The organism is Pseudomonas brenneri (genome assembly GCF_007858285.1).
Classification (GTDB): domain Bacteria; phylum Pseudomonadota; class Gammaproteobacteria; order Pseudomonadales; family Pseudomonadaceae; genus Aquipseudomonas; species Aquipseudomonas brenneri.
In genome coordinates this window covers 170278-226492 of sequence record NZ_VFIL01000010.1, presented here as the reverse complement: position 1 = coordinate 226492, position 56215 = coordinate 170278, and the positions used below count along the sequence as shown (strand labels likewise).

52 protein-coding genes, 4 tRNA genes and 3 pseudogenes (2 of these 59 running past the window's edge) are annotated in these 56215 nt (G+C 59.2%); 42 read left to right on the top strand and 17 right to left on the bottom strand.

From position 1 onward, the window contains the following. The 7 genes from FJD34_RS21940 to FJD34_RS21910 form a co-directional block, all read left to right on the top strand. Positions 1 to 387, top strand: partial view of a 2-oxoglutarate dehydrogenase E1 component gene (locus FJD34_RS21940; protein ID WP_032859176.1) — the 3' portion only. 2445 nt of this gene lie to the left of the window's left edge; the window shows 387 of its 2832 coding nt (coding positions 2446-2832); the start codon falls outside the window, past its left edge; it ends in the stop codon at positions 385 to 387. A 44-nt stretch (positions 388 to 431) separates the two neighbouring features. After that, positions 432 to 1655, top strand: coding sequence for a 2-oxoglutarate dehydrogenase complex dihydrolipoyllysine-residue succinyltransferase (gene odhB, locus FJD34_RS21935; protein WP_032859178.1), 1224 nt, complete (start codon positions 432 to 434; stop codon positions 1653 to 1655). A gap of 97 nt (positions 1656 to 1752) precedes the next feature. Continuing rightward, entirely contained in the window at positions 1753 to 3189 is a 1437-nt protein-coding gene (gene lpdA / locus FJD34_RS21930) for a dihydrolipoyl dehydrogenase (protein ID WP_032859179.1), read from the top strand. Between the two features lie 204 nt (positions 3190 to 3393). Continuing rightward, positions 3394 to 4560, top strand: a complete 1167-nt coding sequence (gene sucC, locus FJD34_RS21925; RefSeq protein WP_003233235.1) for an ADP-forming succinate--CoA ligase subunit beta — start codon at positions 3394 to 3396, stop codon at positions 4558 to 4560. Beyond that, positions 4560 to 5441, top strand: coding sequence for a succinate--CoA ligase subunit alpha (gene sucD, locus FJD34_RS21920; RefSeq protein WP_032859181.1), 882 nt, complete (start codon positions 4560 to 4562; stop codon positions 5439 to 5441). Before sucC ends, sucD begins: the two co-directional genes overlap by 1 nt. Before the next feature lie 416 nt (positions 5442 to 5857). Next, complete coding sequence (gene brnQ / locus FJD34_RS21915) at positions 5858 to 7171, top strand: branched-chain amino acid transport system II carrier protein (RefSeq protein WP_065943512.1); 1314 nt, start codon at positions 5858 to 5860, stop codon at positions 7169 to 7171. A gap of 201 nt (positions 7172 to 7372) precedes the next feature. Beyond that, a complete protein-coding gene (locus FJD34_RS21910; protein ID WP_032859185.1) occupies positions 7373 to 8113 on the top strand; it encodes a DUF599 domain-containing protein in 741 nt (246 codons plus the stop codon). A 124-nt stretch (positions 8114 to 8237) separates the two neighbouring features. Here FJD34_RS21910 and FJD34_RS21905 read toward each other — a convergent pair whose 3' ends face one another. Then, entirely contained in the window at positions 8238 to 8489 is a 252-nt protein-coding gene (locus tag FJD34_RS21905; protein WP_032859653.1) for a hypothetical protein, read from the bottom strand. 158 nt (positions 8490 to 8647) lie between these two features. Between FJD34_RS21905 and FJD34_RS21900 the strand changes: the two genes are divergently transcribed. The 4 genes from FJD34_RS21900 to FJD34_RS21885 all read left to right on the top strand — a co-directional run bounded on the left by FJD34_RS21900 (position 8648) and on the right by FJD34_RS21885 (position 12495). After that, positions 8648 to 9124: a PaaI family thioesterase gene (locus FJD34_RS21900; RefSeq protein WP_032859187.1), complete on the top strand. Its 477-nt coding sequence runs from the start codon at positions 8648 to 8650 to the stop codon at positions 9122 to 9124. Next, positions 9121 to 9585 carry a PaaI family thioesterase gene (locus tag FJD34_RS21895; protein WP_032859188.1) on the top strand — a complete coding sequence of 155 codons (465 nt, stop codon included), beginning with the start codon at positions 9121 to 9123 and terminating at the stop codon, positions 9583 to 9585. Before FJD34_RS21900 ends, FJD34_RS21895 begins: the two co-directional genes overlap by 4 nt. 89 nt (positions 9586 to 9674) lie before the next feature. Then, positions 9675 to 11579 carry a molecular chaperone HtpG gene (gene htpG, locus FJD34_RS21890; RefSeq protein ID WP_032859654.1) on the top strand — a complete coding sequence of 635 codons (1905 nt, stop codon included), beginning with the start codon at positions 9675 to 9677 and terminating at the stop codon, positions 11577 to 11579. 187 nt (positions 11580 to 11766) lie between these two features. Then, entirely contained in the window at positions 11767 to 12495 is a 729-nt protein-coding gene (locus FJD34_RS21885; protein ID WP_032859191.1) for a dienelactone hydrolase family protein, read from the top strand. A gap of 46 nt (positions 12496 to 12541) precedes the next feature. Here the strand turns inward: FJD34_RS21885 and FJD34_RS21880 are convergent, their stop codons facing one another. After that, entirely contained in the window at positions 12542 to 13408 is an 867-nt protein-coding gene (locus tag FJD34_RS21880; protein WP_032859193.1) for a pirin family protein, read from the bottom strand. 64 nt (positions 13409 to 13472) lie between these two features. Continuing rightward, positions 13473 to 13889, bottom strand: a complete 417-nt coding sequence (locus FJD34_RS21875; RefSeq protein WP_065943514.1) for an OsmC family protein — start codon at positions 13887 to 13889, stop codon at positions 13473 to 13475. Positions 13890 to 14030: 141 nt separating this feature from the next. Between FJD34_RS21875 and FJD34_RS21870 the strand changes: the two genes are divergently transcribed. The 4 genes and pseudogenes from FJD34_RS21870 (at position 14031) to FJD34_RS28910 (ending at position 17332) form a co-directional block, all read left to right on the top strand. Continuing rightward, positions 14031 to 15035, top strand: coding sequence for an amidohydrolase family protein (locus FJD34_RS21870; protein WP_032859197.1), 1005 nt, complete (start codon positions 14031 to 14033; stop codon positions 15033 to 15035). Positions 15036 to 15102: 67 nt separating this feature from the next. Beyond that, positions 15103 to 15567, top strand: a complete 465-nt coding sequence (locus FJD34_RS21865) for a DUF3859 domain-containing protein (protein WP_032859199.1) — start codon at positions 15103 to 15105, stop codon at positions 15565 to 15567. An 88-nt stretch (positions 15568 to 15655) separates the two neighbouring features. Further along, positions 15656 to 16477 (top strand): annotated as a pseudogene (locus FJD34_RS28915) (MCP four helix bundle domain-containing protein); the annotation flags it as partial. Next, positions 16469 to 17332 (top strand): methyl-accepting chemotaxis protein, encoded by an 864-nt coding sequence (locus FJD34_RS28910; RefSeq protein ID WP_411736499.1) that lies wholly within the window; start codon positions 16469 to 16471, stop codon positions 17330 to 17332. The pseudogene FJD34_RS28915 and the gene FJD34_RS28910, both read left to right, overlap by 9 nt. Before the next feature lie 118 nt (positions 17333 to 17450). Here FJD34_RS28910 and fabB read toward each other — a convergent pair whose 3' ends face one another. From fabB to FJD34_RS21835, 5 genes are all read right to left on the bottom strand, one after another. Next, positions 17451 to 18671, bottom strand: coding sequence for a beta-ketoacyl-ACP synthase I (fabB, locus tag FJD34_RS21855; RefSeq protein WP_032859205.1), 1221 nt, complete (start codon positions 18669 to 18671; stop codon positions 17451 to 17453). 11 nt (positions 18672 to 18682) lie between these two features. After that, complete coding sequence (gene fabA / locus FJD34_RS21850) at positions 18683 to 19198, bottom strand: 3-hydroxyacyl-[acyl-carrier-protein] dehydratase FabA (protein ID WP_032859207.1); 516 nt, start codon at positions 19196 to 19198, stop codon at positions 18683 to 18685. Positions 19199 to 19446: 248 nt separating this feature from the next. Then, a complete protein-coding gene (locus FJD34_RS21845; protein ID WP_090290684.1) occupies positions 19447 to 21348 on the bottom strand; it encodes an ATP-binding protein in 1902 nt (633 codons plus the stop codon). Then, positions 21345 to 22256, bottom strand: a complete 912-nt coding sequence (locus FJD34_RS21840) for an ABC transporter substrate-binding protein (protein WP_139115699.1) — start codon at positions 22254 to 22256, stop codon at positions 21345 to 21347. Before FJD34_RS21840 ends, FJD34_RS21845 begins: the two co-directional genes overlap by 4 nt. 22 nt (positions 22257 to 22278) lie before the next feature. Continuing rightward, positions 22279 to 24399, bottom strand: coding sequence for a TonB-dependent receptor plug domain-containing protein (locus tag FJD34_RS21835; protein WP_032859213.1), 2121 nt, complete (start codon positions 24397 to 24399; stop codon positions 22279 to 22281). A 195-nt stretch (positions 24400 to 24594) separates the two neighbouring features. Here FJD34_RS21835 and FJD34_RS21830 point away from each other — a divergent pair, with 195 nt between their 5' ends. The 10 genes from FJD34_RS21830 (at position 24595) to pyrF (ending at position 33440) form a co-directional block, all read left to right on the top strand. Continuing rightward, a complete protein-coding gene (locus tag FJD34_RS21830; RefSeq protein ID WP_032859214.1) occupies positions 24595 to 25620 on the top strand; it encodes an NAD(P)H-dependent glycerol-3-phosphate dehydrogenase in 1026 nt (341 codons plus the stop codon). 10 nt (positions 25621 to 25630) lie between these two features. Then, positions 25631 to 25978: a DUF4389 domain-containing protein gene (locus FJD34_RS21825; protein ID WP_090290685.1), complete on the top strand. Its 348-nt coding sequence runs from the start codon at positions 25631 to 25633 to the stop codon at positions 25976 to 25978. Continuing rightward, positions 25975 to 26424 (top strand): phosphohistidine phosphatase SixA, encoded by a 450-nt coding sequence (gene sixA / locus FJD34_RS21820; RefSeq protein ID WP_032859218.1) that lies wholly within the window; start codon positions 25975 to 25977, stop codon positions 26422 to 26424. Before FJD34_RS21825 ends, sixA begins: the two co-directional genes overlap by 4 nt. Before the next feature lie 174 nt (positions 26425 to 26598). Further along, positions 26599 to 28266 (top strand): AMP-binding protein, encoded by a 1668-nt coding sequence (locus FJD34_RS21815; protein ID WP_090290686.1) that lies wholly within the window; start codon positions 26599 to 26601, stop codon positions 28264 to 28266. A 30-nt stretch (positions 28267 to 28296) separates the two neighbouring features. Continuing rightward, positions 28297 to 28740 (top strand): hotdog fold thioesterase, encoded by a 444-nt coding sequence (locus FJD34_RS21810; RefSeq protein ID WP_065943518.1) that lies wholly within the window; start codon positions 28297 to 28299, stop codon positions 28738 to 28740. A 97-nt stretch (positions 28741 to 28837) separates the two neighbouring features. After that, positions 28838 to 29641, top strand: coding sequence for an alpha/beta fold hydrolase (locus tag FJD34_RS21805; RefSeq protein WP_032859223.1), 804 nt, complete (start codon positions 28838 to 28840; stop codon positions 29639 to 29641). Next, entirely contained in the window at positions 29638 to 30492 is an 855-nt protein-coding gene (locus tag FJD34_RS21800; protein ID WP_065943519.1) for an alpha/beta hydrolase, read from the top strand. Before FJD34_RS21805 ends, FJD34_RS21800 begins: the two co-directional genes overlap by 4 nt. 102 nt (positions 30493 to 30594) lie before the next feature. After that, complete coding sequence (locus tag FJD34_RS21795) at positions 30595 to 31413, top strand: DUF4892 domain-containing protein (RefSeq protein ID WP_032859226.1); 819 nt, start codon at positions 30595 to 30597, stop codon at positions 31411 to 31413. Between the two features lie 72 nt (positions 31414 to 31485). Next, entirely contained in the window at positions 31486 to 32547 is a 1062-nt protein-coding gene (locus FJD34_RS21790) for an AI-2E family transporter (protein WP_032859229.1), read from the top strand. A 194-nt stretch (positions 32548 to 32741) separates the two neighbouring features. Continuing rightward, positions 32742 to 33440: an orotidine-5'-phosphate decarboxylase gene (pyrF, locus tag FJD34_RS21785; protein WP_090290687.1), complete on the top strand. Its 699-nt coding sequence runs from the start codon at positions 32742 to 32744 to the stop codon at positions 33438 to 33440. 105 nt (positions 33441 to 33545) lie between these two features. Here the strand turns inward: pyrF and FJD34_RS21780 are convergent, their stop codons facing one another. Then, positions 33546 to 34553, bottom strand: a complete 1008-nt coding sequence (locus FJD34_RS21780; protein ID WP_032859232.1) for an NADP-dependent oxidoreductase — start codon at positions 34551 to 34553, stop codon at positions 33546 to 33548. A gap of 226 nt (positions 34554 to 34779) precedes the next feature. Between FJD34_RS21780 and FJD34_RS21775 the strand changes: the two genes are divergently transcribed. The 4 genes and pseudogenes from FJD34_RS21775 (at position 34780) to FJD34_RS28900 (ending at position 39436) form a co-directional block, all read left to right on the top strand. Then, positions 34780 to 35541, top strand: a complete 762-nt coding sequence (locus FJD34_RS21775) for an SDR family oxidoreductase (RefSeq protein ID WP_090290688.1) — start codon at positions 34780 to 34782, stop codon at positions 35539 to 35541. Positions 35542 to 35746: 205 nt separating this feature from the next. Further along, the gene (locus FJD34_RS21770) at positions 35747 to 37171 is read left to right on the top strand and encodes an aminotransferase-like domain-containing protein (RefSeq protein WP_065943520.1); all 1425 of its coding nucleotides are present in this window, start codon (positions 35747 to 35749) and stop codon (positions 37169 to 37171) included. A 24-nt stretch (positions 37172 to 37195) separates the two neighbouring features. After that, positions 37196 to 38365: pseudogene (locus FJD34_RS28905) on the top strand (HAMP domain-containing protein); the annotation flags it as partial. Further along, on the top strand, positions 38345 to 39436 hold the full coding sequence (locus tag FJD34_RS28900; protein ID WP_411736498.1) for a methyl-accepting chemotaxis protein: 1092 nt from the start codon (positions 38345 to 38347) through the stop codon (positions 39434 to 39436). The pseudogene FJD34_RS28905 and the gene FJD34_RS28900, both read left to right, overlap by 21 nt. Here the strand turns inward: FJD34_RS28900 and FJD34_RS21760 are convergent. Together FJD34_RS21760 and FJD34_RS21755 are read right to left on the bottom strand one after the other, a co-directional pair. Then, positions 39323 to 39940: pseudogene (locus FJD34_RS21760) on the bottom strand (alpha/beta fold hydrolase); the annotation flags it as partial. The gene FJD34_RS28900 and the pseudogene FJD34_RS21760 overlap by 114 nt on opposite strands. 218 nt (positions 39941 to 40158) lie before the next feature. Continuing rightward, on the bottom strand, positions 40159 to 40929 hold the full coding sequence (locus FJD34_RS21755; protein WP_090290689.1) for a hypothetical protein: 771 nt from the start codon (positions 40927 to 40929) through the stop codon (positions 40159 to 40161). A 358-nt stretch (positions 40930 to 41287) separates the two neighbouring features. Here FJD34_RS21755 and FJD34_RS21750 point away from each other — a divergent pair. From FJD34_RS21750 to FJD34_RS21730, 5 genes are all read left to right on the top strand, one after another. Further along, positions 41288 to 41363, top strand: a tRNA-Glu gene (locus tag FJD34_RS21750). Positions 41364 to 41365: 2 nt separating this feature from the next. After that, positions 41366 to 41441, top strand: a tRNA-Gly gene (locus FJD34_RS21745). A 105-nt stretch (positions 41442 to 41546) separates the two neighbouring features. Then, positions 41547 to 41622 (top strand) — tRNA-Glu (locus tag FJD34_RS21740). A 3-nt stretch (positions 41623 to 41625) separates the two neighbouring features. Beyond that, positions 41626 to 41701 (top strand) — tRNA-Gly (locus FJD34_RS21735). Between the two features lie 250 nt (positions 41702 to 41951). Further along, positions 41952 to 42566, top strand: coding sequence for a nitroreductase family protein (locus FJD34_RS21730; RefSeq protein ID WP_090290690.1), 615 nt, complete (start codon positions 41952 to 41954; stop codon positions 42564 to 42566). Here the strand turns inward: FJD34_RS21730 and FJD34_RS21725 are convergent. The 3 genes from FJD34_RS21725 to FJD34_RS21715 form a co-directional block, all read right to left on the bottom strand. Then, positions 42563 to 43507 carry a LysR family transcriptional regulator gene (locus tag FJD34_RS21725; protein ID WP_065943524.1) on the bottom strand — a complete coding sequence of 315 codons (945 nt, stop codon included), beginning with the start codon at positions 43505 to 43507 and terminating at the stop codon, positions 42563 to 42565. The genes FJD34_RS21730 and FJD34_RS21725 overlap by 4 nt on opposite strands. A gap of 124 nt (positions 43508 to 43631) precedes the next feature. Next, positions 43632 to 44498, bottom strand: coding sequence for a LysR family transcriptional regulator (locus tag FJD34_RS21720; RefSeq protein WP_032859247.1), 867 nt, complete (start codon positions 44496 to 44498; stop codon positions 43632 to 43634). Between the two features lie 166 nt (positions 44499 to 44664). Next, positions 44665 to 45195, bottom strand: coding sequence for a YybH family protein (locus FJD34_RS21715; RefSeq protein WP_197677881.1), 531 nt, complete (start codon positions 45193 to 45195; stop codon positions 44665 to 44667). A 387-nt stretch (positions 45196 to 45582) separates the two neighbouring features. Between FJD34_RS21715 and FJD34_RS21710 the strand changes: the two genes are divergently transcribed. The 5 genes from FJD34_RS21710 to FJD34_RS21690 all read left to right on the top strand — a co-directional run bounded on the left by FJD34_RS21710 (position 45583) and on the right by FJD34_RS21690 (position 51225). After that, the gene (locus FJD34_RS21710) at positions 45583 to 46575 is read left to right on the top strand and encodes an amidohydrolase family protein (RefSeq protein ID WP_032859659.1); all 993 of its coding nucleotides are present in this window, start codon (positions 45583 to 45585) and stop codon (positions 46573 to 46575) included. A 59-nt stretch (positions 46576 to 46634) separates the two neighbouring features. Beyond that, entirely contained in the window at positions 46635 to 47156 is a 522-nt protein-coding gene (locus tag FJD34_RS21705) for an SgcJ/EcaC family oxidoreductase (RefSeq protein ID WP_139115698.1), read from the top strand. Positions 47157 to 47177: 21 nt separating this feature from the next. Continuing rightward, positions 47178 to 48689 (top strand): GMC family oxidoreductase, encoded by a 1512-nt coding sequence (locus FJD34_RS21700; protein WP_090290691.1) that lies wholly within the window; start codon positions 47178 to 47180, stop codon positions 48687 to 48689. Between the two features lie 13 nt (positions 48690 to 48702). After that, complete coding sequence (locus FJD34_RS21695; protein WP_090290692.1) at positions 48703 to 50157, top strand: aldehyde dehydrogenase family protein; 1455 nt, start codon at positions 48703 to 48705, stop codon at positions 50155 to 50157. 126 nt (positions 50158 to 50283) lie between these two features. Continuing rightward, the gene (locus FJD34_RS21690; RefSeq protein WP_090290693.1) at positions 50284 to 51225 is read left to right on the top strand and encodes a catalase family peroxidase; all 942 of its coding nucleotides are present in this window, start codon (positions 50284 to 50286) and stop codon (positions 51223 to 51225) included. A gap of 120 nt (positions 51226 to 51345) precedes the next feature. Here FJD34_RS21690 and FJD34_RS21685 read toward each other — a convergent pair whose 3' ends face one another. The 3 genes from FJD34_RS21685 to FJD34_RS21675 all read right to left on the bottom strand — a co-directional run bounded on the left by FJD34_RS21685 (position 51346) and on the right by FJD34_RS21675 (position 54068). After that, positions 51346 to 52044, bottom strand: coding sequence for an alpha/beta hydrolase (locus tag FJD34_RS21685; protein WP_090290694.1), 699 nt, complete (start codon positions 52042 to 52044; stop codon positions 51346 to 51348). 120 nt (positions 52045 to 52164) lie between these two features. Continuing rightward, positions 52165 to 53067, bottom strand: a complete 903-nt coding sequence (locus FJD34_RS21680; protein ID WP_090290695.1) for a LysR family transcriptional regulator — start codon at positions 53065 to 53067, stop codon at positions 52165 to 52167. Next, the gene (locus FJD34_RS21675) at positions 53058 to 54068 is read right to left on the bottom strand and encodes an oxidoreductase (protein ID WP_082445547.1); all 1011 of its coding nucleotides are present in this window, start codon (positions 54066 to 54068) and stop codon (positions 53058 to 53060) included. Before FJD34_RS21675 ends, FJD34_RS21680 begins: the two co-directional genes overlap by 10 nt. A 118-nt stretch (positions 54069 to 54186) precedes the next feature. Here FJD34_RS21675 and FJD34_RS21670 point away from each other — a divergent pair, with 118 nt between their 5' ends. The 3 genes from FJD34_RS21670 to FJD34_RS21660 form a co-directional block, all read left to right on the top strand. Continuing rightward, the gene (locus tag FJD34_RS21670) at positions 54187 to 54789 is read left to right on the top strand and encodes a TetR/AcrR family transcriptional regulator (protein ID WP_065943530.1); all 603 of its coding nucleotides are present in this window, start codon (positions 54187 to 54189) and stop codon (positions 54787 to 54789) included. 154 nt (positions 54790 to 54943) lie between these two features. Continuing rightward, the gene (locus FJD34_RS21665; RefSeq protein ID WP_032859259.1) at positions 54944 to 55321 is read left to right on the top strand and encodes a YybH family protein; all 378 of its coding nucleotides are present in this window, start codon (positions 54944 to 54946) and stop codon (positions 55319 to 55321) included. A gap of 10 nt (positions 55322 to 55331) precedes the next feature. Then, on the top strand, positions 55332 to 56215 hold the 5' portion of the coding sequence (locus tag FJD34_RS21660) for a zinc-binding alcohol dehydrogenase family protein (protein ID WP_090290696.1). The gene runs 103 nt beyond the window's last position; only the first 884 of its 987 coding nucleotides appear in the window; its start codon is at positions 55332 to 55334; its stop codon lies off the right edge, out of view.

Sequence of the window (56215 nt, the reverse complement as noted above, 5' to 3'; positions counted from 1 at the left end):
ACCCTGGACGCGGCCAAGGTCACTCGCCTGATCCTGTGCAGCGGCAAGGTTTACTACGACTTGCTGGAAAAACGTCGTGCCGAAGGCCGCGAAGACATCGCCATCGTGCGTATCGAGCAGCTTTACCCGTTCCCGGAAGATGACCTGATGGAGGCCATTGCGCCTTACACCAACCTCACAAATGTGGTGTGGTGTCAGGAAGAACCGATGAACCAGGGCGCGTGGTACAGCAGCCAGCATCACCTGCGTCGCAGCATCGGCAACCACAACAAGGCCCTGGGCCTGGAGTACGCCGGTCGTGATGCTTCTGCTGCACCTGCTTGTGGTTATGCATCGATGCACGCCGAGCAGCAGGAAAAACTGCTGCAAGATGCTTTCACTGTTTAACGCCTTCGCGCTGACTGAAACCGAATTTTAAGGACCCACAGATAATGGCTATCGAAATCAAAGCCCCGTCATTCCCGGAATCGGTTGCCGATGGCACCGTTGCCACCTGGCACAAGAAACCAGGTGAGGCCGTCAAGCGTGACGACCTGATCGTCGACATCGAGACCGACAAGGTTGTACTGGAAGTGTTGGCCGAAGCCGACGGCGTCCTGGGCGCCATCATTGCTGAAGAGGGCGCTACCGTCCTGTCCAACCAGGTACTGGGTTCGATCGAAGCGGGCAGTGCTGCTGCCGCAGCTCCAGCCGCCGCTGCTGCTCCGGCTGCCGCACCTGCTGCTGCCGCTCCGGCTGCGGGTGGTGAAGATCCAATCGCTGCACCGGCTGCGCGTCAGTTGGCTGAAGAAAACGGCATCAACCTGGCTTCCATCAAAGGCACCGGCAAAGACGGCCGTGTGACCAAGGAAGACGTGGTTGCCGCTGTTGAAGCCAAGAAAAACGCCCCGGCTGCCGCACCTGCCAAGGCTGCTGCCCCGGCTGCCGCTGCTCCTGTGTTCGCTGCTGGCGACCGCACCGAGAAGCGCGTACCGATGACCCGCGTGCGTGCCACCGTGGCCAAGCGCCTGGTTGAAGCACAGTCGAACATGGCGATGCTGACCACTTTCAACGAAGTCGACATGACTGAAGTCATGGCCCTGCGTTCGAAGTACAAGGATCTGTTCGAGAAGTCCCACAACGGCGTACGCCTGGGCTTCATGTCGTTCTTCGTGAAAGCGGCCACCGAAGCACTCAAGCGCTTCCCGGCAGTCAACGCTTCCATCGACGGCAGTGACATCGTCTACCACGGCTATGCGGACGTCGGCGTTGCCGTCTCCAGCGACCGTGGCCTGGTGGTACCGGTCCTGCGTAACGCCGAGCTGATGAGCCTGGCTGAAATCGAAGGCGGCATCGCCGGCTTCGGCAAGAAGGCCCGTGACGGCAAGCTGACCATCGACGAGATGACCGGCGGTACCTTCACGATCACCAACGGTGGTACTTTCGGTTCGATGATGTCGACCCCGATCGTCAACCCGCCGCAAGCTGCGATCCTGGGCATGCACAACATCATCCAGCGTCCGATGGCCATCAATGGCCAGGTCGTGATTCGTCCGATGATGTACCTGGCACTGTCCTACGATCACCGCCTGATCGATGGTAAAGAAGCCGTGACTTTCCTGGTGACCATCAAGAACCTGCTGGAAGATCCAGCTCGTCTGCTGCTGGATATCTGATAAAGCGGCCGTGAGCTGCAAGTTTCAAGCTGCAAGCAATTGCAGCCTGGCTTGTGGCTCGGGCTTGAAGCTTTTTTGCTAAAGAGGATTTTTTTTCATGTCGCAGAAATTTGACGTTGTAGTGATTGGTGCGGGCCCTGGCGGCTACGTTGCCGCCATCAAGGCCGCTCAACTGGGCCTCTCGACTGCTTGCATCGAAAAATACACCGACAAGGAAGGCAAACTGGCGCTGGGCGGTACCTGCCTGAACGTTGGCTGCATTCCTTCCAAGGCGCTGCTGGACAGCTCCTGGAAATTCCACGAAGCCCAGGACGGTTTTGCCATCCACGGCATCAACCACGCTGGCGTGACCATGGACGTGCCAGCAATGGTCGGCCGCAAGGCCAACATCGTCAAAGGCCTGACCTCTGGCGTTGCTACCCTGTTCAAGGCCAATGGCGTCACTTCCCTGCAAGGTCACGGCAAACTGCTGGCCGGCAAGAAAGTTGAAATCACCAAGCCAGACGGTTCGACCGAAATCATCGAAGCCGAGAACGTGATCCTGGCTCCAGGTTCGCGTCCGATCGACATTCCACCGGCTCCAGTTGACCAGAACGTGATCGTTGATTCGACCGGCGCCCTGGAATTCCAATCGGTACCAAAACGCCTGGGCGTGATCGGCGCTGGCGTGATCGGCCTGGAACTGGGTTCCGTCTGGTCCCGCCTGGGTTCCGAAGTGACCGTGCTGGAAGCCCTGGACACGTTCCTGCTGGCTGCCGACACTGCGGTGTCCAAAGAAGCGCTGAAAACCCTGACCAAACAAGGTCTGGACATCAAGCTGGGCGCACGCGTGACCGGTTCGAAAGTCAACGGCGAAGAAGTGGTCGTGACCTACACCGACAAGGATGGCGAGCAGACCATCACTTTCGACAAGCTGATTGTTGCCGTTGGTCGCCGTCCAGTGACCACTGATCTGTTGGCAGCTGACAGCGGCGTGACCATCGACGAGCGTGGCTTTGTCCATGTCGACGATCACTGCGCTACCACCGTTCCTGGCGTCTACGCCATCGGTGACGTGGTTCGCGGCATGATGCTGGCGCACAAGGCATCCGAAGAAGGCATCATGGTGGTTGAGCGCATCAAGGGTCACAAGACCCAGATGAACTACGACCTGATCCCTTCGGTTATCTACACCCACCCGGAAATCGCATGGGTCGGCAAGAACGAACAGCAGTTGAAAGCTGAAGGCGTTGAAGTTAACGTCGGCACCTTCCCGTTTGCCGCTTCTGGCCGTGCCATGGCAGCAAACGACACTGGCGGTTTTGTCAAAGTCATCGCTGATGCCAAGACTGACCGCGTATTGGGCGTCCACGTGATTGGCCCAAGCGCTGCAGAACTGGTTCAGCAAGGCGCTATCGGTATGGAATTCGGCACCAGTGCCGAAGACCTGGGCATGATGGTCTTCTCCCATCCGACCCTGTCCGAAGCGTTGCACGAAGCAGCGTTGGCTGTGAATGGCGGCGCCATCCACATCGCCAACCGCAAGAAGCGCTAAGCGAGATAATAAGAAACCACGGCGGAGTTGCCCGTCGTGAGCCTTGCGCGCAAGACTCACCGCGGAATATCCGCTGGACGCAGTCTTGCGCAGCTTTGCCGGCCTTAGGGCGATGAAGCTGGGCAAGCAGCAGTCACAGGTGGCGCGGCACTCATAATGAGCGCAGCGCCGAATGCGCAGTACCTAACGAAGACGGTAAAAAGCATGAATCTTCACGAGTATCAGGGTAAGCAGCTGTTCGCTGAATACGGCCTGCCAGTTTCCAAGGGCTACGCAGTAGACACCCCGGAAGCAGCAGCAGAAGCTTGCGACAAAATCGGCGGCACCGAGTGGGTTGTCAAAGCCCAGGTCCACGCTGGTGGTCGCGGTAAAGCGGGCGGCGTTAAGCTGGTTCGCAGCAAAGAAGACGCCAAGGCCTTCGCACAGCAGTGGCTGGGCAAGCGTCTGGTGACTTACCAGACTGACGCCAATGGCCAGCCAGTCACCAAGATCCTGGTTGAATCGTGCACTGATATCGCTAAAGAGCTGTACCTGGGCGCTGTCGTTGACCGTTCGAGCCGTCGCATCGTGTTCATGGCTTCCACCGAAGGTGGCGTGGACATCGAGAAGATCGCTCACGAAACCCCAGAAAAAATTCTCAAGGCCACTATCGATCCACTGGTTGGCGCTCAGCCATTCCAGGGTCGCGAGCTGGCTTTCCAGCTGGGTCTGGAAGGCAAGCAAGTTGCCCAGTTCGCCAAGATCTTCGTTGGTCTGGCCAAACTGTTCCAGGATCACGATCTGGCCCTGCTGGAAGTGAACCCGCTGGTGATCAAGGCTGACGGCGATCTGCATTGCCTCGACGCCAAGATCAACATCGACGCCAACGCCATGTACCGTCAGCCTAAGCTGAAGACTTTCCACGATCCGTCGCAAGACGATCCGCGCGAAGCGCACGCTGCCAAGTTCGAACTGAACTACGTAGCCCTGGAAGGTAACATCGGTTGCATGGTCAACGGTGCTGGCCTGGCCATGGGTACCATGGACATCGTCAACCTGCATGGCGGTAAGCCAGCCAACTTCCTCGACGTAGGCGGTGGTGCTACCAAGGAGCGCGTTACCGAAGCGTTCAAGATCATCCTGTCCGACTCCAACGTCGCTGCAGTACTGGTCAACATCTTCGGCGGCATCGTTCGTTGCGACATGATTGCCGAAGGCATCATCGGTGCAGTGAAAGAAGTCGGCGTGAAAATCCCGGTTGTTGTACGCCTTGAAGGTAACAACGCTGAACTGGGCGCTAAAGTACTGGCAGAAAGCGGTTTGAACATCATCGCTGCTACCAGCCTGACCGACGCTGCTCAACAAGTTGTCAAAGCTGCGGAGGGCAAATAATGAGCGTCCTGATCAATAAAGACACCAAAGTTATCTGCCAGGGTATTACCGGTTCGCAAGGTAGCTTCCACACCCAGCAAGCCATCGAATACGGCACCAAGATGGTTGGCGGCGTAACTCCAGGCAAAGGCGGCACCGAGCACCTGGGCCTGCCAGTGTTCAACACCGTGAAAGATGCTGTTGCTCAAACTGGCGCTACCGCCAGCGTGATCTACGTTCCAGCTCCTTTCTGCAAGGACTCGATCCTGGAAGCAGCATTCGGCGGCATCAAGCTGATCGTTTGCATCACCGAAGGCATTCCTACCCTGGACATGCTGGACGCTAAAGTTAAGTGCGACGAGCTGGGTGTTACCCTGATCGGCCCTAACTGCCCAGGCGTGATCACTCCAGGCGAATGCAAGATCGGCATCATGCCAGGTCACATTCACTTGCCAGGCAAAGTCGGTATCGTTTCCCGTTCCGGCACCCTGACCTACGAAGCTGTGAAGCAGACCACTGACGCCGGTTTCGGTCAGTCGACTTGCGTCGGCATCGGCGGTGACCCGATCCCAGGTTCGAACTTCATCGACATCCTGAAACTGTTCCAGGAAGACCCGAAGACCGAAGCGATCGTCATGATCGGTGAGATCGGCGGTTCGGCTGAAGAAGAAGCGGCTGCCTACATCAAGGCACACGTGACCAAACCGGTTGTTTCCTACATCGCTGGTGTGACTGCCCCTGCGGGCAAGCGCATGGGCCATGCTGGCGCAATCATCTCTGGCGGCAAGGGCACTGCAGACGAGAAGTTTGCTGCCCTGGAAGACGCAGGCGTGAAAACCGTGCGTTCGCTGGCAGACATCGGCAAGGCTTTGTCCGAGCTGACTGGCTGGGCTGTCAAGTAAGCCTCGCGCTTAACTGACGCTTCACCACACAAAGGCCACCTTCGGGTGGCCTTTGTGCTTTCTGCCGGTTGCTGAAGATCAAAATGTGGGAGCGGGCTTGCTCGCGAATGCGGTGTATCAGTTGATGCATTCAGTGCTGACCCAGCGCATTCGCGAGCAAGCCTGCTCCCACAGTGGACTGCATTGCCAAATTAAGTATGAAAACGCGACATTCAAGTGTCGCTTATCGGACAGTCCGCCCCGCAACAGTGCGTTTGTCAGGCAAATTCTGTACGCTAGCCGCCTCTTTATGCGCCCGCATCCCAAAAGGAAGCCGCGTGCTAGACCGGTCGGTCCCCATAAGGGCCGGCAGCATTTCCCTCATCCATAGGGAATCCCTCTCTAAATTCCGATTCAGTAGTGTGGTATTTCCTCAAATGAAAGTGTTGAAAAGCCAGGATATCCTGGCGTTGGGCTTTATGACTTTTGCCCTGTTCGTGGGCGCCGGCAACATCATCTTCCCGCCTATCGTTGGTTTGCAGTCCGGGCCTCATGTCTGGATGGCGGCGTTGGGCTTCCTGATCACCGCCGTGGGTTTGCCGGTGGTTACCGTTATCGCGCTGGCCAAGGTTGGTGGTGGCATGGATGCCTTGAGCAGCCCCATCGGCAAGGTCGCCGGTGGCATCCTGGCTGCAGCGTGCTACCTGGCTGTCGGCCCATTGTTCGCCACGCCACGTACCGCAACGGTTTCGTTCGAAGTAGGCCTGGCGCCATTGACCGGCGAAAGCCCGCTGGCCCTGTTCCTCTACAGTTCGGTGTACTTCCTGCTGGTGTTCTTCATCTCCCTGTATCCAGGGCGTTTGCTGGATACCGTCGGCCGTTTCCTCGCGCCGCTGAAGATCATTGCACTGGCGGTCCTGGGGATCGCAGCCTTCGCCCTGCCTGCGGGTGATATCGGCGTTGCAACGCCTGAATACGTCGCCGCACCGTTCTCCCAGGGCTTTATCAATGGCTACCTGACCATGGATACCCTGGGCGCGCTGGTGTTCGGCATCGTGATCGTTAACGCCATTCGCTCCCGTGGCGTCGAGTCGCCACAGCTGATTACCCGCTACGCGATCATTGCCGGGCTGATTGCCGGCGTGGGCCTGGCGCTGGTCTACGTCAGCCTGTTCCGCCTTGGTTCGGGCAGCCATGAAGTGGCCGCCGGTGCAGCCAATGGCGCAGCGGTATTGCACGCCTACGTGCAACACACCTTCGGTTCCCTGGGCAGCGGTTTTCTTGCGGTGCTGATCTCCCTGGCGTGCCTGGTCACGGCGGTAGGCCTGACCTGTGCCTGCGCCGAGTACTTCAGCCGGGTGTTGCCACTGTCCTACAAGACCCTGGTGGTAATCCTGGCCGCGTTCTCGCTGCTGGTGTCGAACCTGGGCCTGACCAAGCTGATTGCATTCTCGATCCCGGTACTGACCGCCATCTACCCGCCGTGCATCGTTCTGGTGGCCCTGAGCTTCTGCAAGGACTTCTGGCATGAGCATGGCCGCATCCTTGGCCCGGTGATGCTGGTGTCGTTCATCTTCGGCACCATCGACGCTCTCAAGGGCGCTGGCCTGGCCGGTTGGATGCCTGCGCAAATGGCTAACCTGCCATTGAGCGAGCAAGGCCTGGCGTGGCTGGTACCTTGTGTGATTACCCTGGTGGCTGCATTCGGGGTTGACCGCATGCTGGGTAAGCGCAGCGAAGCCATCGCTTAAAGCGATCTGACATACGCTGAAATCGAAATGCCCCGTATCAATCGATCCGGGGCATTTTTTATGGGCGACGAGCAGTGTCTTTTTTCGTGGACTAACGTCGAAGGGGTACGAAATTCCAAAGTTGGAACGCAGAGCAATGTTGGAGCAAGCCCACTCCCACATTGTTCTGCGTTCGCCAGACTCATCGTGTAAAGGACCCGCATGTCGTTCGTTGAAGCCAACCTGATCCACTTGCTTGCCGCGCTCTGGTTTGTCATCTGCTGGGGCGGTTACACCCGCTACGCCAGTTGGAAAGCCCGGGACACTGCCTGCCTTGCCAGTGTGCTGCATCTGTACCGCGAAGACTGGATGCGTCGTATGCTGCTGCGCGACAACCGCATCGCCGATGCCAGCGTGATCGGCAACCTGGAGCGCAACGCTTCGTTCTTCGCCTCCAGCACCCTGATCATCCTTGCCGGTATCCTCACTGTGCTCGGGGCCTCGGAGCGTGCGGTCTCGCTGCTGGCGGATATTCCCATGGTGCAACAGGCGTCCCAGGGCATGTCGGAGATCAAGCTGCTGTGCCTGGCCCTGGTGTTTGTCTATGCCTTCTTTACTTTCAGTTGGTGCATGCGCCAGTACAACTTCGCAGCGATCCTGATTGGCTCGGCGCCGATGGTCGGTGAGCGGCATGTCTCAGAGCAGGAACGCAAGGCGTTTGCCTCGCGGGCGGCGCGGGTGATTTCCATGGCCGCCAACCAGTTCAACTTCGGCCTGCGTTCCTATTACTTCGGCATGACCATGCTCGCCTGGTTTGTCAGCCCCTGGCTGTTCATGCTGATGAGCAGCGGGGTGGTGCTGGTGCTGTACCGGCGGGAATTTCATTCCGATGTTCTGGAAGTCATGGTTTATACCCCGACAGAGGCACCTTTGCCTGAGGCAAATAAAGAGGCCGCTTCCTGACTAGATCGTTTATTACGGCTGCTTAGTCCGGCTTTCCGGTTTGGCTGCTCACAAAAACAGCGCACAAAGTAAAGCCCGCTATTAAGCGGGCTTTCTTTTGCAACATGGTATTTAAACCGCGGTATCAGGAACCGCTTGCAGGTGTAGCTGGAGCATTTTCTTTAGCCGCGGCTGCGTCAGATTCAGCTTGGGCTTTGGCGGCTTCGGCGTTTTCTTTTGCAGCGTCGTTCACTTTATCCTGAGCTTCGCTCATTTTTTCCTGAGCTTGTTCAGCATGCTGAGTGGCATCCTGAGCTTTGTCCTCGGATTTCTTATCGCAGGCAGCGAGGCCAAGGGCGGCAGCCAACATCAAGGAAACAGCGAAAGTCTTGCGCATGGGGTGTTTCTCCTTATTGAAGATATCTACTGGCCTTTCGAGCATGGGGTGCCTGTATTAGTTCCTTTAATCCCACAGATATATAAGCCGTTTCTCCAAGGAACTTTCTTCCGGGGTACTTGTTTCGCCGGATCACTACTAATAAGAGTCTTTATCGAATGACCGATAACCCCCTTTTAGAGCGTGCCGCACGTTTTGTCTCAGCCCTGCGTCACTGTCAGGTACTGGGTATCGAGGTGCATGACGCGAGCGCGGACGGCATGACCTTGCTCTTGCCGTATAGCCCGCAGATCGTTGGCGATCCGCAAACCGGGATCATTCATGGTGGCGCCTTGACCTCGTTGATGGACACGGCCTGCGGCATGGCCACCTTGTGTGTGCTGCCGGAATTTGAAGTGTGCCCCACCCTGGATTTGCGCATCGATTACATGCACCCGGCCGAGCCGCACAAGCCGGTGTTCGGGTTTGCCCAATGCTACCGGGTGACCACTGATGTGATTTTTACCCGTGGTTTTGCTTATCAGGATGACCCCGAGCAACCGATTGCCCATGTGGTGGGCACATTCATGCGCATGGGCAAGCGTTTGAAGGGCACACGGGGATTTGGCAGCAGCATCAAGGGAGAACAGGCATGACACACCAATTCAAGACCCGCATGGAGCAGGCCCACCAGCGCGGCGACTACAAGGCGCTACTCGACCTGATCCCCTATGCCCGGTTGATCGGCATCGAATGCACGCGCCTGGGGGATGAGTTGCTGTTTCGCATGCCTGCCAACAAGGACAATATTGGTAACCCGATATTGCCGGCCATCCATGGGGGCGTCATCGCAGGCTTTATGGAGCTGTCGGCGGCCTTTCATTTATGGGTAGCCACGGAGGCTCCAGGGGTTGAAAGGAGTTTGCCCAAGATCGTCGACTTTTCCCTGGATTACCTGCGGGCCGGGCAGTTTCGCGACACTTACGCCACCTGTCAGGTGTGGCGCCAGGGGCGGCGCGTGGCCAATGTCGCGATCACCGCCTGGCAAAGCACCCCGGCCGAGCCCATTGCCACCGCTCGGGCGCATTTCAAGATTCAGGAGCAGGGCCACCCTTGAAATCCTGGTCTTAGCCCCCAACTTTGATGACAACCCGCCGCCAACCCTTTCGGGGGCGGCCATTGCCATCCAATTGGAGTTTGATGACCATGAGTGTGGAAACTCAAAAGGAAACCCTGGGCTTCCAGACCGAGGTGAAGCAACTGCTGCACCTCATGATCCATTCGCTGTATTCCAACAAGGAAATCTTCCTTCGCGAATTGATCTCGAACGCCTCTGACGCTGTCGACAAATTACGTTTCGAAGCCCTGTCCAAGCCTGAGTTGCTGGAAGGTGGCGCCGAACTGAAAATCCGTGTGAGCTTCGACAAGGACGCCAAGACCGTCACCCTCGAAGACAACGGCATCGGCATGAGCCGTGAGGACGCGATCACCCACCTGGGGACCATCGCCAAATCCGGCACCGCCGATTTCATGAAGAACCTGTCGGGCGACCAGAAAAAAGATTCGCACCTGATCGGCCAGTTCGGCGTGGGCTTCTATTCGGCCTTTATCGTCGCCGACAAGGTTGAAGTGTTCAGCCGCCGTGCCGGCCTCGCTGCTGGCGAAGGCGTGCACTGGTCTTCTAAAGGTGAGGGCGAATTTGAGATCGCCACCATCGATAAGGCCGACCGTGGTACCCGTATCGTGCTGCACCTCAAGGACGGTGAAGACGAATTCGCCGATGGCTGGCGCCTGCGCAATATCATCAAGAAGTACTCCGACCATATCGCGCTGCCAATCGAACTGCCGAAAGAACAAGCGGCAGCCGAAGGCGAAGAGGCTCCAGCCCTGGAATGGGAAGTGGTCAACCGCGCCAGCGCCCTGTGGACCCGTCCTCGCACTGAAGTGAAGGACGAGGAATACCAGGAGTTCTACAAGCACATCGCCCACGACTACGAAAACCCGTTGAGCTGGAGCCACAACAAGGTCGAAGGCAAGCTGGAATACAGCTCGCTGCTCTACGTCCCGGCCCGTGCCCCGTTCGACCTGTACCAGCGTGAAGCGCCCAAAGGCCTGAAGCTGTACGTACAGCGTGTGTTCGTGATGGACCAGGCAGAGTCCTTCCTGCCGCTGTACCTGCGCTTTATCAAGGGCGTGGTCGACTCCAATGACCTGTCGCTGAACGTGTCGCGGGAAATCCTGCAGAAAGACCCGATCATCGACTCGATGAAGTCGGCGCTGACCAAGCGTGTGCTCGACATGCTGGAAAAACTGGCGAAGAACGAGCCTGAGCAATACAAAGGCTTCTGGAAAAACTTTGGCCAGGTCATGAAGGAAGGCCCGGCAGAAGATTTCGCCAACAAGGAAAAAATCGCCGGCCTGTTGCGCTTTGCCTCCACCCAGGGCGAAGACGGCGAGCAGGTTGTGTCCCTGGCCGAGTACCTGGCACGCGCCAAGGAAGGTCAGGACAAGATCTACTACCTGACCGGTGAAACCTACGCCCAGGTCAAGAACAGCCCGCACCTGGAAGTCTTCCGCAAGAAAGGCATCGAAGTGCTGCTGCTCACCGACCGTATCGATGAGTGGCTGATGAGCTACCTCAGCGAGTTCGACGGCAAGAGCTTTGTCGACGTGGCCCGTGGTGACCTGGACCTGGGCAACCTGGATTCGGAAGAGGACAAAAAAGCCGCTGAAGAAGTGGCCAAGTCCAAAGAAGGCCTGGTTGAGCGGATCAAGGCCGCCCTGGGCGATGCTGTCAGCGAAGTGCGGGTTTCCCACCGTCTGACCGACTCCCCGGCGATCCTGGCCATCGGCGAGCAGGACCTGGGCATGCAGATGCGCCAGATCCTTGAAGCCAGTGGGCAGAAGGTGCCGGACTCCAAGCCGATCTTCGAATTCAACCCGGCTCACCCGTTGATCGAGAAACTCGACGGCGAGCAGAGCGAAGAGCGTTTTGGCGACCTGTCGCACATTCTCTTCGACCAGGCGGCGCTGGCCGCAGGGGACAGCCTGAAAGACCCGGCGGCTTATGTACGCCGGCTGAACAAGCTGTTGGTTGAACTGTCGGTTTAACAACGTTGCAAGAAAACCCCGCTTCGGCGGGGTTTTTCGTTCTGGCTCTACTGTAGGAGCGAGCTTGCTCGCGAAAAACGTGAGATCACCGCATTCATTCAGCATTTGCGCGTTATCGTTGACGTTCTTCGCGAGCAAGCTCGCTCCTACAGGGAGCATCGTCAATCCATCTAAATTGGAGAAAATGATGAGCCAAGTCACTGTGCGTTCCGTGGTCTATCAGATTGATGGCCAGCCTTATGAAAGCCGCCTGGCCTTTGATGCCAGTCACAAGGGCCCGCGGCCGGGCTTGCTGATGGCACCGAACTGGATGGGTGTCAGCGCAGGCGCCGAAGAGATTGCCAAGGCCGTGGCCGGCAAGGGCTATGTGGTGCTGATCGCTGATCTGTACGGGCAAACCGTACGCCCGTCCAATGGCGATGAAGCCGGGGCGGCGATGATGCCGTTGAAGAATGACCGTGGGTTGCTGAACAAGCGGATGCAGGCGGCCTTTGAGCAACTGCAAGGCCAGGTCGAAGTCGCTGTCGATACCACGAAACTGGCGACCTTTGGCTTCTGCTTTGGCGGTTGCTGCTCCCTGGAGCTGGCGCGTACCGGGGCGTCGTTGAAGGCTGCGGTGTCGTTCCATGGCACCCTGGACACGCCAAACCCGGCGGACGCGCAGAACATCAAGGGTTCAGTGCTGGTGCTGCATGGCGCTAGCGATCCGTTGGTGCCCAGGGAACAACTGCCTGCATTTGAAGATGAGATGAACGCGGCCGGCGTGGATTGGCAATTACTCAGCTACGGCGGCGCGGTGCATTCGTTCACCGACCCGCAGGCCAATGTGCCAGGCAAGATGATGTATGACGCCAAGACAGCGGGGCGGGCGTTCCAGGCGATGCATAACCTGTTGGATGAAGTGTTCAAGGGCTGAGTCTTCAGCGCCTGTTAGGGCCTTATCGCGGGCTTGCTCGCGATAGCTATTTGACAGGCAACTCAATTCTGCCGGTCTCCCCCGGCACCGTTGGCCAATCCCCTGCCGCCCAACGCTGGCGAGCCTGCTCGATCAACGCCGAGTCACTGGCCACAAAATTCCAGTTGATCCGCCGTGGCCCATCCAGCGGCGCGCCACCGAAGATCACCAGGTGGCATTCTGTCTCGGCAAACAGCGCCATGCTCTGGCCCGCCGGCAACACCGCCAGGCTATGGGCCTCCAGGGGCTCACCGTCCAGTTGCGCATCACCCTGCAGCACATACACCGCGCGCTCGGCATGTTCATCGGGAATTAGCAGGGTGGTGGCCGTCTGCATCTGCACTTCGGCATACAGCGTCGGTGACAGCACCGGTACCGCTGACTCCAGGCAAAACCCATTGCCGGCGATCAGGCGGATGCTTACGCCGAGGTTGTCACTGACCGGCAGGCTCGCCGCCGGGTGATGGCTGTAATGCCCCGGTCCCTGCTCGTGTGCCTTGGGCGACGCCAGCCACACTTGCAGGCCATGCAGGTTGAAACCCTTGGCCTTGAGGGCGTCAGGCGTGCGCTCGACGTGGGCAATCGCGCTGCCGGCAGTCATCCAACTGACGTCACCGGCCTTGACCACCTGATCAGAACCGAGGCTGTCCTTGTGCAGGAGTTCGCCTTCAAACAAGTAGGTCAGTGTCGACAAGCCAATATGCGGATGCTGGCGGATATTCATGCCGCTGCCAGGGGCGTAGCGGGTTTCGAGCATATGGTCGAAGAACACGAAAGGTCCGACGCTGCGGCATTCCCGCGAGGGCAGGGGGCGCAGGATAGGCTGCCCCTCGACATCTTCGGCGCGTGGGCGAATTACGGTCACGGTGGTCATGGTGCATCCCTGTCTGAGCGGGTTAGATGGGTTTGAGCATAACCCGCCCGGCAGGAAATCGGTGTTATTGGCTGAAGGCGCCTTCCGAGAGTCGGGTCTCGATGCTGATCTCGGCGGTGGTCATCAGCTTGTGTACCGGGCACTTGTCGGCCACACGATGCAGTTCATCGCGCTGGGCATCAGTCAGCACGCCCTTGAGGGTCAGCTTGACGTTGAGCTTGTATTTGCCCTTTTGCTCTTCGGTGCTGTCGTGGGTGACTTCCACGGTCACGCCCGTCAGGGGGATATCCTTTTTCTGTGCATACAGCTTGACGGTCAGCGCTTTGCACGAGGCCAGCGCGGCGTCGAAGTAATCGTGGGGCGAAGGCGCCGAGTCGTCGCCACCCAGGCTCTTGGGCAGGTCGGTAAACAGCTCATGCTGATTGATGTTGACGCTGTGTCGAAAGTTGTCGGCATTCAGGGTATTGACGATAACAGGCATGGCAAACCTCGGAAGGTGGCAGGATGAAGGTCATGCAGTTATAGAGCATGCTGGCACTTGAGTGTTCCGCATTTTTTGCGCGGTGAACCCCCGTGCAATGCCTGCGGTCTACCTGACTTGCCCCTGGATTGAGGTTTTATCGTGCCCTGGACCCGCCTGAGTATTGCCCTGTTGCTCGCCGCCAGCAGCCTTGCCGTGCAGGCTCGCGACTATGCCTACAGTGACGCGCACCTGCATTACGTCGATTTCTTCCAGGAGACGGCGGGCATGGACAAGTTACTCAAGGCCATGGCCGATAACCGTATCGAACACGTGATGATTTCCGGCGTCCCGGTGGCGAAGAAATGGCATGAAGACGAACCCAAGCGCCCGCGCTACTACGCCGGCGATGACGCCGATGCCTATTGGTACAGCGCCACCGATGTGATCGTCGCCGCAGCGGTCAACAAGCTGACCCCGCAGCAACGCCAGCATTTTCATCCCTTCTTGAGCGGCTTCAACCCCAATGACAAGAACTCCGAGGCGCATATCCAGCGCATGCTGGACCTCTATCCTGGGCTGTGGCAGGGCATTGGCGAGGTGTTCACCCGTCACGATGACCTGACGGCCCTGACCTCAGGCGATACCCCGCGGGCGAACAACGAGGCGATGACGCGGATCTATCACCTGGCCGCCGAAAACGACCTGCCGGTGCTGGTGCATTCCAATATCACGTCCAAGCGCGAGCGCAATCCCCTGTACCTGGCAGAGATTGAAGCGCCGCTGCGCAATCATCCGCACACTCGGTTCATTTGGGCCCATGCCGGCACCAGCATGGAGATCCACCGTCACCAGACGCAGCTGGATTTCCTGCTGCCCACCTTGAGTCGCATGCTGGAGGCTTATCCCAACCTGTATATCGACCTGTCCTGGAGCATGCTCACGCCTTATCTGCTGGACGAGGCGGGAAAGCCCCGAGCCGAATGGCTGGCGCTGGTAGAGCGCTTTCCGGAGCGCTTTATGCTGGGTTCTGATGTTGTAGGGCGCTTCAACAAGTTGGGTAAGGAAATGCGCAGCTTCAATCCCTTCCTTGATGCTTTGCCGCAAGACGTTGCGCGAAAAGTCGCGCGGGACAATTTCCTGGCGATTTTGCCCAAGCCTCGCTGATCGGGTTTGTCATCGTCCGGTCATACCGGTGTCATAAGCTCCCGCCATCTAATCCAAGGAGCCCACTATGCACCTCACCCGTTTAAGCGCCCTGGCGGCATTGATGATGATCAGCGGCATGGCCAGCGCCGAAGTCCGTATCGAAGGCCCGGTGGAATTCGGCGTGTTTGAAGGCCCGAAAGCCGAGCTGCAGTCGGGCGAGCGCGTGTTGCGCCGCAGCAACGAGCAGATCCAGGCCACCACCGTGGTGCCGGCCAAGCTGGGGACTAAGTTTGGCCTGCGTTACCAGTTGCTTGGCAAGGTCGCCGAAGACACGCCGCTGACCTTGCTCTACTTCACTCCAGGCATCCGCACGGCCGACGGCCAGCGGCATGACAAATTCGAAGTGACCCAGAAGTTGGTGCCTGGCGCGCCTCAGGACGTGATGGCCTACGAGTTCACCGAAAGCCACGAAGTGGTGCCGGGCGAGTGGCGATTCATGGTGTTCCAGGGTGATCGCCTGCTGACCCAGAAGAGCTTTACCGTGCGCTGAATCGCTACAGTTATAGGGTCGGTAGATAAAGGCGTTTTGATATCGCGTTTTCGTCTTACGCAAAAAGTCGAAGACGCCGATACCTTTCATGAGCAACCCGCTGCAGGTGGATGCAGCGCTCTTGAAAGGAATCCGAGCAATGAGTATCAGAAGTCTCAATATCGCTCCTCGTGCAGGCCTGGGTTTTGGATTGTTGGCGTTGATGGTGTTTGTACTGGGCGGGTTCGCCTTGATGCAAATGGCCAACATGCGCGAGCAGTCGGACCAGGTGGAAACCAACTGGCTGCCCAGCGTGATGGCGGCCGGCGAAATGAATCAGGACCTGCTGCGGATACGCGCCTTGACCTTGCGTCTGCTGATTAACCGCGATCCTCAGGCGGTGGCCCAGAATGAACAAAAAATCCTCGATATCAAAAAGCAGCTGCATACCGCACAGAAGCTGTATGAAGCGTTGATTATCCTGCCCGAAGACCAGGTGCTGTTCGACCGCTTCAAGGTTGAGCAGCAACAGTATTTGCAACGCCAGGAGCAGGTCATGGCGTTTTCCCGGCAGAATCAGCTGGAAGACGCGCTCAAGGTGGTCAATGGCGAGATGAATCACCTGGCGGATACCTTGGCCGGTACCCTGGGCGAGTTGGTCATCCTCAACAAGGTCAGCGCCAACCAGGCGGCAGACTTGGCGCAGCAGGTATTCAGCCAGTCGCGGATCTGGGTGATCGGCATGATCGCCATGACCGCGTTGATTACCATCGGTCTGGCCGTCCTGTTGACCCGTAGTATCGTGTTGCCACTGGCGCAGTCGGTGAGGGTCGCCCAGGGAGTGGCCAGCGGCGACTTGACCGGCGAGATCACCGTCAGCGGCAAGGACGAGCCGGCGCGCCTGCAGCAGGCGCTCAAGAGCATGCAGGAAAACCTGCGTGAGACGATCCGGCGCATTTCCGATTCCTCCAACCAACTGGCCTCCGCTTCCGAGGAGCTCAGTTGTGTCACCGAAGACGCTACCCGTGGCCTGCACCAGCAAAGCCAGGAAATCGAACAGGCTGCCACGGCGGTCAATCAGATGACGGCGGCGGTGGAGGAGGTGGCCAGTAATGCGGTGGCCACTTCGCAGGCCTCGCGCGAATCCGATCGCATTGCCCAGCAAGGGCGTGAGCAAGTGCATCAGACGGTGCTGTCGATCGAGTCGCTGGCTGATGACGTGACGGCCAATGCCACCCAGGTCGAGGACTTGGCGCAGAAGGTATACGGCATCAGCAAGGTGTTGGATGTGATTCGCGCAATTGCCGAGCAAACCAATCTGCTGGCGCTTAACGCGGCGATTGAGGCGGCACGGGCTGGTGAGGCCGGGCGCGGGTTTGCGGTGGTCGCTGATGAGGTGCGGGCCCTGGCTCATCGTACTCAGCAATCGACCCAGGAAATCGAGCAGATGATCGGCGGGATCCAGCAGGGCACCGATCAGGCGGTCAACTCGATGCAGCAGAGCAACAGCCGGGCGCGTTCGACCCTGGATATCGCCAAGTCGGCGGGCACCGCGCTGGAGGAAATTGCCTCGGCGTTCACCCTGATCAACGAACGCAACCTGGTGATTGCCAGCGCTTCGGAGCAGCAGGCGGCGGTGGCACGGGAGGTGGATCGCAACCTGATGAACATTCGCGACCTGGCGATGCAGACGTCGGCGGGCGCCAACCAGACCAGTGCGGCGAGCCAGGAGTTGTCGCGGTTGGCGGTGGACCTGAACACCATGGTGGCGCGGTTTTCGGTGTAGGGCTGGAGACCTAAGCTGGCTTGCCTGCGATGAAGACGACTCGGTCTACTGGTAAACCCGCCCAATAAAAAACGCCCCGAACCAGTCGGGGCGTTTTCACATGATCAACCTGCGGGGCTTACTTGCCCTGCCAGCGTTTCAGTACCAGGGTAGCGTTGGTGCCACCGAAGCCGAAGCTGTTGCTCATCACGGTGTTGATGGTTGCATCTTCACGGGTCTTGGTCAGGATCGGCATATCAGCAACGGCTGGATCCAGCTCGTCGATGTTGGCCGAACCCGCCATGAAGTTGCCTTCCATCATCAGCAGGCAGTAGATCGCTTCGTGCACGCCAGCGGCGCCCAGGGAGTGACCCGACAGGCTCTTGGTGGAGCTGATGGCCGGTGCCTTGTCGCCGAATACCGCACGTACGCCTTCCATTTCCTTGGCATCGCCCACTGGAGTGGAGGTGCCGTGGGTGTTCAGGTAGTCGATTGGCGTATCAACGGTGGCCATGGCCATCTGCATGCAACGAATGGCACCTTCGCCGCTTGGCGCAACCATGTCGTAGCCGTCGGAAGTCGCGCCGTAGCCGACGATTTCCGCGTAGATCTTTGCGCCACGGGCCAGGGCGTGTTCCAGCTCCTCGACCACGACCATGCCGCCACCGCCGGCGATGACGAAACCGTCACGCTTGGCGTCGTAGGCACGGGAGGCCTTTTCCGGGGTTTCGTTGTACTGAGTGGACAGCGCGCCCATCGCGTCGAACAGGAACGATTGGCTCCAATGCTCTTCTTCACCGCCACCGGCGAACACGATGTCTTGCTTGCCCAACTGGATCTGTTCGACCGCAGTCCCAATGCAGTGAGCACTGGTGGCGCAGGCGGAGGAGATCGAGTAGTTCACGCCCTTGATCTGGAATGGAGTGGCCAGGCACGCAGAAACGGTGCTGCCCATGGTCCGCGTGACGCGGTACGGGCCGACGCGCTTGACGCCTTTCTCGCGCAGGATGTCCAGCGCTTCCATCTGGTTCAAGGTCGACGCGCCGCCGGAGCCGGCGATCAGGCCGGTACGCACGTTGGACACCTGGTCGTCGCTCAGGCCGGAATCGGCAATCGCGTCTTTCATGGCCAGGTAGGCATAGGCTGCTGCGTGGCCGACGAAGCGATAGATCTTGCGATCGATCAGTTCTTCGAGTGGTAGGTCAATGGAGCCGGAAACCTGGCTACGCAGACCCATTTCGGCATATTCCGGGTTGAAGCGGATGCCAGGGCGACTTGCACGCAGGTTAGCGGTGACGGTCTCTTTGTCATTGCCCAGGCACGAAACGATGCCCAGACCAGTGATAACGACGCGGCGCATGCGGATAACCCTTAAAAGTTGTCAGTGGAAGTGAACACGCCGACCCGAAGGCCTTCGGCAGTGTAGATCTCGCGCCCGTCGACAGTGACCGAACCATCGGCGATGGCCAGGTTCAGCTTGCCCTTGAGGACGCGTTTGATGTGAATGTTGTAGGTGACTTTCTTGGCGGTCGGCAGGACCTGGCCAAAGAACTTCACTTCGCCCGAACCCAGGGCACGCCCGCGGCCCGGCAGGCCTTGCCAGCCCAGGTAGAAACCGACCAGCTGCCACATGGCGTCGAGGCCCAGGCAGCCCGGCATGACCGGATCGCCTTCGAAATGGCAGGCGAAAAACCACAGGTCAGGGGTGATATCCAGCTCGGCGACCAATTCACCTTTGCCGTACTTGCCACCCTCTTCGCTGATATGGGTGATGCGATCCACCATCAGCATGTTCGGGGCGGGCAGTTGCGCGTTACCTGGGCCGAACAGCTCACCGCGACTGCAGCGCAGCAGGTCTTCCCGGGTAAAGGCGTTTTGTTTGGTCATGCGAGCTCCTCAATAATCCCATGCGGCAGGGCCGGGTAAATCTTCCCGACCGACTGAAGCGTGCTTGCCTCACGTCGGCAGCCTACAGGTAGACTATTGCGTTGTAGTGAAAGTCACAGCATCAAGGACATGAATGTACACTTGTGCACTGAAATTTTAAACCGGGCTTATTTATGGGCCCGCTCGGGTGCCTAAGACTGCCGCACTTTCGCCTTTCACGCCAGTCGCAGTTGGCTGATGATGCCCATCTAATGCACCCAGCGCTGTAGGATTTGCTGCAAATCCGTACGTTTGAACGGCTTGGCCAGGTAATCGTTCATCCCGGCGGCCAGGCACGCTTCGCGATCGCCCTGTAACGCATTGGCCGTCAGGGCAATGATCGGCAGGTCGGCGCAGCCAGGCAGCTGACGAATCTGACGGGTGGCTTCATAGCCGTCGATCACCGGCAGTCGGCAATCCATCAAAATCGCCGTGAAAATCAGGCTTTCGGCACTGCGAATCGCTTCGGCGCCATCAGTGGCGATGCTCACCTCGAACCCCAGGCTGCGCAGCATGGCCTCGACCACGGTGCGGTTGACCGGGTTGTCTTCCACCAGCAGCACATTGCGGCCCTCACCGGCGCTGGCTTTATGCGGGGTGTCCGCAGCAATCTGCGGCAGGCTTTGCTGGTAGATCGCCAGCGGGATTTCCAGGGTGAACACCGAACCCAGGCCTTCTTCGCTCTGGGCGCGCAGGGTGCCGCCCATCCGCTCGGCCAGGGTGCGGGCAATCGGCAGGCCCAGGCCGGTACCGCCGTAACGCCTGGAGATAGAGCTGTCAGCCTGTTGAAAGGCGTCGAACATCAGCTCCAGGCGCTCGGCCGAAATACCAATCCCGGTGTCGCGTACCGTGCAGGTGAACCACAGCAGTTCATGGTCCAGGGTTTGCCAGTTGGGCTCGACGCTGACCGTGCCCTGTTCGGTGAACTTCAGTGCATTGCCGATCAGGTTCACCAGGATCTGCCGGATCCGCGTCGGGTCACCCTGCACGCGCAACGCTTCCATGCCCGGCGGGATTGGCAACTCCAGGACCAATCCGCGCTGTATGGCGCTGTGCTGGAACGCTTGGGCGCAGCTGTTGATCAGGTCAACCAGATTGAACGGAATATGCTCCAGCTCCAGGGCCGAGCGTTCGATACGCGAGAAGTCGAGGATATCGTTGATGACTTTGAGCAGGTGTTCGGTGGACTCCGAGGCCAGTGCGGCGTACTCGGTCTGTTCGTCGGTCATGGAGGTGGTTTCGAGCAATTGCAGCATGCCCAGTACGCCATTCATCGGCGTGCGCAATTCGTGGCTCATCATCGCCAGGAAGTCGGATTTGGCGCTGTTGGCACGCTCGGCTTCCTCGCGCGTCTGGATCAACTGGGCCATGGCTTGCTGCTGCTCGCGACTGGCGTGGTGCAAGCCTTCGGCCAGGTTGTTGATATGGCGGGACAGGTCACCCAGTTCGGAGTCATCGACAATTGGCAGTGGGGTTTTGTAGTCGCCCCGCTGGATTGCCTTGACCGCATGCCCCATGGCGCTGATCGGTTGCGACAGGCTGGCAGCCAGGCGCCGCGCCAGCAGGAAGGTAAAGAGCAGGGCAAACAACGCAAGGATCCCGGCCTTGAAGAGGATTTCCTGTTGGCGCTGACTGAAGGCGTCGTTGGACATGCCGACGATCACCCGGCCCAGATAGTCGGCCTTGGGGGCCTTGGGCTGCGCGGTGTTGTCCTGGAAAAAGTCGTTGCCCAGCTGGATATGCTGCAAGCGAATCGGGGCCTGGAAGATTTTTACCGACAACGAGCGGTCATGCTTTTCCGTGGGTTGTTCGACATAGACCAGGATGTTTTCTGCACTGTCCTGGATTTCCAGGAAGCGCACATGCGGCGTGGCCAGGGTCGCCCGCAGCAGGCTGTCGAGCACGTCGTTGTTGCCCGAGATCACGCCATACTCGGTGGCTGGCGCCAGTTGGTTGGCGATCAACTGGCCGGTGTGGTCCAGTTCCTGGCGCAGGTCCTGGATCCGCACGAAGGTAAAGAAGCTGATCAGCAGCAGTGTCAGCAACAGGGCCGGGCCCAGGGTGATGATCTGGGTTCGGGTATTGATATCCCAACGGCGACGCAAGGTCATGGGTGTTTCTCCCCTTCGGCCAATCGGGTCGCGACGGCGGTCTCGTCCACCTGTTCGATCCCCAGCGAGCGCGCCACTTGCGGGTTGCCCACGACTTTGAAGTGTTCCGGGTACAGCGAGCGCGGCCAGCCGGCCGGCGGGTGATCGAGCAGGCGGTTGAGCACATCCAGCCAGTCAGCCTGGTCGCTGTAGGTACTGGCCAGGCTGCCGGCCCGCACGAAACCGGCGTTGGGCCCGATCAGCGGCAATTGCCTGGCGTAGCTGCTCAACAGCAGGTTTTTCACGGTCTTCGGGTTGTATAGCTTTGGATCATCCAGGCCCAGTAACACATCGCTGCTTTTAAACAGGCTGAGCAGAGGGCGACTGTCATTAATGTTGTCCCAGGGCTGGGCGACGATTTCCAGGCCCAGGGCCGTGGCATGCTGGCGCAGTTCCGGCAGCAGGAACTCGCTGTCGTTGCCGTACAACACGCCAATGCGCTGGGCCTGGGGCAAGATATTGGCGATCAGGCGCAACTGCCGGTCCAGGGACGGGTCGCTCCACAGCAGGCTGATCTTGCCGGGCACATGGTTGCCCAGGCGTTGGCGGGCTTGCAGGCGGCTGATGCGCAGCACCAGCGTCGCCGGGCCCTGGGTGTCCTGCAGGCGCCAGTCGAGGCTGGGCAAGTCCAGCAGGATCAGGCGGGTGCTGGCCGGCAATTGACCGGGTGCGGGCATGTCTTGCAGCGCCTTGAAGGTGACCTCATCAACGGGGCGTTGCACGCGCAGGGCCTGGGCAAAGGCCTGCACGCCAGGGCTGTCTTGGGCGGCGGTCAGCAGGATTTCGGCGCTCCACGCGGGCATGGCCAATGCCAGGCTGGCGAGCAGCAGGCAGCGGCGCCAGAACCTGGTGCCGGGAAGGGCGGTCATCCTTGACTGGGCAGGGGTCATGTCAGAACTCTAACTCCGCGCTGAAGTAGAGCACATGGCGTTGGTCGTAGTTGTTGTCGATCTGGGTGGTGGGCTGGTTATCGAGGCGTTGTTGCAGCATGCCGGCCAGCTCCAGGTTGGCCTTGCCCAGGGCGATGCGCTTGGCGACCCGCATGTCGACCCGTTCAAAGCGATATTGGTTAAGTGCATCGTCCCCATAATAGAACAGCGCGCTGGACCAGCCATGCCCCCACTCGCGCATCCAGCCGGCCGAACCGCTGTTGCGCGCGGTCTGTTGCTGGTCCAGCGGGTTGCTGGCGCTGGCATCGACGTAAGCATAGGTCAGGCGTAGCCGGTCGGCGCTACTGACGTGCCAGTCCAGTTGGGTTTCGGCGCCGGCAAACCGTGAGCGGTTACTGTTGCTGGCAATGTACTGGTTATTGCGCAGGGGCTCGCTGATCATGCCGGTGATTTCGTCATAGAACAGCTTGATGTCGAGGTTCAGCCCGCTATCGGCAAAAAAGCCGTTGTAGCCCAACTCCCGGGAGCGCATCAGTTCCTTGTCGAGGTTGCCCGGGCCGCGGGTCTTGACGAAATACTGGCCGGTTGTCTGCCCGTAGGCGGGGGAGCTGAGGCCAGTGACCCGGTAGCTCCAGTTGACGTTGTTCTCGAACATGTCCGGCGAGCGGATTGCTTCGGAGTACACCGCGCGCAACCCGTGGCGCGGGTTGATCAGGTAATTGACCGCAACCCTGGGCGTGAGCGAGTTACCGCTCAAGTGGGTGTTTTCGTACATCGCCCCGCCCTGCAACAACCAGTGCTCGCTGGCCCGCCATTCCAGATGGCCGAACAGGCGCCAGGTGGTGTCGTCCAAGGTGCCATTGAAATAGGTGTCAGAGTCGGCGCGGTCGTAGCGGTAATTCATCCCACTGACCAGTCGCAGGCTGTCGGACAGGCTCAGGGTGTCTTGTACTTCGAGGTCGTAGCGGCTTTCCTTGGTGCTCTGGTCGATATTGCCGCAGACGCTTTCCTTGCCGCCGTTATTCCATTGCTTCAGGACCTCTTCGGCCAGCGCCTGCTCGGCGGCAGAGCCTGGCGGTGGGCTGCCGTTTTCATAGTCCTTCATGTGCCGCGCCAACTGCTCGGCGTAGTTGGGGTTCATCTGCCACAGTTGCGTCAACTGCGGGCTGAACGACACCTTGGCGTCGCAGGCTTTCCAGACCTGCCGACGGTCCCATTGTTGCGCCGAACCCTGGATATACAGGCTGTGATCGGGGTTGAAGTCGAAGTTCCAGCGCAGGGATGCGGCGTAGTCCTTGGCGGTGACGTCGGAGTCGGTGCCACCGTCGGTAATCCCGGCGAACACTGGCTTGTAGGTGTATGGCCGCTGATTGGTCCCTTCCTTGGCGTTGAGTTGCCAGTCGATGCTCTGCTGCTGGTTCAGCACCTGGCTGACCGCCAGGCTGAAGCGGCTGAGCCGCCGGCTGTCGCGGTAGTCGGCGCCGACCCGGTCGCTGTCAAAGCCATCATCCTGTTGCCCGGACAGCGACAGTCGCAGGTTGCCGGTGTCCCAGCCCAGGCCCTGGCTGGCATACCAGTCGTTGATCCCGCGCTCGCCCCGGGTCATTTTCATCCGGGTACCCAGGCTGTTGGCCGGCGAGCGAGTGAGGATATTGACCACCGCCATCAGCGCATTGGCGCCATAGCTGACGGTATTGGGGCCACGGAACACTTCGATCCGCTCGATATCTTCCATGGCGACTGGAATGTCGCTCCAGTCCACGGTGGCCAGGCCGGCGCGGTACACCGAGCGGCCATCGATCAGCACTTGCATGCGCCGCGCTTCGTTGGCGCTGGTGCCGTGGTAGTTGACGGCGGCCTGGTTGCCCGAGGTGTAGCCCACCATCATCCCCGGCACCAGGCGCAGCAGCTCGGCAATATCGCGTGCACCACTGGCCTTGATCAATTCGCTGTCGATCACCGTCATGCTGCCAGGCACGGCGGCGGCCGACTGCTTGAGCCGGGTTGCCGTCAGGACTTGGGGCAGCGGCTGGTTGTCGAGGAACAAATCGTCGGCCAGCAACGGCGTACTGACCAGCAGCGCCAGTAACAGAGATGAACGAGGAGGAGGGCCCAAATACACGGCACGGCCTTGATAATTACGGATAGCCGACCATGTTAACTGAGGCGAGCGCTTTTGCCAGTCGGTGCTATCGCAATTACTGTGGTCCATTCGGCCATTTTCCGACAATCGTGGGAAATCACAGAAGGGCTGGTCGCCGTCAGGTCGGCCCGTATAATGCCGCCATCGCCACTGGTATGGATTAACGGATTGCATATGACTGAACAGCGCCCAATTGCGGTCCTGGGAGGCGGAAGTTTTGGTACCGCCGTGGCTAATCTACTGGCTGAAAACGGCCATCAGGTGCGCCAGTGGATGCGCGATCCCGAACAGGCCGAGGCCATCCGGGTCAACCGGGAGAACCCGCGTTACCTCAAGGGTATCAAGATTCATGCGGCGGTCACGCCGGTCACCGACCTGCAGGCCACCCTGGATGACTGCGACCTATGCTTTGTCGCGTTGCCCTCCAGCGCCCTGCGCACGGTGTTGGCACCCCATGCCGAGCGGCTGGCGGGCAAGATGCTGGTCAGCCTGACCAAAGGCATCGAGGCCCAGACCTTCAAGCTGATGAGTGAAATCCTTGAGGAAATCGCCCCCCAGGCCCGTATCGGTGTGCTTTCCGGGCCGAACCTGGCACGCGAAGTGGCTGAGCATGCCTTGACCGCGACCGTGGTCGCCAGTGAAGACGAGGCTTTGTGCGAGCGCGTGCAGGCGGTGCTGCATGGCCGTACCTTCCGGGTCTACGCCAGTGCCGACCGCTTTGGCGTGGAACTGGGCGGCGCATTGAAAAACGTCTACGCCATCATCGCCGGCATGGCCGTGGCCCTGGGCATGGGGGAAAACACCAAGAGCATGCTGATCACTCGCGCCCTGGCGGAAATGACCCGCTTTGCGGTCAATCAGGGTGCCAACCCCATGACTTTCCTCGGCCTGGCCGGAGTCGGTGACCTGATCGTCACCTGTTCGTCACCCAAAAGCCGCAACTATCAGGTGGGTTTCGCCCTGGGCCAGGGCCTAAGCCTGGAAGACGCCGTCACCCGCCTCGGTGAAGTGGCCGAAGGGGTCAATACCCTCAAAGTACTGAAGGCCAAGGCCCAGGAAACCGGGGTCTATATGCCGTTGGTCGCCGGCCTGCACGCGATCCTGTTCGAAGGGCGCACCTTGAACCAGGTCATCGAGTTGCTGATGAGGGCCGAACCCAAGACCGATGTCGACTTTATTTCCACCAGTGGTTTCAACTGAGGAACGCGCGATGAACGATCCGAAAACAGCACCCAAGTATGAATCCATCGGCCTGCGCATCCTGTGGATGCTGGTGTTTGCCCTGGTCTGGCAAGTGGCCCAGTTCCTCCTCGGGGCGTTGGTGGTGGTGCAGTTGATCTACCGCCTGATCTACGGCGCGCCGAACCTGGGCCTGATGAACTTTGGCGACAGCCTCAGCCAGTTCCTCGCCCAGGTTGGCCGTTTTGGCAGCTTCCACAGCGAGCAGAAACCCTGGCCCTTCGCCGACTGGCCAACCCCGCGCGCCCCGGAAGGCGAGGCCGCCCACAGCGTGCCGCCGGCCCCGCACCCGGTGCGTGATGAAGAGCCCAAGCTATGAAACTGTGGGTATTGCGTCACGGTGAAGCCGAGTCCCATGCGCCGAGCGATGCCCAGCGCAACCTGACCGAGCGTGGTCGCCAGGAGGCGTTGCATAGCGCTGCCCACCTGATCGGCGCTGACATCAAGGCCATCATCGCCAGCCCCTACGTGCGGGCGCAGCAGACCGCGCAACTGGTGCGTGAGGCGTTGGGCTTTGCTCCTGAAATTCGCACGGCTGCGTGGCTGACGCCGGATGGCAATCCGTTGCAAGTGCTGGAGAAACTCGACACCGATGACAATGTGCTGCTGGTCAGCCATCAACCCCTGGTGGGCAACCTGATCAGCTTTTTGCAGCACGGTCACCAGCGCCAGCCCCAGCCGATGCACACCGCCAGCCTGGCGGAGCTGGAAGGGGACTTTCCGTTGGCGGGGTTGATGAGCCTCAATAGCGTCAAAAACCCCTGATTTTTCAGGCACAACACAATCAAGCTGTGGGAGCGGGCCCTTTCCCAAATAAGTATTTTCCACCGTTTGATTGTGTTATGCCTGCAAGGAACTTGCAGTGCTCCTTTGTGCATGGAATAGTCAACCAAGCAAGTGCTTGGTTGGCTGCCATCTGAACACACAGGAGCGCGTCCCATGTCTGTCGCTTTTCGTTTGCCGCTGCAGGTCTTCTTTGAACGTGAGGCGCGCCATCCGCGCCAGCGCTTCCTGGTCCAGCCCATTGGTGGCGGCGAGGTGCAGACCCTCACCTGGGGCGAGGTCGGCCATCAGGCACGTTGCGCTGCCCATTGGCTGCGCGCCCGTGAACTGCCCCAGGGCTCGCACATTGCCCTGATCTCGAAAAACTGCGCGCACTGGATCATCGCCGACCTGGCGATCTGGATGGCCGGGCATGTCTCGGTGCCGCTGTATCCCAACCTTACCGCCGACTCCGTGGCCCATGTGCTGGAGCACTCCGAGGCGGCGTTGGTGTTTATCGGCAAGCTCGACGACTGGCCGGCCATGGCCCCGGGCGTCAAGGCCGGGCTTGCGACTATCAGCCTGCCGCTGTGCCCCGAGGGCCAGTTCGATTTCACCTGGGCCGACCTGCAAGCCTGCTCGCCGATCCAGGATGACCCTGCGCCGGCGGCCACAGATCTGGCCACCATCATCTACACCTCCGGCACCACCGGCTTGCCTAAAGGCGTGATGCACACCTTCGGCGGCCTGGGGTTTGCGGCGACCCGCGGCACCGAGCTGTTTGGCCTGGGGGAGGGCGACCGCCTGCTGTCCTACCTGCCGCTGTGCCATGTGGCCGAGCGCATGTTTGTCGAAATGGCCTCGATCTACACCGGGCAAACCGTGTTTTTTGCCGAAAGCCTCGACACGTTCCTCTCCGATCTCCAACGCGCCCGGCCCACGGCCTTGTTTGGCGTGCCGCGGATCTGGACCAAGTTCCAGATGGGCGTCTACGCAAAAATCCCGGAAAAACGCCTGGAATGGCTCTTGCGTCTGCCGTTTATCGGCAAGCGGGTTGGCCACAAAGTCCTCGCCGGCCTTGGGCTGGACGCGGTGCGGGTGGCCCTGTCCGGCGCCGCGCCAGTGCCCGAAGCGCTGCTGCGCTGGTACCTGCGCCTGGGCCTGGATGTGCTGGAGGTATATGGCATGACCGAAAGCTGTGGCTATTCCCATGTCTGTCGCCCCGGCCAGCAGAAGATCGGCTGGATCGGCCTGGCGTGCCCGGACGTGGAGGTGCGCATTGATCCGGCCGGCGAAGTCCAGGTGCGCAGCGGCGCGACCATGCTCGGCTACTTCAAGGACCCGCAGAAAACCGCCGAGACCCTCACCGAGGACGGTTTCCTGCGCACAGGTGACAAGGGCGAGCAGGATGGCGAAGGCCGCTTGCGCCTGACCGGGCGTCTCAAGGAGATCTTCAAGACCAGCAAAGGCAAGTACGTCGCCCCGGCGCCCATCGAAAACCGCCTGGCGGAGCATGGGCGCATCGAACAGGTGTGCGTGGTCGGTGATGGCCTGAGCGCACCGATGGGCTTGTGCGTACTGTCTGCGGTGGGCCTGCAGGAGGCCGCCAGCGAGGCCCGGCATTCATTGCACGGCAGCCTGGAACGCTTGCTGGAGGAGGTCAACCAAGTGCTGGATAAACATGAGCGCTTGCGTCAACTGGTGGTAGTGAAAGACAGTTGGGCGGTGGAAAACGGCTTTCTGACGCCGACCCTGAAGATCAAGCGCAACGTCATAGAGTCAACCTACGGCCCACAGTTCCAGGCCTGGAGCGCGCGCTCCGAGGCCGTGCTGTGGCAGGATTGAGCATTCAATAAAATCAATAAGGACACTGCAATGAGCCTGTGGCGCACCGTTCCCAACATCGAGCAAATCAACGCCAGACAGAAAAACACCATTGGTGAAGTGCTGGATATCCGCTTCGAGAGCTTCGACGACGAATCCCTGACCGCGAGCATGGTGGTCGACCATCGCACCCATCAACCCTATGGGCTGCTGCACGGCGGGGCCTCGGTGGTGTTGGCCGAAACAGTGGGCTCCGTGGCCAGCTACCTGTGCATCGACGCCAGCAAGTTCTATTGCGTGGGTCTGGAAATCAATGCCAACCACTTGCGCGGCCTGCGTTCCGGGCGGGTGACAGCGGTGGCCCGGGCGATCCATATCGGGCGCACCACTCATGTCTGGGATATTCGCCTGACCAGCGACGAGGGCAAGGCCAGTTGCGTATCGCGCCTGACCATGGCCGTGGTGCCCCTGGGCGAAAACCCGCCGGCGCGATAGGCGTGGCGTGAGTGTCATCATTCCTGGCAGTTACAGTCATTGCTGTGGCGGCCGGGCATGGGGACAATCGATTTCTGTTTTGGATGATGGGCTGGTTATGTCGCAACATGTGTTTTTCACTCATGCCAATGGCTTCCCTTCGGCGACCTACGGCAAATTGTTCGACGCCCTGGCGCCGGAGTACGCGGTGGCGCACCTGTCGCAGCACGGTCACGATCCGCGGTTTCCGGTGGACGACAATTGGCAGAACCTGGTGGACGAGCTGATCCACCACCTGGAGCAGCAACCGGAGCCGGTGTGGGGCGTGGGCCATTCACTGGGTGGGGTGTTGCATTTGCACGCGGCCCTGCGCTGCCCGCAGTTGTATCGCGGTGTGGTAATGCTCGACTCGCCGGTGCTGACCCTTGCCGACCGTTGGGTGATTCGCGCGGCCAAGCGTTTTGGCTTGATTGATCGCCTGACGCCTGCTGGCCGCACCCTGGGCCGGCGCGAAGAGTTCTCCGACCTGGACGCCGCCCGCCAATATTTTTCCGGCAAGACGCTGTTTCGCGGGTTTGACCCCGAATGCCTGGAGGCCTACCTGCAACACGGCTTGCACCAGGTTGGCGATCGCCTGCGCCTGCGGTTTGACCCGGCAACCGAAATCAGTATTTACCGGGGCGTGCCGCATACCAGCCCTGGCCAGACTCGCCAATTAAAAGTGCCACTGGCCGTGGTGCGCGGTCGGCAGAGCCGGGTAGTGATGCGCCACCACGCCAGCGGCGTCGCGCGCCTGCCCATGGGCGAGATGCTGACTATGCCCGGCGGCCACATGTTCCCCCTTGAGCGTCCGCAGGACACGGCGGCCTTGATCAAGAACCTGTTTACCCGCTGGGAAGCCCGCGAGCGCAGCTGCGCATGACCACACCCGTCGAAGAAGTACGCCTGAGCCTGCCGCATATCGAGCTGGCGGCCCACCTGTTCGGCCCGGAAGACGGCCTGCCGGTGATAGCCCTGCATGGCTGGCTGGACAACGCCAACAGTTTCGCGCGCCTGGCGCCCAAACTGCAGGGCTTGCGCATTGTCGCCCTGGACATGGCCGGTCACGGCCACTCGGCCCACCGCCCGGCTGGCGCCGGTTATGCCGTGTGGGATTACGTGTTTGATGTGTTGCAAGTGGCCGAGCAACTGGGCTGGAAACGTTTTGCATTACTTGGCCACTCCCTCGGCGCGATTGTCTCTACGGTGTTGGCCGGGGCCTTGCCAGAACGTGTGACGCACCTGGGGTTGATCGACGGTGTGATCCCGCCGACTGCCACTGGCGAGAACGCCGCCGAGCGCCTGGGCATGGCCTTGCAGGCGCAAATCAATCTGCAAGACAAGCGCAAACCGGTGTACAGCACCCTCGACCGGGCCGTGGAGGCGCGGATGAAAGGCGTGGTCGCCGTCAGCCGCGAAGCCGCGGAACTCCTGGCCCAGCGCGGCTTGATGCCGGTGCCGGGCGGTTATACCTGGCGCAGCGACAGTCGCCTGACCCTGGCATCCCCGATGCGCCTGACGGAAGAACAGGCCATGGCCTTCGTGCGTCGGGTGGCGTGTCCTACGCAGTTGGTCGTTGCGCAAGAGGGCATGTTGGCCAAGCATCCCGAGTTGCTTGCGCAGCTTCCTTTCGCTGTAACCACCCTTGCAGGTGGCCATCATTTGCACCTGAACGACGAGTCGGGGGCTGCTCTTGTTGCAGACTGTTTCAATCGGTTCTTCACCGCGCCTTGACTTGACGGGGTCAACTGTCGAGGCTGGGCGGATTGAAAGGGAGTCAACCATGAACAATCCGAATACCGCGAAGGCATCCACCGGCCAAGGCGCACCGATCCGATGAGTAGTGCCAAGGGAGTTATCCGTGTACTTGGGCTGTGCTGTATCAGCCCGTTGGTCTTCGCTGCCGATGTACCAGGGAGCCAGGATTTGCCCAGCGTAGTCCGTCAGGTGGATGCGCAGATTGTCGACTACCGGCCCGCCGAAGAAAAAGAACGCATCTACCCCATGGGCGCGATCCGCAAGATCAGCGGCCAGTTGCGTTACGAAGGCCAGGCCACGGCGCGTGGCCAAGTGACAGCCATTACCTATGAGTTGCCCGCCGAACACAGCTCCAGCGCGGCCTTCAAGTCCACGCGTGAGGCATTGCAAGAGCAGGGTGCGCAGTTGCTGTTCTGGTGCCAGGCCCGCGATTGTGGCGAAAGCAGCCTCTGGGCCAATGAAGTGCTGGGTAATGCCAAGCTGGTCGGCGCCGATGGCCAGCAGGAATTCCTGCTGCTACGTCTCGCAGCCCCCCAGGACAATTCCCTGGTGGCGCTGTACGGCATCACTCGCGGTAATCGTCGGGCTTACCTGCATGTCGAGCAAATGGACGCCAGTGCGCCACTGGGGCAATTGCTGCCGACCTCGGCCACGCTGCTGCGCGAATTGAAAAGCACCGGCGACCTGGATTTCCCCTTGTTGGGCACTGAGCCCGACACAACGTGGTTGACCCTGATTTCCCGTGGATTGAACCTCGATACCACCTTGCGGGTCAGTTTGAGCGGGCCCAACGCCGAAGCCTGGCGCCAGGGCCTGATCGACAAGGGCGTACGCGCGGCGCGATTGGAAACCGGCACGGGTGAGGCCAAGGGCCTGCATCTGCAAGTGATCCGCTGATCGTTCCAGGGCGAACGGACCCGTGCCGTTCGCCTAAGCTCTAGCTCTACAAACTTCTTTTCGAGAAACCACATGCTCAACAATGATCGCCTGCTGGTGCAGATCCTGCTCCTGGTGCTGTTTGGTGCCAGTTTCTGGGTGATGGCGCCGTTCTGGTCGGCGCTGTTCTGGGGCGCGGTGCTGGCATTTGCCAGTTGGCCGCTGATGCGCCTGTTGACCCGCGCCCTGGGCGGCCGCGAATCCTTGGCGGCCGGGATCCTGACCTTGGGCTGGATGTTACTGGTGGCGGTGCCGCTGGTGTGGTTGGGCTTCAACCTGGCCGACCATGTACGTGACGCCGTGACGCTGATCAAGGATGTGCAGGTCGATGGCTTGCCCGAAGCACCGACGTGGCTGGGTTCGATTCCCTTTGTCGGGGAACGGCTGGTGGGCATGTGGGACAGCATCGACCAGCAGGGCGCGGCCTTGATGGTCACAATCAAGCCGTACCTGGGGCAGGTCGGCAACTGGTTGCTGGCCCGTAGCGCACAGATCGGCGGCGGCATCCTGGAACTGACCCTGAGCCTGGTGTTTGTGTTCTTTTTCTACCGCGATGGCCCGCGCCTGGCGATGTTCGTCCACCGTTTGCTGGAGCGCTTGATCGGTGAGCGTGCCGGTTACTACATCGACCTGGTGGCCGGTACGGTGCAGCGGGTGGTCAACGGTGTGATCGGCACTGCCGCTGCCCAGGCACTGCTGGCGCTGATTGGCTTCCTGATTGCCGGGGTACCCGGGGCGCTGGTGCTGGGGATTGTCACCTTCCTGTTGAGCCTGATTCCCATGGGCCCGCCACTGGTCTGGATCCCGGCCACTGCCTGGCTGGCCTGGAAGGGCGATTACACCTATGCGGTGTTCCTCGGCGTCTGGGGCACATTCGTCATCAGCGGCGTGGACAACGTACTCAAACCGTACCTGATCAGCCGCGGCGGCAACCTGCCGTTGGTGATCGTGTTGCTGGGGGTGTTTGGTGGGTTGATTGCGTTTGGCTTTATCGGCTTGTTTATCGGGCCGACATTGTTGGCGGTGGCGTACAGCCTGTTGACGGATTGGAGTGCGAGCCAGGCGCAGGTGCGCCGGGAAGACAAGGCAGGCTGATCCCTTTAGGAGCCTGCAAGCCGGCTCTGACGGCCTTGAGGCTTGCGGTAAACGAATGTATCGGCTTTGAAATATTAGCCCGTTCTCCCTGTTAAATGAGCGCTTGCCGAGGATTTACCGATCATCGGATCCCGCAAAGCCGCTGCTTGCGCTACAATCCGCGCCGATTTCGACTTGCCTGAGAGCCCATTCCAATGTCCGTCTGCCAGACTCCTATCATCGTCGCCCTGGATTACCCCACCCGTGACGCCGCACTGAAGCTGGCTGACCAGTTGGACCCCAAGCTTTGCCGGGTCAAGGTTGGCAAGGAACTGTTCACCAGTTGCGCCGCAGAAATCGTCGGCACCTTGCGTGACAAGGGCTTCGAAGTATTTCTCGACCTGAAATTCCACGATATCCCCAACACTACCGCGATGGCGGTCAAGGCTGCTGCCGAAATGGGCGTGTGGATGGTCAATGTCCACTGTTCCGGTGGCCTGCGCATGATGGCCGCGTGCCGTGAAGTGCTGGAGCAACGCAGCGGTCCCAAGCCCTTGCTGATCGGTGTGACCGTGCTGACCAGCATGGAGCGTGAAGACCTGGCCGGTATCGGCCTGGATATCGAGCCTCAGGAGCAGGTCTTGCGCCTGGCGGCCCTGGCGCAGAAGGCCGGCCTCGATGGCCTGGTTTGCTCGGCGCTGGAAGCCCAGGCGTTGAAGGCCGCCCATCCGGCGCTGCAATTGGTGACTCCGGGGATTCGTCCAACGGGCAGCGCCCAGGACGACCAGCGTCGTATCCTGACCCCGCGCCAGGCGCTGGATGCCGGTTCCGATTACCTGGTGATCGGTCGCCCGATCAGCCAGGCGGCTGACCCGGCCAAGGCCCTGGCGGCCGTGGTCGCCGAAATCGCCTAAAAATGTGGGAGCTGGCTTGCCTGCGATAGCATCACCTCGGGGTTACTGAAAAACCGAGGCGTCTGCATCGCAGGCAAGCCAGCTCCCACATTGGTTTGTGGTGTATCAGTTGACCTTCAGCACCAACTTGCCAAAGTTCTCGCCGTTGAACAGCTTCATCAGCGTCTCCGGGAATGTCTCCAGTCCTTCGACAATATCTTCCTTGCTCTTGAGCTTGCCCTGGGCCATCCAGCCGGCCATTTCCTGCCCGGCCGCGGCAAAGTTCGCCGCATGATCCATCACCACAAAGCCTTCCATGCGCGCCCGATTGACCAGCAGTGACAAGTAGTTGGCCGGGCCCTTCACGGCTTCCTTGTTGTTGTACTGGCTGATGGCTCCACAGATCACCACCCGCGCTTTCAACGCGAGGCGGCTGAGCACTGCGTCGAGGATATCGCCGCCGACGTTATCGAAATACACATCCACGCCTTTCGGGCATTCGCGCTTGAGGGCCGCCGGCACGTCTTCGCTCTTGTAGTCGATGGCCGCGTCGAACCCCAGTTCATCCACCAGAAACTTGCACTTGTCGGCGCCACCGGCAATCCCCACCACACGACAGCCCTTGATCTTGGCGATCTGCCCGGCAATGCTGCCCACCGCACCGGCGGCGCCGGAGATCACCACGGTATCGCCAGCCTTGGGCGCGCCGGTATCGAGCAGGGCGAAGTAGGCGGTCATGCCGGTCATGCCCAGCGCCGACAGATAACGCGGCAGCGGTGCCAGTTTCGGATCGACCTTGTAGAAACCACGCGGCTCGCCGAGGAAGTAATCCTGCACGCCCAGGGCACCATTGACGTAATCGCCGATCGCGAACTTCGGGTTGTTCGAGGCGATGACCTGGCCTACGCCCAGTGCACGCATGACTTCGCCGATGGCTACCGGCGGGATGTAGGATTTGCCTTCATTCATCCAGCCACGCATGGCCGGGTCGAGGGACAGGTATTCGTTGCGCACCAGCACCTGGCCATCTGCCAGGTTACCCACCGGCACTTCCTGATAGGTGAAGGTGTCCCGCGTGGCCGCGCCGACCGGGCGTTTGGCAAGCAGGAATTGGCGGTTGGTCTGGGCAGTCATGGCAAGGACTCTGGGTAAATGGACCTCAAGTGATAGACCTTCCAGGCCATGGGAGCAAGCTCGGCCGATCACTGCGAATGCTCGCCGATAGGCTGGGTTGATAGTGAGCCCAGCAGGCTTATCACTGCCACGCATGGGCGTCCAACCGGCCCTCTGATAGTGCTGACGCGCGGCGCTGGCTCCTGGCTATGCTGGGTCCAAAGGCATTCATCCAAGGATAATAAGCATGAGCATGACGTTTTCCGGCCAGGTTGCCCTGGTCACCGGCGCCGCCAACGGCATTGGCCGCGCCACGGCGCTGGCATTTGCCCAGGAAGGCTTGAAAGTGGTGGTCGCCGACCTGGATGTGGCGGGCGGCGAGGGTACGGTCGCGTTGATCCGCGAGGCAGGCGGCGAAGCTGTGTTCGTGCGCTGCAACGTCACCCTGGAGTCGGACGTACAACAACTGATGCAGCAGGTGTTGAACAGCTATGGTCGCCTGGACTATGCGTTCAACAATGCCGGCATCGAGATTGAACAGGGCAAGCTGGCTGACGGCACCCTGGACGAGTTCGACGCCATCATGGGCGTCAACGTCAAGGGCGTGTGGTTGTGCATGAAGTATCAGTTGCCATTGCTGCTGGCCCAGGGCGGTGGGGCGATCGTCAATACCGCATCGGTGGCCGGGTTGGGGGCTGCGCCGAAGATGAGCATTTATGCAGCGTCCAAGCATGCGGTGATCGGCCTGACCAAGTCGGCGGCCATCGAATATGCGAAAAAGAAAATCCGCGTCAACGCGGTGTGCCCGGCGGTGATTGACACGGACATGTTCCGCCGTGCCTATGAAGCCGATCCGCGCAAGGCCGAATTTGCCGCCGCCATGCATCCGGTCGGGCGTATTGGGACAGTCGACGAGATTGCCAGCGCGGTGCTCTATCTGTGCAGCGATGGTGCTGCGTTCACCACCGGTCATGCGTTGGCCGTAGATGGTGGTGCGACGGCTATTTAGGACCTGCTGCCCTGCGCCACTGAGAAAGTGATTTCGAGTGCTGTGGGGCGTTTCCGCAGGTGGCAAGATGCCCTGATTCATTGTGTTTCAATAGGTAAATATCTCAATAAAATCAATGATTTAATAAAAATATGAGCGAAGTGATCCTGACCTTCTGTGCTTAACTGTTTTGAGTTAAATGCCAAACAGTTGAAGGGGGTGGCTCATGGATTTAGGGATCAATCGACAAGCCCTTGTACCGGTGGTTCAGCAAATCGTCAGTGCCATTGCTGCGTGGATTCGGGAGAGCGGGGTCAGCCCTGGAACGCGCCTGCCTTCCATCCGGCAACTGGCCCATGACAACCTGCTCAGTCAATCCAGTGTGATCGAGGCCCTTGAGCGCATGGTGGCTGAAGGGGTGCTGGCCTCAAGAGCCGGCTCGGGGTTTGTGATCGCGGCACAACCGACTGCCAGCAGCTCACTGGCTGAGTGCCAGTGGTATGAGGGCGCGGAGCGCAGGTGGGGGGCCTTTACCGATAACCAGTTGGGCGAATTGAAGCTGGGGTGCGGTTGGCTGCCGGACTCCTGGCGTGAAGCGGATGACATCAGCTACGCGATTCGCGAAATCAGCCGCACCGATACCGCAGGGGTTTTCAACTACAGCACGCCCCTGGGGTTGCCGGTGTTGCGTGAACAGTTGCACAAACGCCTGGCCCAGATTCAGGTAGCCAGCAGCGCCGAGCGGATCCTCACCACCCACGGTGCCAGTCATGCCCAGGATTTGTTGATACGCACCTTGCTCAAGGCTGGCGACACAGTGGTGGTTGAAACGCCTGGCTACGGCAACTTGTATCGTCAGTTGGCTTTTCATGGTGTCAGGTTGCTGGAGGTCCCCAGGACCCGCAGCGGCCCGGATATTCAAACCCTGGAAACGCTTTTGGTCAGCCACCACCCCAAGTGCCTGTTCATCAACAGCCTCTACCACAACCCGACTGGCACCAGCCTTTCACGCGGGGTGGCCGAGCGCCTGTTGCACCTGGCCAGCACCCACGACTTCCTGATTGTCGAGGAAGATGTCTATGGCGACCTGCAACACGCCTCCTGTATCCGGCTGGCGGCGCTGGCCCATGATGATCGGGTCATCTATGTTTCAAGCTTTTCCAAGACCCTGAGCAGCGCCCTGCGGGTCGGCTATCTGACCGCCAGCACGGCGCTTATCAGCCAGGTGCTCAAGCTCAAGACCTTGACGGGCATGGGCACCTCACGCTTCGCCGAAGCCATGGTGGCCAGCCTCTTGGCCAATGGCACCTACCGCAAATGGGTGCAACGCCTGCGCCGACGGTTGAGCGCGGAGATGGCGAAGACCTTGCAGGTGCTGGAGGACGAAGAGTGGGAAGTCTTTGCAGTGCCAGCGGGCGGCATGTTTGTTTGGGCGCGCCCAGGGCCAGGGGGTGGCTCAAGGTTGCACGCACGGGCCCGACAGCTTGGGGTCTTGCTGTCTTCCGGGGAGCTGTTCAGCCCGACTGGCGAGCATGCTGACTGGCTACGGATCAATGTGGCCTACGCCTGCGATCATCGGGCCTTGGCGTTGTTCAAGGCCATGGGGCCTGCGGGATCGACCTCCACCATTCTGAAAACGACGGGGATGTAGCTTTTTGCCATTATTGTGCTGGCAATGACTTGTGCTCCGGGGGGTGTCGTTGCGAATCTCGTTGCATGCAAACCCGGCCTGCCGGGATTCGCCACGCCAAGAGGGTTAAGCGTAATGATTTCGGCCGTGCAACGACGATTTGCCAATCTTGGGTTGGCCCGGAAACTGGCGCTGGGCTTTGCCCTGGTCTTGCTGTTGACTGCCTTGGTGGCGGCGATTGGCGTGTGGTCCCTGCAAAGCGTTGGCCAGCGTTTTGTGGGGCTCAAGGGCATGTCCTCGCTCAATCAGGGGCTGCTGAACGTGCGCTTGATCGAGCAGGAGTATGCGTTGCGCACCGATGCCAAGTCGGTCGAGACCCTGCATGAACGGGTCGACAGCCTGGTGGCCGAAGCCCTGGCACTCGACATGACCGAGGTCGAGCAGGCGTTGGGTGCCTATCGCAAGGCGTTTGACGAGTTTGTCGAGCTGACCCAGGCCAAGGACCTGGCACTGGAAATGGCCAGTTGGTCGGTGTCCAGCGTCGCCAATAACCTTGATGTCTTGCAGGCCGGCCTGGCCGACGACGGGGCCTATGGCCTCAAGGAAAGCCAGGGCAGGGAGGGCGGCGAGTTTATCGAGCAGGCCGGGCAGGTGGGGCAGGTCTCGCGACTGATGTTGCAAGCCATGAATGAAGCGCGGGTGCGCCTGGACCAAAGCCGCAAGGGTGATGAGGACAGTGCCGGGCAAGGCCGCATCGAACAGGCTGACCAGGCCCTGGCCCAGGCCGAGCAACTGAAGACCCTGGTCAAGGACCCTGGCTATCAGACCGTGCTCAATGAAGTGGTTGGGCATATCGGCGCCTTCAGCGAAAAACTCACCGAATACACCGGCCTGCTGGCCCAGGAGAAAATCGTCTACCAGCAGTTGCATGAGCGGGCGGCGCAGGTGGTGTCACAGGTCAACCAGGCCTATGCGACGCAGGACCAGTCGATGCAGGCGCAGTTGGCCAAGAGCAGCCTGCTGATCATTGTTTCATCGGCCCTGGCCTTGTTGGTGGGGGTGATTGCGGCGTGGGTGATTACCCGGTTGATCGTCATGCCGCTACGCAGCGTGATTACCGTGGCCCGGCAGATTGCCGCAGGGGATCTCAGCGGGCGCATGGAGGTGAGCCGACAGGACGAGATGGGCCAATTGATGCAGGCGATGCAGCAGATGGGCGGTGGCCTGAGCAATATGGTTAGCGGGTTGCAGGCTGGGATTGAGCAGTTGGCCAGCTCGGCCCAGTCGCTGTCCAGCGTGACCGAGCAGACGAATATCGAAGTCAGCAGCCAGAAAGAAGAGACCGAGCAAGTCGCCACCGCCATGAACCAGATGGCCGCCACGGTGCACGATGTGGCTCGCAATGCCGAGCAGGCCGCGCAAGCGGCACAGACCGCCGACGATAAAGTCGACAGCGGCCAGCAGGTGGTACGCCAGAGCTTGCAGCGCATCGAGTTGCTGGCCAGTTCGGCGACATCCGCCAGCTCCAGCATCGAGAGCCTGAGTGCCGAGATCCAGAACATCGGCAGCGTGTTGGAGGTGATCAAAAGCGTCGCCGAGCAGACCAACCTGTTGGCGCTCAACGCGGCCATCGAGGCGGCACGCGCCGGAGAGCAGGGGCGAGGTTTCGCGGTGGTCGCCGATGAAGTGCGTGCATTAGCCAGGCGCACCCAGCAATCGACGGAGGAAATCGAACGTCTGGTCAGCACCTTGCGCAGTGCTGCACAGTCTTCAGTGCGGGATATCCAGCACAGCGGCGAGCTGGTGAAACTGGCCGTCAGTGATGCCCTGGAAACCGAAAGCGCCTTGGGCAGCATTGCGGCGGCGGTCTCGCTGATTCAGCAGATGAACCAACAGATCGCGGCGGCGGCCGAGCAGCAGAGTTCAGTGGCCGAAGAGATTAACCGCAGCGTCACCAGCATTCGCACGAGTGCCGATCAATCGGCGCTGAGTATGCAGGGCAACGCTGCATCGAGTGTCGAGCTGGCGCAGTTGGGCGCGCAGCTCAAGGGCATGGTGGGGCACTTTCGTCTGTGGTCAGGTGTGAGTGGCCAGGAAGGTCAGCAACGCCCCGTTGACGAACTCGGGGTTTTCCCTGCTGGAGATATGCCCAGCGTCCGGGATCAACACCCATGGGCAGCCGATCAGCTCGGCCATTTCCTTGGTTTCTGCAGGTGGGCGCGGCTGGTCCTCGTTGCCGCACATCACCAGCGTGGTGTCGGCAGGCAGGCGGCACAACCCTTCTAGCGCATCCTCGCGACCGAAGATCAGGCGGCCCAGGGGAACAATGCTGTCGAGAAGGCGCTCCCTGGGGAATTCGCGCAGGGACTGACGGAAGTCCTGATACAGCGCACAGGTGGGGTCGATGCCGGGGCGAAAGAAGATCGGCACGATGATATCCAGCAGCGGCTCGGGGATAGCGCCAGCGGCCTCGATTGCATTGAGCAGGGCGAAGTATTTTTCGCGGGTCGCGTCGGGCTCTGCGCCCAGGTAAGTGTCCATCAGCACCAGGCTGTTGATCCGCTCGGGTGCCAGTAGCGCCAGCGGGGCGCCCCACATGCCGCCTACCGATAAACCGACCAGGTTGACCTTGGCGATGTTCAGGTGGTCCAGCAGTGACAGCATCTGGCGCGCCAGATCGTTCATGGAGCGGGTCTGGGATGGCAGTGGCCCGGATTTACCGTGGCCCCACAACTCGGGAACAATCACCCGGTAGTGTTGTGACAGGGCCTCGATCTGCGGCGCCCACATCTGGTGGTCCCACAGGTAGCTCTGCCCAAGCAGGACAGCCGGACCGCAGCCTTGGTCCACGTAGTGCAAGGGTTGATCATCAATGACGACAATAGGCATAGCGGGCCTCGTTCGTTAAAAGAAGCGCTATTTTCTACGCGAATGTCAGGGGCGGCGATAGGTGCAGAATGATGGCAACGGATGCAGAAAATGCACCCGTCAGTCCAGTGCAGGAGGGATCAATCGTAGATGACTTTCTTTTTCCATTCGGCATCCGCGTCATCGGCTTTCAAGCCTTCGGTCAGCTCATTGACCTCTTCTGCGGTTTGCTGGCTGTTGGTCAGCACCATGGAGTTGGCGCGTGCCAATTGTTTCTCCAAAAGTTGCAAGTGCTGGCTGTAGGCCGCCGGTTCAGGCTGCTTGCGCAGGTACTGCACACCGCGTTCGAACGCCAGGCGTGCCTGGCCGGGTTGCGCCTGTTGCAGGGCGTGCTGGCCCAGATTGTTGAAAAACTCGATATGCAGCAGCACCAGCAGGTGGCGGATTTCACGGATCCAGTGCTTGGCCTCATTGGTCGGCAAAAAACCGTCCTGGGCGGCACGGGTGACTTGACCGTGCAGCGCTTCCAATAAGAAGCGCACATCCTTGGCCTTGGCTTCGGTCTGGATCGGCCCCGGCGGGTTGTTCACCGGAATCGATTCGCCCTGGCCAACCAGTGTTTCCAGTTCGGCAATACGCGCCTTGATGGTTGCGCTGGATTTGTTGAGGTGGAGCATGCGTTGGTTGACGTTCAGTTCCAGGCGGGTCAGCAGCAGTTTGAGCTGCGGTGTCATCAATTGACCGGGGAACGTCTCGGTGATCTCTCCGCAGCGCCGCAGCCGGTCGTTGAGCTCAATCTGGGCCCGGGCCTTTTCCAGTTTGTTGTTTTCCACCACATGGTTCATGTAGCCAATGGCGATCAGTATTACGATCCCGGCTATTACCAGCAGGGTGATCATGAGTGGTGTCACCGGTGTGACCTCTTTATGGGATGTGCGTTGAAGTGTAGTGATTGGCGCATGCGGCGGATAGGACTCTTCGACGAGATGAGTCAGTGCTTTCCTCTATATAGATAGGCTTTGCCTGAGTAGATGCACATTGCCATCATTTGCCGGCGGGGACTATAACGTCTTGTCGGGCGTCAGAATATAGGCGTCAAAGCCTGGACAGCGAGAAACCCTGACGGTGCTTGTAAAGCAGGGCGAAGTCATTGATTTAAATAAATTTATCCTTGGGGGTTGACGACCTTTCAATCCATCCATAGAATGCGCGCCACTTACAGCGTAAAGCACACAGCGAAACGCGGTAGGGAGTGAATGTTGTACGTGTGTCCCCTTCGTCTAGTGGCCTAGGACACCGCCCTTTCACGGCGGTAACAGGGGTTCGAGTCCCCTAGGGGACGCCATTGCGGGAATAGCTCAGTTGGTAGAGCACGACCTTGCCAAGGTCGGGGTCGCGAGTTCGAGTCTCGTTTCCCGCTCCATTTTTAAACAGTGTGGCTTTCGGGCGGCACTGAGTGAAACCAGGACCAAGTCTTCGGACAAGGCCTCTGGGCACTGGAATACACACCATGTGTTTCAGTTAGCGTGTCCCCTTCGTCTAGTGGCCTAGGACACCGCCCTTTCACGGCGGTAACAGGGGTTCGAGTCCCCTAGGGGACGCCATTTGCGGGAATAGCTCAGTTGGTAGAGCACGACCTTGCCAAGGTCGGGGTCGCGAGTTCGAGTCTCGTTTCCCGCTCCATATTCAACAAAAACGCCGATCAGTGATGATCGGCGTTTTTGTTTGTCTGCGATTTATGGCTGGCGGGCTCAAACGGCTGGTCAATGGTTCGATAAACCCGAATGAGCCTCTGATTCATGGGAGGCCGCATCTCACTGGTGAGTATTCTCATGGAGTCGCTCGGGGGTGGATTATGACTGGCCGTAAGTGCGGTCACTTTAACGTGGCGGCTTGCGGGTCTATCGCGTCATAACAGCCAATGGGAAGTGTCATGAAAAATGTTAGCGAATTGATCGAAAGCCGAATCTCAGCGAATGCGTTCGATACGAGCCGTCGGCTCTCGGATGAGCAAATCGAAGAGTTGGTTCGTCTCGCCACGCTGGCCCCTTCATCATTCAATGCGCAAAACTGGAAAGTGATTGCCGTGCGCACGGCCGAGGCCAAGCAGCGCTTGAAAAAAGTTGCTTATGAGCAGCCAAAAATCGCCGAGGCGGCCGTTACCTTTATCATCTGCGGAACGCTGGCCCCACACAAAGGCTTGCCGGATGCTCTGCTGCCATCGGTTGAACAAGGCATTATCGAGCGTTCGGTTTTCGACACTTGGGTTGCCATGGCCAATGGGATGTACGAAGGCAATGAAGTGTTTCAGCGTGATGAAGCCATTCGCTCGGCATCACTGTGTGCAATGACCTTGATGCTGGCAGCGCAGGGGCAAGGGCTGGCTTCAGGCCCGATGATCGGCTTTGACCCGGCCGGAGTTGCCCGTGAGTTCCAACTGGCTTCGTCCGAAGTGCCTGTGATGCTGATTGCTGTCGGCTATGCACTGGCTGAAAACTGGCCACAAAAACCGCGCAAGGCCCTCAAGCAAGTACTGACTCTGGTCTAACAGCCAACACGCTCACGGGTTGTTGATTCAGCCTGTGGGTGTGTGACGGGTGACGGTTGAGCCAAAGAAGGGCACCAGTGCTGCAAATACTCCTGGCAGAAGTCCAGGTAGACGCGCACCAGTCGCGAAGGGTGGCGGTGAGACTGATAGAGCAAATGCACAGGGTTTTCTGGCATTGGGTAGTTGTCCAGCACTGACCGCAGGCTGCCTTCTTTAATGGCCTGTACCGCCAGAAAGGGGGGTAGTTCGGTAATGCAGTCGCCATTAAGTGCGCAGTTGCGCAGGTGCAGGTAGTTGTTTGTCGTAACGATGGCAGCAGGTTCGAGAGTCTGGTTACCCAGGGTCCACTGGCTGCGCGTGCTGGAGTCTTTTGACCAGGTTGCACAAGGAAACCTGAGCAGGTCATCAGGTATATGAGGTTCGCCCAGACGCTCAAGCAGGGCTGGACTGGCAACGAGTTGATGTCGATAGCTGATCATATAGCGTGCAATCAACGTATCTTGTTCAATGGCGCCAACGCGAAGCGCTACATCAATACCTTCGGCGATAAGGTCCATGCGTTGCTCGGTAAAGTAAACCGCCAGCTCTATTTGCGGATAACGCCGTTGGAAGTCGCGCAGCAATTGCCCCCAGGGTTCAAATGCGACGGGAAGTGCCACTCTCAGGCGGCCCCTGAGTTCGTCCTGATCACTTATCAGCGCTGATTTACCTTGCGCAAAGGCTTCTATGCCGCGGCTGGCATACTCATAGAGTTTCTCTCCAGCCTGAGTCAACCTTGTGCCCCGCATAGAGCGCTGCAGGAGTTGCACGTTCAATTCATGTTCCAGCTCACGAATGCGTCGACTTAAGGTTTGCAGTGGAATGTCCAGATGGATGGCGGCAGCTGACAGGCTTCCCATCTGGGCGACAGCCACGAACATTTGTATCGCGTTGAGATCCATCGTCACCTCTCTTATCGTTATCTGAGGTCTTGACCATGGCAGATGTTGATCGTTGCATCGCTCTGGCTGAAAAACATCAATACCTTCTGGCTTGCCATCTCGTCCTGCCCGCAGGTGCGGGCAGTTACATGAGGCGCTTTACATGTAGCAGAGCAAAGTTCAGGTAGGTTCGCACGAGGTTGGATGGATGCCGGTGCGATGGATAAAGCAGATTGATCTCCATTTCCGGGAAGGGGTGCTTTTCCAGGAGCACGACTAATTGCTTGTTCCTTATCGCCTCCATGGCCATGAACGGTGGTAACTCGGTTACCAGGTCCCCGGCCAGCGCTCGGGTGCGTAAATGAGCATAATCGTTGGTTGCTATTATGGGGTCTGGCTTGAATGCCTCTTTGCCGAGTTGCCAGGTAGCCGTAGCGTCCTGGCTCCAGGCGCCGCAGGGATAATTGTGTAAGTCCGCGACTTTATCGGGCATGCCTGAACGCGTCAGCAGGGTGGGAGAAGCGACGAGGATGTGGCGATAGGCCAACATCCGGCGAGCCACCATGGAGTCATGGGTAATAGGACCGATGCGCATGACCACATCAATGCCATCTTCGATCATGTCAATCCGCCTGTCGCTGGTATAGACCTGCAACTGGATGTTTGGATAGCACTGCTGAAACGCCGACAACACTTCCCACCAGGGCTCCAGCGATGGGGGAAGCGAAAGCCGTAAGCGCCCCCTGAGTTGTGCCTGGTCGCTGATCAGGGCCCGTTCGCCATCGACCAGCATTTCCAGCCCTCGGCTGGCGTGTTCGTACAGCCGTGTGCCCGCGTCGGTGAGGCGCGTGCCATGGACCGAGCGCTCCAGCAACTGCACTTGCAATACACGTTCTAGTTCCCGGATTCGCCGGCTGAGTGTTGCGAGTGGCATTTCCAGGCGCTCGGCCGCGGCCGTGAAGCTGCCACATTTGGCAGTGGTGACAAACATTCGAATGGCATTGAGGTCCATGGTGCTACTTCTATTCTCTGAGTGCAGTCTTGACCGTAAAGACATTGTTTGTTGTGGTGCAGTTAAAGGCTGTACCAAGAGGGAAGGTTTAAAAAGGGGCAGGCTTGTGGAACGGGGTGTGAAGGTGGGTTCGCACCCCGTTAGTACACTTTTATGCTGTTCGAAATTAACCTTCGCCCTGTATGGGGTCAGTGTTAAACGTATACAAGACAATCTTCCAACCTTGGCTGGTTTTGTTGAGCACGAAAACTTCGCGGTTCAGGTCAGTGACAGGCTTGCCATTCTCCATAACGGTCGCACCTTTATGGTGATGTGTACGGATGACCGCCGCATCGCCATACAGGTTAATTGCGTCATAGGCGAAGACGGTTTTGAATTTGGCTATTTTAAATAATGCATCGTAGCCTTCGGCCTTTTGCTGGGCGGTCGTATAGGTAGGCTTGTTATTCCACTCTGCAACGCTGTCGGCGGCAAACAAACTTACTATTTTTTTGGTGTTGCCTTCGTTCAGTGCTTGCTCATATTGGCGGACGACATTGTAGGCTTCTTGTTGCACGCTCTTTATTTGCGGATCACTGGAGTACGGCAGTGCATCATTGCCTTCTGCCGCGGTTGCGCTGGCGGCGGTGAAGAAGGTAAAGGCGCTGGTCATGGCCAATGTAAGAAGCTGGCTGCGAATCAGATTTGTTGTTTTCATGCATTCCCTCTACAGGTGTTTCGTGTGGCATTGATTACGAAGTTGTAATGTAGGCATCGGTCAATGCACTACTGGCCGCCAGTGGCAAACAGTGATTGTCATGTCGCTGGTGTCAGTATCCTGCCTTACTTTTATCCCAGGATGAACTGTCAGGGATGATAGGGAGCCATCTATAAATGAGAGGATGTTGTTTTGCAGCGAGAAAGTGTTTGCGCTTCAATACTGTTTCTCTTGGAAGGTCCTGTGCTGTTTTGTTTAAAGGGTTCGGGTTTTATTGCCTTTCACATATGGGAGTCGGTATCTCATTTCTGAGGGTTAACACTCAGTGGTGATTGCTGGATATTAAATTTAGATAGCGCCGGGCAAGCCATTGACTGAGGTGAGATGATGAAAGGTAAAATCGTTCTTGAGGAACACGTAAGTTCTGAGCTGAACAACAGTGTGTGGGACTCTTCGGGCGAGGCAGCCAGGAATGGTCAGGCTTATATGGATGACGTTGAATGGCGCTTGCTCGACAGTGACCGTCGAGTTGAGGAAATGGATGAGAACGCTATTGATATCTCAATCGTCTCCCTGACGTCGCCTGGTGCCCAGGGCCTACTCGATACTAAAAAATCTATCGATTTTGCCAGGCAAACCAATGACTACATTCGTGAGCGCTTTGTGGACAAGCATCCCTCGCGTTTAAAAGCATTTGCCACTGTAGCGCTTCAGTCACCGGCTGCTGCGGCTGACGAATTGGAGCGTGCGGTCAAGGATTTGGGGTTTGTCGGTGCATTGATCAACGGTTACACCAATATAGGCAATGTCGACAGCGCCCAATACCTGGATGAGTCGCCTGTCTGGGAGTTTTGGGAGCGTGTAGCGGCGTTGAATGTTCCCGTCTACCTGCACCCTCGTGAACCGTTGCCCAGTCAGCGCCGTATCTATGAAGGTTATCCATCTCTTGTCGGTTCAGCCTGGGGGTTTGCCCATGAAACGGCCACCCATGCGATTCGTTTGATGCTCAGTGGGCTTTTCGACAAGTATCCCAACCTGACTGTCATTCTCGGGCATTTGGGTGAAGGTTTACCGTTGATGCTGCCACGGTTGCAGCATCGTCTGAACATGCAGCGTGAGGGTGTGGGGCTTGGCAATGCCAAACAATCAGTCGGGCATTATTTATCGAACAACTTTTATTTAACCACGGCAGGGCACTTTCACACGAAAGGCTTGCTGGACTCCATCAGTGAAATTGGCGTAGACCGCATGCTGTTCTCCGCTGATTACCCCTATGAAAGCATGAAGACCGCCAGCACATGGTTTGATAATGCGCTGATCAGTGATAACGACCGTATGAAAATCGGCCGTGAGAATGCGCTCAAGTTATTTGCGTTGTAAATAGTCACCGTGTTGTCGCGGGTGGAAGTTATTTTGATCCGCTGGTGGAGGTCTTTTCCGTGTTGAGAATATTGGCTCTTAAAAATACGCGTCTCTGGATATTAGTGGTTGCATTGTCTGGCGCTCCGATCTCGATGGTCAGTGCTGACTCATCCAGAGCTGATAACCGTACAGAAGTGAATGCTGCACAACAGGCGATCACACAATTGATTGATCAGTTTGTTGCGAGTTGGAATCTGCATGATGCCAAAAAACTCAGCGAGCTTTTTGCGGTGGATGGAGATTTTATCGGTATTACCGGAAGCAAATGGGATAACCCGGCAAAGATTTACCAAGTTCACAGTGAATTATTCAAGGGGCGTTATGACAAGAGCGTCTATGCCATCAGCGGTGTTCCGCAAATCAATCTTGTCAGCCCGGATGTAGCGATTGTGCACTGGCGCTGGAGCATCAAAGATGTTCGAGACGACAGCGGCAAAGTAATGCCTCCCTATTCGGGGATATTTACCTGGGTCCTGGTGAGGAGTAATTCGAACTGGAAAGTGCGCTCGGCACAAAACAATACCATTACCCAGCCTTAGCGATTGAGCAGGAGAAATAATATGACGAGTACGCTTGGTACTATAAACGTGATTATTGTCGGTGGTGGCTCCGCCGGTGCGGTACTTGCCCGTCGCTTGAGTGAAAGCAACGGGCGCCAGGTAGTCCTGCTCGAAGCTGGGCATAGTTATACCTCCAGCAACTATCCCGAGATCATCGCCAAGAGCGATATTGTCGGAGCCAATGGCAACCCCGAGTTTGAATGGGGATACAAGACCCAGCCCGGCTACATCGACCATCCCATTGGTGCCGTGCGCGGCAAGGTGCTGGGAGGCAGTTCGGGTGTCAATGGTGCTGTAGCGATTCGTGCCCGGGAGGCTGATTTCCAGCGCTGGAATCTGCCTGGCTGGAGCTTCGAGCAAATGCTGCCCTGGTTCAAAAAACTGGAAACCCACAGCGGCGGCGAGAGTGCCTTGCATGGTCATGACGGGCCGCTTCCCGTGCATCAATTGAGCCGCGCGGATGTGACCCCCATGCAGCGTGCTTTTATCGACGCTACGGTGGCCAATGGTTTCAAGGTGATCGAGGACTTTGACGGGGCGCAGGCCGACGGAGTCGGGCCATATCCGATGAACGTGGTCAACGGCGTGCGCGTCAATACGGGCATGGCCTATCTGACAGACCCCGTCCGCTCGCGCCGCAACCTGCATATTCGTCCCGACACGTTGGTGGATAAGGTGTTGTTCGATGGCAAGCAGGCCACGGGGGTGCAACTGGCCAATGGCGAAAAGCTCCTGGCCGACGAAGTTATCCTTTGTGCCGGTACCTATGGCAGTGCCGCGATCCTGCTGCGCTCTGGCATTGGTCCTGCTGCGGATCTGCAGGGCCTGCAGATTCCACTGGTGGCGGACCTGCCAGTGGGTCAGCACCTGGTGGATCATCCGTTCTACTACAACGCGTATGCCGCGCAGCCCGATCAGATCGGCAGTCAATCCCCGGCAATCGGCGCCAAGCTCTGGACTCATAGCAGCACAGCCCAGGGCGGTGAACTGGATTTGCATATCACCGCCACCCACTTGTTCCCGCATGAGCAGAGCCCGACCAAGGTGGGGTTTGTGCTTGCCGTGGCGCTGACTCGGCCTTTGTCCACGGGCAAGGTGACGCTGGTCAGTCGCGACCCGCTGGTGGCCCCGAAGATCGACCTCAACTTTCTTGCCCAAGAGCAAGACCGCCAGCGCCTGCTGGAAGGGATTCGCTTGTCTCGCAGGATCGGTGCGAGCGCGCCCTTGAGCCAGTTTGTTCATTCAGAACTCAATCCCGGTGCGGGCGCCGACTCCGACGAGGCGCTGCTGGCCAGTGTTCGGGCAAGTCTTGATACCTACCATCACCCCACGTCTACCGCGCCTATGGGCCATGCAGGCGATCCGCGGGCGGTGGTTGACCTGGAAGGTCGGGTCCTGGGGCTGCATGGCCTGCGGGTGGTGGATGCTTCGATTTTTCCTGATGTGCCTTCTGTCGCGATCAATATCACGGTGATTGCCACCGCCGAAAAAATTGCCCACCTCTATCGCTGAGTGAGTTTATAAAATGAATCCAACTACCGCGCTGAACTGGATTGATGGTCAATGGCTTGATTCCGGCGACTACAAAGAGTCCTTTGACCCCGCGACCTCCAACGTCATTGGTCGCTATGCCAATGGCGGACAGAATGAGGCACAGAAAGGCATCGAGGCGGCACGTCGGGCATTTGTGCAAACGGCCTGGAAAGACGACCGCCACTTGCGTGCCCAGGTATTGCTGGAGTTGGCGGATGCGTTTGAGCGTAACACTCCCGCGTTGATCGAAATCCTCGCGCTGGAAAATGGCAAGATCAAGCCCGAGGCAAAGTTTGAAGTCAGCATGGTGCCCTCCAAGTTGCGTTATTACGCGGCGCTCGCCAGGGCCGAATACGGACGGGCCGCCGAGCCGAAGCCCGGCAAGATTTCCCTGGTCATCCGCCAGGCCGTCGGGGTGGCAGGCATCATTGCGCCTTGGAACTCACCGGTTGTACTGATGATTCGCTCCCTGGCCCCGGCCCTGGCGGCGGGCTGTACGGCGGTAATCAAAATGCCCGGCCAGACAGCCCAGACCAACACGTTGGTATCGCGGATCATGTCGCAAGCCGTCTCGTTGCCCAAGGGGGTCATCAACTTGTTCAGCGAGCTCGGGCCGCAAGGTTCCAAGCATCTGGTTGAGTCCCCCGACGTACCGGTGATCAGCTTTACCGGCAGCACGAGTACCGGTCGCAGCATTTCAGCCGTCGGTGCGCAACACCTCAAGCGCTTCGGCCTGGAGCTGGGAGGGAAAACACCCATGGTGGTGTTTGCCGATGCTGATCTTGAGGCGGCAGTGCCGACCCTGGAAAAGGCCCTGACGGTTTTCGCCGGACAGTTCTGCATGACCGGCTCGCGTCTGCTGGTGCAGCGCGATATTGCGCCTGTATTGATTGAGCGCCTGGCCGCCCGTCTCAAAGCGGTGCGCGTAGGCCCGGCAGCGGATCCCGCGAGTGAAATGGGACCCTTGATCGACAAGGCCAACGTGCAACGCGTCAACAAGGTGGTTGAGGCGGCGATTGCTGCCGGAGCGCAGGTCATCGTGCGCGGTGGTCCGGTCACTGAGGGACCGTTGGCGCAGGGGGCGTTTTACCGTCCGACGCTGCTGCAAGTAAACGACGCGGATATGTCGATCGTGCAGTATGAAACCTTTGGGCCGGTACTGACCCTGCAAGTCTTCGACACTGAAGCCCAAGCCATCGAGTTGGCCAACAACAGCGAATACGGCCTGGCCGCGAGCATCTGGACACGGGATATCGACCGTTCCCTGCGGGTTGCCCGTGAGCTTGAGGCGGGGACGGTGTGGGTCAACGATTGGGCGGTGGTCTACGACGAGTTCGAAGAGGGCGGGTTCAAACAATCAGGCCAAGGGCGGCTCAACGGGATGGCGGCCATGGATGATTTCGTTGAATACAAACACATTGCCCTCAACCCTGGCCCGCGCCAGTGACTGTGCAGGTTTGAGTTCGTGGGCTTCTTGAAACCACTGGCGACGGTAGTGCTGACAGGGATGCTCGCAATCTCTGGGCCAGTAGTCGCCAATCAGGATAAGTTGCAGATCCAAAGGAGCGTGCCTATGTCACAGAGTCAGCTGTACGACGCGTTGCTAGACGCTCTCTACGCAACGTTTGGCAACCATCCGGGGTTTCGCATTGCGCATGCCAAAGGCGTATTGGTCGGCGGTACATTTGTTGCGTCACAAGCTGCGCAAGGCCTGAGTAGGGCGGCTCACTTTCAGGGAGAAGGTGTGCCCGTGCTGGTACGGTTCTCGAACTTCAGCGGTGTGCCGTCCACCCGCGATGGTGATCCCAGTGCGAGTCCCCATGGCATGGCCATTCGATTTGAACTGCCGGGTGGCCAGTCAACGGATATTGTCGCGCACTCTTTCGACGGCTTTCCCGTTGCCACCCCTCAAGCGTTTCTGGCATTTTTGCAGGGGATTGCTGCCAGCGTCGCATCGCCTGCCAATCCGGCGCCGCTACAGGCGTTCCTGGCAGATCATCCCAGGGCGCAGGCATTCCTTGAATCGGTTAAGCCGGCTCCCCGCAGTTACAGTTCGATCGAATATTTTGGGGTCAATAGCCTGGTGTTTGTTGATGCCCAAGGCGGGCGCCATATTGGTCGTTATCGCATCGAGCCGCAGATCAGGGAGCCGTTGCTCGGTGATGAGCAATTGGCCACGATGCCTGATGATTATTTGCAACAGGCAATGGCTGGGCGCCTGGGTGTCGGGCCTGTGAATATGCGCCTGATTCTGCAACTGGCCGCGCCCGGCGATGCCGTTGATGACGGTTCCATCCCGTGGCCTCGCAAAGGGGCGCAGGCCCACCGTGAAGTCGAACTGGGCATATTGACGTTGCACACCCTGGTCCCGGCATCGCAGCAAGCCTTGGCCCAGCAAGTCATGGCCTTTGACCCTGGGCGCCTGGTAGATGGCATAGAAACCAGTAGTGATCCGATGATTGCTGCGCGGCACGAGATCTATCGGCGCGCCGCTTTGCGTCGGCGTCAACCGTAAGGGCGCGCGCGGTGTTATCGACCAACGCTTGCTTTTTCATGATCGACTCTCGCCACCAGGGCTGATGTAAGCGGCAGTCTCAAGCACCCGCCACAGGATGGGGGTGCTCAAGTGCGACGGTTAGCTGCTGCAGGCGGTAACAGCGGCCTGATCAATAAACGCGGCAACTTCGACCGGTCTTGATGCCAGCGAAGCGTGACTGGCGTGCAGGGTGATGACCTTTTGCGCATTGAGTCGGTTGGCCATGCGCTGTTCGTTTTCGGGGGCGATCATGCGGTCATCACTGGAGATCTGATACCACGAAGGTTTTTTCTTCCAGGCCGGGGCGCTGATGGTGTTGGCGAAGGTACTGACCAATGGTGCTTTTTGCGTGACGCCCATCACGATGGCTTCATCGGCGCTGAGGTCCTGGCAGAAGCTCTCATGGAACAGTTCGGGCTTGACCCAAAGATAGCCGTCGCTGTCAGGCACAAGGTTGGCGGCTGCGACAGGCGGGTGTGCCTGGGTGATGCTTGCAGGGCTCTCGCCTGCGTCAGGTGCAAAGGCGGCTATGTACACCAGGCCGATGACATTGGGTTGGTCACCCGCCTCGGTAATGACTGCACCGCCATAAGAATGGCCCACCAGCAGAACCGGCCCCGATTGTTGGGCGATCATCTTGCGAGTGCGTTCAGCGTCTTCGGCCAGTGAGGTCAGCGACAGTTCAACGGCATGGATGTTCGTATAGCCTTTGTGTGTCAGCTCAACGATAACCTTGCTCCAGTGTGCAGCCCCGCCCCAAAAACCGTGTACCAATAGCACAGCAGGTTTAGTTGTCATGTGTGTCACTCCTCAGTGCATGGATGCGTTTGCACGCTTTGAAAAAGCTAATGCCATTTGAATTTCATGAGTAGGGTCGCTGGCGAGAGGCAGGATCCCGTTCTTGAGAGAGGAGATGACTTATGCGTGAGTCCGCTCGGTCGAATGGGCATCGAACCGTGCAGGATGCTTTATGTGCTGCCGGGCAAAATCCAGATAGGTCTGCACAATGGGCGAGGGATGCGGGTGTGAAGCGTAGTGCAGTGTGATCTCCAGGTCAGGGAGCGGGTGATCCTCCAGCAAGGCAACCAACTGCTGGTTTTTGATGTGCTCCATTGTCATGAAGGGAGGGAGCTCGGTCACCACGTCACCGGCCAGGGCGCGGTTGCACAAATGGGTGTAGTCGTTGGTGACGATCGTCGGCTCAGGTTTGAATATTTCCTTTCCCAGGCGCCAATAAGCCGTGGTGCCTTGGCTCCAGACGCCACAAGGGAACTGGTGCAAGTCTTTGACCCTGGCGGGCACCCCCAGGCGCTGAAGCAATGCGGGGGCCGCCACCAGCACATGGTGGTAAGCGAGCATCCGTTGAGTGCTCAAGGAGTGCCCGGTGCAACGGCCAATGCGCATGCTCACATCGACACCTTCTTCGATCATCTTGATGGGCCTGTCGCAGGTCCGGACCTGCAGCACAATGCCTGGGTAACGCTGCTGGAACCTTGAGAGCATCTCCCACCATGGCGTGAGCGAGGACGGTAGTGAAAGCCGCAAGAGCCCTTTAAGCCGAGCCTGATCGTTGAGCAAGGCGCGTTCGCCATTGGCCAGTATCTCAAGGCCCCGGTTGGCGTGCTGGTATAGGCGCATGCCGGCGTCGGTGAGGCATGTGCCGTGCACCGAGCGTTGCAACAGTTGCACATTGAGCTCGCGCTCCAGGTCCCGGACCCGACGGCTGATGGTGGCAAGTGGAATGCCCAGGTGCTCGGCAGCGGCCGTCAGGCTGCCGGATTGCGCCGTGGCCGCGAACATGCGGACCGCATTCAGATCCATGCTGCAGTTTCTTGGGGTTTTGAGTCACAGGCACATCGCCTGGATAAGGTTGTCGTGGCGACGGCGTCTGCCAGGCCCTGAAGCAGCCGCCGCTCACTGTTCTCGCTATCGGGGTTGGCGCACACGATCAAGGGGTTCTTGAAGGCCGCCCGTAGCCATCGGCAAAAGCCTTCGGGGTAGGCCGGCCCTGTGCCCGGCAGCCATTGCACCAGGTGCAGGTAAGCAATGTTGCGGTGGTTAAGTTCCTCGGCCAGGTACAGGGCCATGGCGTGGGGTTCGCGATCTTCAATGTCATTGAGGGTGCCCCAGGGGGACAGGCGCACACCAATGCGCTGCGCGCCTAGCACCCTGATCAACTGATCGACGATTTCCAACAGGAACCGGGCACGGCTTTCCAGTGATCCTCCATACTCGTCCTGGCGCAAATTGGTACCAGTGGCTAGGAACTGCTCAATCAGATAGCCGCTGGCGCCATGAATCTCAACCAGGTCAAACCCGGCAGCCATTGCATTGATGGCGGCGTCCACAAACGCCTGTTGGGTCACGTGAATGTCTGCCAGGGTCATTTGCCTGGGGCTCGCGGCCGGCACCCCGATGCCTGCGCCTTGGCCATTGCAGATGAACACCTCTGAGCGGGCTCGGATTGCCGAGGGGGCAAGGGGCGGGTGATTGTCCGGTTGCAGGTCACGGTGGGACACGCGACCCACATGCCAGAGCTGGGCGGCAATCAAGCAGCCGGCTTGATGAAAACGGTCGGTAACGACTTTCCAGCCGGCGACCTGCTCGGCTGAATAAAGACCCGAGGCATCGGTATGGCCCTGGCCTTCGGGGCAGACAGGTGCCCCCGATGCAATCACCAGCCCGGCATCCACGCATTGAACGCTGCAAGGCCTGGCTGACTGGGACGAGGAGGGCACTTGGGGGGTAAAAATCCTGCGGTTTTTCAGCGTCACAGTCCCGATATCCAGGGGTGTAAGTAAGCGCGTTGTCACGGAGTGCATCCTCTGGTACCGCCAGGAAAACCGGGGCTATATACATAACGATCGCTATGTAATAATTCAGGGCAAGTGATCGTGTCAATATTTTTTGTAGTGATCGTTATTATCAGGAGGGGGAAACATGGCTGAACGAGGAAGGCCGCGCGCCTTTGACCGCGGGCACGTGCTGGAACAGGCAATGGATGTGTTTTGGTTGCGGGGATACGAAGGGGCATCGTTGACCGCACTGACCCAGGCCATGGAGCTCAACCCGCCAAGCCTGTATGCCGCCTTCAAGAACAAGGAAGGTTTGTTCCGCGCCGCGCTGGATCACTACCTCACCCATCATGGCGCCTATCGCTACAGCGTCCTGGCAGACGCTGCGACGGCTCGCGAGGCGGTGGAGGTTTTGCTCAAGGAGACGGTCACGCGGTTTTATCGCAGCCATCCGCCCCGTGGCTGCCTGGTGGTGCTGGCGGCGTTGTCCGGAACCCCGGAAAGCCAGGTAATCCAGGACGAGCTCAGCGCACAGCGCAGAGAAACCCACCGACTGATCGAGTCGCGCATTCACCAAGGCCTGTGCGACGGAGATGTGCCGGCAGAGACGAATGTTCAAACCCTGTCGGGTTTCTACACCACCGTTATGTTTGGCCTGAGCGTGCAGGCCAAAGACCAGGTCCCGTATGAACAGATGATTGCGTTTGTGGACACCGCGATGGGCGTATGGCCACCGTTGCCGGTGTGATTCTGTAAGACGTCAGGGCGATACCCTACTGTTCTTGTCCTTCCATAGATGAGAGAAAGGTTGTCATTCTGAGTGGTTAATATCCAAACCTGATTGATAGATAGTGACGTCACTGGCTCAACGCCGGAACCTTCAAATCAATCGGAGCTTCATGATGACCATCAAATCTGTTCTCAGCCGTTACGAAACAGCCCTCAACACTAACGACATCAAAACCATCCTCGACTTGTACGGCAGCGAGCCGGTGTTCATGCCTCAGCATGCACCTGCCCTGGTCGGCCGTGACGCCGTGCAAGCGGGTTACGAGCAGGTCTTCGCCACCCTCAAACTGAATGTCAAGTTCACCATCCACGAGATAGAGGAAGTCGGTAACTGGGCCTGGGTGCGCACCTCCTCGGCGGGTACCACACACATTCTGGCGGCCGGGATTGATGTGACCGAGGGCAACAATGAGTTGTTTGTGTTCCGCAATGAACAAGGTAACTGGAAGATTCATCGCTACCTGTTCGCCACCACTCAACCACGCGCCTGAGGTCATCACCATGAAAGCTTTTGTCATTGAACAAGCTGGCACGCCTGATGCTTTGAAGCTACGCGACATTCCCTCTGTGCAACCCTCGGACGATGAAGTCAGGATCCGTGTCCGGGCATTGGGCCTCAACCGTGCCGAGACCTACCTGCGTGCCGGGAAAATGGGCCCGATCACCGCTCCCCGAGTGCCAGGTATCGAGGCAGTGGGTGAGGTGATTCATGACCCGTCGGGCACTTTTCGCACCGGCCAGCGTGTTGCTACGGCCATGGGAGGGATGCAGTTCGCCCGCAATGGCAGTTATGCCGAAGAGGTGACGGTGTTGCGCAGCAACGTGATCTCCCTGGACGGTTCGACGCTGTCATGGGAAGAGCTTGCCGCATTGCCTGAAGCCTACCTCACGGTGTGGGGCGCGTTGGACAAGAGCCTGGCGATTGAGCCAGGGCAGACGCTGCTGGTGCGGGGTGCGACGTCTTCGGTCGGCCTGGCGGCACTGACCTATGCCAAGGCCCGTGGCTTGAAAGTGATTGCCACGACCCGTTCGGCAGACAAGATCCAGCGTCTGCGTGAGATGGGGGCTGATGAGGTGGTGGTCGACAACGGCTCGATTGCCGAACACGTGCGCCAGTTGGTGCCTCAAGGGGTGGATGCGGTACTGGAGGTGGTCGGTGCGGCAACCCTGCGCGACAGCCTCAAGACCGTGCGCCCATTCGGGGCGGTCAGTGTGATCGGTTTGCTGGGCGGCGCGCCGATCCTGGAGCAGTTGCACTTGATGCAGGACCTGCCTTCGGCGGTGAAGCTGAACTTCTTTGGCAGTGGCTTGCTGGGCACGCCGGACATGCCCCTCAAGGACAGCCCCCTGTTGTGGATTGCCAAAGAAGTCGAAGCGGGGCGCAT

Bases quoted from the DNA above. Each gene is read 5' to 3' on its own strand.
- FJD34_RS21880 (WP_032859193.1), bottom strand. From the start codon at position 13,408: ATGACCACCGTGACCGTAATTCGCCCACGCGCCGAAGATGTCGAGGGG.
- FJD34_RS28910 (WP_411736499.1), top strand. From the start codon at position 16,469: ATGCAGGAAAACCTGCGTGAGACGATCCGGCGCATTTCCGATTCCTCC.
- FJD34_RS21730 (WP_090290690.1), top strand. From the start codon at position 41,952: ATGAAAAATGTTAGCGAATTGATCGAAAGCCGAATCTCAGCGAATGCG.
- FJD34_RS21665 (WP_032859259.1), top strand. From the start codon at position 54,944: ATGACCATCAAATCTGTTCTCAGCCGTTACGAAACAGCCCTCAACACT.
- fabB (WP_032859205.1), bottom strand. From the start codon at position 18,671: ATGCGCCGCGTCGTTATCACTGGTCTGGGCATCGTTTCGTGCCTGGGC.
- pyrF (WP_090290687.1), top strand. From the start codon at position 32,742: ATGTCCGTCTGCCAGACTCCTATCATCGTCGCCCTGGATTACCCCACC.
- FJD34_RS28900 (WP_411736498.1), top strand. From the start codon at position 38,345: ATGCAGGCGATGCAGCAGATGGGCGGTGGCCTGAGCAATATGGTTAGC.
- FJD34_RS21790 (WP_032859229.1), top strand. From the start codon at position 31,486: ATGCTCAACAATGATCGCCTGCTGGTGCAGATCCTGCTCCTGGTGCTG.
- sucC (WP_003233235.1), top strand. From the start codon at position 3,394: ATGAATCTTCACGAGTATCAGGGTAAGCAGCTGTTCGCTGAATACGGC.
- FJD34_RS21830 (WP_032859214.1), top strand. From the start codon at position 24,595: ATGACTGAACAGCGCCCAATTGCGGTCCTGGGAGGCGGAAGTTTTGGT.
- FJD34_RS21780 (WP_032859232.1), bottom strand. From the start codon at position 34,553: ATGACTGCCCAGACCAACCGCCAATTCCTGCTTGCCAAACGCCCGGTC.
- FJD34_RS21715 (WP_197677881.1), bottom strand. From the start codon at position 45,195: ATGAAAACAACAAATCTGATTCGCAGCCAGCTTCTTACATTGGCCATG.
- FJD34_RS21690 (WP_090290693.1), top strand. From the start codon at position 50,284: ATGTCACAGAGTCAGCTGTACGACGCGTTGCTAGACGCTCTCTACGCA.
- FJD34_RS21795 (WP_032859226.1), top strand. From the start codon at position 30,595: ATGAGTAGTGCCAAGGGAGTTATCCGTGTACTTGGGCTGTGCTGTATC.
- FJD34_RS21875 (WP_065943514.1), bottom strand. From the start codon at position 13,889: ATGCCTGTTATCGTCAATACCCTGAATGCCGACAACTTTCGACACAGC.
- FJD34_RS21905 (WP_032859653.1), bottom strand. From the start codon at position 8,489: ATGCGCAAGACTTTCGCTGTTTCCTTGATGTTGGCTGCCGCCCTTGGC.
- FJD34_RS21815 (WP_090290686.1), top strand. From the start codon at position 26,599: ATGTCTGTCGCTTTTCGTTTGCCGCTGCAGGTCTTCTTTGAACGTGAG.
- FJD34_RS21725 (WP_065943524.1), bottom strand. From the start codon at position 43,507: ATGGATCTCAACGCGATACAAATGTTCGTGGCTGTCGCCCAGATGGGA.
- brnQ (WP_065943512.1), top strand. From the start codon at position 5,858: ATGAAAGTGTTGAAAAGCCAGGATATCCTGGCGTTGGGCTTTATGACT.
- FJD34_RS21675 (WP_082445547.1), bottom strand. From the start codon at position 54,068: ATGCACTCCGTGACAACGCGCTTACTTACACCCCTGGATATCGGGACT.
- FJD34_RS21910 (WP_032859185.1), top strand. From the start codon at position 7,373: ATGTCGTTCGTTGAAGCCAACCTGATCCACTTGCTTGCCGCGCTCTGG.
- odhB (WP_032859178.1), top strand. From the start codon at position 432: ATGGCTATCGAAATCAAAGCCCCGTCATTCCCGGAATCGGTTGCCGAT.
- FJD34_RS21710 (WP_032859659.1), top strand. From the start codon at position 45,583: ATGAAAGGTAAAATCGTTCTTGAGGAACACGTAAGTTCTGAGCTGAAC.
- FJD34_RS21695 (WP_090290692.1), top strand. From the start codon at position 48,703: ATGAATCCAACTACCGCGCTGAACTGGATTGATGGTCAATGGCTTGAT.
- FJD34_RS21770 (WP_065943520.1), top strand. From the start codon at position 35,747: ATGGATTTAGGGATCAATCGACAAGCCCTTGTACCGGTGGTTCAGCAA.
- FJD34_RS21885 (WP_032859191.1), top strand. From the start codon at position 11,767: ATGAGCCAAGTCACTGTGCGTTCCGTGGTCTATCAGATTGATGGCCAG.
- FJD34_RS21865 (WP_032859199.1), top strand. From the start codon at position 15,103: ATGCACCTCACCCGTTTAAGCGCCCTGGCGGCATTGATGATGATCAGC.
- FJD34_RS21700 (WP_090290691.1), top strand. From the start codon at position 47,178: ATGACGAGTACGCTTGGTACTATAAACGTGATTATTGTCGGTGGTGGC.
- FJD34_RS21680 (WP_090290695.1), bottom strand. From the start codon at position 53,067: ATGGATCTGAATGCGGTCCGCATGTTCGCGGCCACGGCGCAATCCGGC.
- fabA (WP_032859207.1), bottom strand. From the start codon at position 19,198: ATGACCAAACAAAACGCCTTTACCCGGGAAGACCTGCTGCGCTGCAGT.
- FJD34_RS21670 (WP_065943530.1), top strand. From the start codon at position 54,187: ATGGCTGAACGAGGAAGGCCGCGCGCCTTTGACCGCGGGCACGTGCTG.
- FJD34_RS21845 (WP_090290684.1), bottom strand. From the start codon at position 21,348: ATGACCTTGCGTCGCCGTTGGGATATCAATACCCGAACCCAGATCATC.
- FJD34_RS21775 (WP_090290688.1), top strand. From the start codon at position 34,780: ATGAGCATGACGTTTTCCGGCCAGGTTGCCCTGGTCACCGGCGCCGCC.
- FJD34_RS21685 (WP_090290694.1), bottom strand. From the start codon at position 52,044: ATGACAACTAAACCTGCTGTGCTATTGGTACACGGTTTTTGGGGCGGG.
- FJD34_RS21805 (WP_032859223.1), top strand. From the start codon at position 28,838: ATGTCGCAACATGTGTTTTTCACTCATGCCAATGGCTTCCCTTCGGCG.
- lpdA (WP_032859179.1), top strand. From the start codon at position 1,753: ATGTCGCAGAAATTTGACGTTGTAGTGATTGGTGCGGGCCCTGGCGGC.
- htpG (WP_032859654.1), top strand. From the start codon at position 9,675: ATGAGTGTGGAAACTCAAAAGGAAACCCTGGGCTTCCAGACCGAGGTG.
- sixA (WP_032859218.1), top strand. From the start codon at position 25,975: ATGAAACTGTGGGTATTGCGTCACGGTGAAGCCGAGTCCCATGCGCCG.
- FJD34_RS21825 (WP_090290685.1), top strand. From the start codon at position 25,631: ATGAACGATCCGAAAACAGCACCCAAGTATGAATCCATCGGCCTGCGC.
- FJD34_RS21720 (WP_032859247.1), bottom strand. From the start codon at position 44,498: ATGGACCTCAATGCCATTCGAATGTTTGTCACCACTGCCAAATGTGGC.
- FJD34_RS21900 (WP_032859187.1), top strand. From the start codon at position 8,648: ATGACCGATAACCCCCTTTTAGAGCGTGCCGCACGTTTTGTCTCAGCC.
- FJD34_RS21810 (WP_065943518.1), top strand. From the start codon at position 28,297: ATGAGCCTGTGGCGCACCGTTCCCAACATCGAGCAAATCAACGCCAGA.
- FJD34_RS21895 (WP_032859188.1), top strand. From the start codon at position 9,121: ATGACACACCAATTCAAGACCCGCATGGAGCAGGCCCACCAGCGCGGC.
- FJD34_RS21800 (WP_065943519.1), top strand. From the start codon at position 29,638: ATGACCACACCCGTCGAAGAAGTACGCCTGAGCCTGCCGCATATCGAG.
- sucD (WP_032859181.1), top strand. From the start codon at position 4,560: ATGAGCGTCCTGATCAATAAAGACACCAAAGTTATCTGCCAGGGTATT.
- FJD34_RS21840 (WP_139115699.1), bottom strand. From the start codon at position 22,256: ATGACCGCCCTTCCCGGCACCAGGTTCTGGCGCCGCTGCCTGCTGCTC.